This is a genomic window from Kitasatospora phosalacinea (genome assembly GCF_030268885.1).
Classification (GTDB): domain Bacteria; phylum Actinomycetota; class Actinomycetes; order Streptomycetales; family Streptomycetaceae; genus Kitasatospora; species Kitasatospora phosalacinea_C.
In genome coordinates, this window is record NZ_BSSA01000021.1 from 55,982 (window position 1) to 111,498 (window position 55,517).

Consider the following 55,517-nt stretch of genomic DNA (forward strand, 5'->3'; position numbering starts at 1 on the left):
TGTTGACGGTCTTGGCCCGGTCGCCGCCGGTGCCGACGATGTCGACCGCCGGGCCGGGGATGTCCAACGGCAGGGCGTGCGCGTACATCGTCTCGACCAGGCCGGCGATCTCCTCGACCGTCTCGCCCTTGCCGCGCATGGCGACCAGGAACCCGGCCACCTGGACGGGGCTGGCCTCGCCGCTCATGATCCGGTCCATCGCCCAGGCGGTGTCGGCCTGGGCGAGGTCGTTGCCCTGCAGCAGCGAGCTCAGCAGGTCCGGCCAGGTGCGGACCACCTGCGCGGGGTCGCTACCGCCGTTCGCAGAGTGCGCGTTCACCATGGCCGACTCCAGCTCTCGTCTACGTTCCAGAGGAATGGACGTCAGCCTATCGAGCGAGCGGGGACGGTCGCCCGGGGTTGCCGTCCCCTTCTCTCCAGTTGAGACGCGGCGGTGGGACGGTCAGCGCCCGGCGGGTGCGCGCCGGGCGAGCCGGGCCCGCAGCAGCGTGGTCGCGGCGTCGGCGAGGGCGACCGGGTCGACGGGGTGCGAGATGGCGGCGTCGGCCCGGCTCCAGGCGGCGAGCCAGGAGTCCTGCGGGCGGCCGATCACGACCAGGACCGGCGGGCAGCCGTAGATCTCGTCCTTCAGCTGCCGGGTCAGGCCGAGCCCGCCGGCCGGGACGGCCTCGCCGTCCAGGACGCAGAGGTCGATCCCGCCCTTCTCCAGGGCGCGCAGCACCGCGGGTGCGGTGGCGCACTCCAGGTACTCCAGGGCGGGGACGTCCGCGGCGGGCCGCCTGCCGAGGGCGAGGGTCACCTGCTCACGGGTGTTGCGGTCGTCGCTGTAGACGAGAACGGTGAGCGTCTCGTCGGAGTGCTGCGCCATGGCCCCTGCTTCCTGGTGCTCGTCCTCTTATATGTGTGCCCACGCCGGGCGGCCCCGACCGAACGGCCCAGTGTGACCCGGGCCACGTCCTTGGACGGATGCTACTCCCGCGGGCCCGTCCTGCGGAGACCCCGGCGCGATCTCGCTCAAGCCGCCGCGCCCCGGGGTCACCCCGCCGGCCCAGCGCACTCACCCGTCCGAACAACCGTCAGAAAACGGGCGCGGCGCGAGGCGGGCATACCTCACGCACCGGACACTCCGAGGGAGACCCCCCGGCGTGAAGACGGAATAAGGGACCGACATAATGTCCGTCGTGGCGACAGCAACAGCAACAGAAACCGGACACGCGCACGGAGCGGTCAACAGGCCGAACCTGGTCAGCGTCGGAACCATTGTCTGGCTGAGCTCGGAGCTGATGTTCTTCGCGGCCCTGTTCGCGATGTACTTCACCCTCCGCTCGGTCAAGGGCGCCGAGTTCTGGCACGAGAAGGCCCATGCCCTCAACGTGCCGTTCTCCTCGGTCAACACCACGATCCTGGTGCTCTCCTCGCTCACCTGCCAGCTCGGCGTGTTCGCCGCCGAGCGCGGTGACGTGAAGAAGCTGCGCTCGTGGTTCACGATCACCTTCGTGATGGGCGCCATCTTCATCGGCGGCCAGATCTTCGAGTACACCGAGCTGGTCAAGAAGGACGGCCTGTCGCTGTCCTCGGACCCGTACGGCACGGTGTTCTACCTGACCACCGGCTTCCACGGACTCCACGTGACGGGTGGTCTGATCGCCTTCCTGCTGGTCCTCGGTCGGACCTACGCGGCGCGGCGCTTCACGCACGAGCAGGCCACCGCGGCGATCGTGGTGTCGTACTACTGGCACTTCGTCGACGTCGTGTGGATCGGCCTGTTCGCGACCATCTACCTGATCAAGTAACAGCCGCCCCGCCCCTGACCCGGCGTCACCTCGACGCCTGGGCGTCAGGGGCAGGCTGCTGCCGACCAGATCCTGACACCGGGGTTATTCCGTGAAAAAGCTCTCCGCACGACGGCGCCACCCACTGGCGGCGGTCGTCGTCCTACTTCTCGCCCTGGCGGCCACCGGGGGGCTCTACGCCGCTTTCGCGCCCGCCGAGAAGGCACAGGCCGACAGCTCGGCGCAGTCGCTCGCCATCGACGAGGGCAAGAAGCTCTTCGCCGTCGGCTGCTCCTCCTGCCACGGCCTGAACGGCCAGGGCACCTCCGACGGTCCGTCGCTGGTCGGCGTCGGCTCGGCCGCGGTCGACTTCCAGGTCGGCACCGGTCGCATGCCGGCCCAGCAGCCGGGTGCGCAGGTCCCGCGCAAGAAGGTCGTCTACTCCCAGACCGAGATCGACCAGCTGGCCGCCTTCGTGGCCTCGCTCGGCCCCGGCCCGGTCGCTCCGGACAGCAAGCAGTACCAGCCCTCCGACGACCCGGCGACCAACGCCGAGCAGGTCGCCAAGGGCGGCGAGCTGTTCCGCACCAACTGCGCCCAGTGCCACAACTTCGCCGGCAAGGGCGGCGCGCTGACCAACGGCAAGTACGCCCCGTCCCTGGAGGGCGTGGACGCGAAGCACATCTACGAGGCCATGCAGACCGGCCCGCAGAACATGCCCTCCTTCCCCGACACCACCATGCCGGAGGAGCAGAAGCGCGAGATCGTGGCGTTCGTCCGCCACACGAACGACGAGCCCAACCCGGGCGGTCTCGCCCTGGGCAGCCTCGGTCCGGTGACCGAGGGCCTGTTCGGCTGGATCTTCGGTCTCGGCACGCTGATCGTCATCGCGATCTGGGTCGCCGCCCACACCACCAAGGCCAAGAAGTCATGAGCCACGACATGTCAGAGAACCTGCCGGAGGCGCACGGCGCCTCCCACGGCACGGACGTCGTCTCCCACGACGACCCGTTCGCCGACCCGGGCCTGCCGGCCCACGAACCGCGCCGGACCGACATCGACGAGCGGGCCGCCAAGCGGGCCGAGCGCCAGGTGTCCCTGCTGTTCGTGGTCTCGATGCTGGCGACGATCGGCTTCATCGCGTCCTACGCGTCGATCGACGCCGACAAGCTGGTCTACATCTTCCCGCTGGGCCACGTCAGTGCGCTGAACTTCGCCCTGGGCACGACCCTCGGCGTCGCGCTGTTCTGCATCGGCGCGGGCGCGGTCCACTGGGCCCGCACCCTGATGTCGGACCACGAGCTGCCGGCCGAGCGTCACCCGATCGAGGCCGACGACGAGGTCCGCAACGACGTCATCGAGCAGTTCAAGACCGGTGCCGCGGAGTCCGGCTTCGGCCGCCGCAAGATGATCCGCAACACCCTGATCGGCTCGATGGCCCTGGTGCCGCTGTCCGGCGTGGTGCTGCTGCGCGACCTCGGTCCGCTGCCGGAGAAGAAGCTCCTGCACACCGGCTGGAACGAGGCGAAGCCGAGCCAGCCGATCCGCCTGGTCAACATGAACACCAACACGGCCATGAAGCCCGAGGACATCATCCAGGGCTCGCTGACCTTCGCGAAGCCCGAGGGCCTCGAGGAGTCGGCCGAGGACTTCCAGCAGCAGATCGCCAAGGACGCCCTGATGCTCATCCGGATCGCCCCGGAGGACATCAAGGACGACAAGTCCCGGGCGAAGGGCTTCGAGGGCGTCCTCGCCTACTCGAAGATCTGCACCCACGTCGGCTGCCCGATCTCGCTGTACGAGCAGCAGACCCACCACGCGCTCTGCCCCTGCCACCAGTCGACCTTCGACCTGGCGGACGGCGCTCGCGTCATCTTCGGCCCGGCCGGCCACCCGCTGCCGCAGCTGAAGATCACCACCGATGAGGAGGGCTTCCTGGTCGCCACCGGCGACTTCGACGAGCCCGTCGGCCCGAGCTACTGGGAGCGTCCGCGATGAGTTCCGCAAGCGGCACCAGGAACAGTGCCTCCAAGCCGGCCAGCACCCGTGCCAAGCCCGCCAACAAGGCCGAGGCGACCGCCGACTGGGTCGACGGCCGGCTGGGGATCTACTCCCTGGCCAAGGCCAACCTGCGCAAGATCTTCCCGGACCACTGGTCCTTCATGCTGGGCGAGATCTGCCTCTACAGCTTCATCATCATCATCCTCACGGGTGTGTACCTGACGCTGTTCTTCAAGCCGAGCATGGCGGAGACCGTCTACCACGGTTCCTACCTGCCGCTGAACGGCATCAAGATGTCGGAGGCGTACGCCTCCACGGTGAACATCAGCTTCGAGGTCCGCGGCGGTCTGCTGATCCGCCAGATCCACCACTGGGCCGCGCTGGTCTTCGTGGCCGCGATGTTCGTCCACATGATGCGCGTCTTCTTCACCGGCGCGTTCCGCAAGCCGCGCGAGATCAACTGGCTGTTCGGCTTCCTGCTGCTGTGCCTGGGCTTCTTCGACGGCTTCTTCGGCTACTCGCTGCCGGACGACCTGCTGTCGGGCACCGGCATCCGCTTCATGGAGGGCGCGATCCTGGCGGTGCCGATCGTCGGCACCTACATCCAGATGTTCCTGTTCGGCGGCGAGTTCCCGGGCACCGACATCATCCCGCGCTTCTTCACCATCCACGTGCTGCTCATCCCGGGCATCATGCTGGGCCTGCTGGTGGCGCACCTGATCCTGGTCTTCTACCACAAGCACACCCAGTGGGCGGGCCCGGGCAAGACCGAGAAGAACGTCGTCGGCATGCCGCTGATGCCGGTCTACATGGCGAAGGCCGGTGGCTTCTTCTTCCTGGTCTTCGGCATCATCGCGGTGATGTCCGCGGTCGCCACGATCAACCCGGTGTGGGCGTACGGCCCGTACCGTCCGGACCAGGTGTCGACCGACGCCCAGCCCGACTGGTACATGGGCTTCGCCGAGGGCCTGATCCGCTTCATGCCGGGCTGGGAGGTCTCCGTCTGGGGCGGCCACACGCTGAACCTGGGCGTGTTCATCCCGCTGATGATCTTCCCGCTGGTGCTGGTCGCGATCGCGGTGTGGCCGTTCATCGAGTCCTGGGTCACCGGCGACAAGCGCGAGCACCACATCCTGGACCGTCCGCGCAACGCCCCGGTCCGCACCGCGTTCGGCGCGGCCTGGATCGCGCTGTACCTGGTCCTGCTGGTCGGCGGCGGCAACGACCTGTTCGCCACCCACCTGCACATGTCGATCAACACGATCACCTACGCGGTCCGCGTCGGCTTCTTCGTGGTGCCGGTCCTCACCTTCATCGTCACCAAGCGCTGGTGCCTCGGCCTGCAGCGCCGCGACAAGGACAAGGTGCTGCACGGGCGCGAGTCCGGCATCATCAAGCGCCTGCCGCACGGTGAGTTCATCGAGGTCCACACCCCGCTGGCGCAGAAGGACCTGCACACCCTCACCGCCCACGAGCAGCCCAAGCCGCTGGAGCTGCCCGCCGAGACGGACGAGAACGGTGTGGCCCGCAAGGCCGGCGTGATCGCCAAGACCCGGGTGAAGCTCTCCGAGGGCTTCTACGGCGAGGGCAACCAGATCGCCAAGCCCACCACCGAGGAGTACCACGAGATCACCAGCGGCCACGGCCACCACTGATCCCGTGTAGCTGTCACGCCACGTCAGAACCCCCCACCGGTCCCGGCCGGTGGGGGGTTCTGGCATCCCGGGGGCGGCGCCGCGGCGCCCTGTTATGTTGACCGGGTGCACCTGGTGATCGACGCCCAGTCCCCCGTCCCGCCCTACGAGCAGGTCCGCTCGCAGATCGCGGACCTGGCCCGCACCGGCGAGCTCCCGGTCGGCCTGAAGCTCCCCACCGTCCGCGCCCTCGCCGAGCAGCTCGGCCTCGCCGCGAACACGGTGGCCCGCGCCTACCGCGAGCTGGAGGCCGACGGGGTGGTCGAGACCCACGGCCGGGCCGGCACCACCGTCGCCGCCACCGGCGACACCGCGCACCGCCTGGCCGCCGGCGCCGCCGCCGAGTACGCGGCCCGCGCCGCCCGCCTCGGCCTGACCCGCGACGAGGCCCTCGCCGCCGTCGCCACCGCCCTCGGCGTGGCCTACCGCTGACCGGCCCCGGGAACGCGAGGACGGCGCGACGGCTCCCCGCGGGGAGCCGTCGCGCCGTCGTCCGCGGCCGGGCCTCACCGTGCCCGGTGGGTGACCTCCCCGTCGAGCACCGTCATCAGCACCGGCACCCGCGCCAGTTCGGTGTCCGGCACCGTCAGCGGGTCGTCCGCCAGCACCGTCAGGTCGGCCCGGTGGCCGGGGGCGAGGCGTCCGGCGCGGTCCTCCTCGCCCGCCGCCCAGGCCGGGGCGAGGGTGTAGCCGACGAGCGCCTGCAGCGGGGTGAGGGCCTGGCCGGGCAGGTGCGGGGGCTGGCCGAGGTCGCGGCTGGGGCGCCGGTGGCGGGCCCCGGCCATCACGCCGAGCGGTTCGAAGGGGGCGATCGGCCAGTCCGAGCCGAGGACGACCCGGGCCCCGGCGTCGGCCAGGTCGCGGCAGCGGAAGGCCCGGTTGGCGCGCTCCTCGCCGAGCCGCCGGGACCAGTTGTCGGTGTGGTCGGCCCGGGTGTACTCGGTGCAGTGGGTGGGCTGCATGGAGGCGGTCACGCCCAGGGCGGCGAACCGGGCGACGGTGTCGTCGGGCACCGTCTCGACGTGCTCGACCCGGTGCCGGGCGCCCGGGCCGTGCGCGGCGACGGCCCGCTCGACCGCGTCCAGGACGTGCCGGACGGCGGCGTCCCCGATCGCGTGGGTGGCGGTGGGCACCCCGGCGCGGTGGAGTTCGCCGATCACCCGGGTGTACGCGGCGGGGTCCGGCCAGAACGCGCCGGTGGACTCGCCGTGGCAGTCGGGGTGTTCGAGCCAGGCGGTGCCGTTGTCGATGGTGCCGTCCATGAACAGCTTGGCCCCGGCGACCCGCCAGCGGCGGCCGCCCTCGCCCTGGCGGCGGACGAGTTCGGCCAGCTCCGCCGGGCCCGCGCCGGGCTGCACCCAGGGGGCGATCCGCAGCCGAAGCGGGAGCTGCCCGCGCTCCTCCAGGGCGGCGTAGACGGCCAGGCTCTCGCCGTTGGCGTCCATCGCGTGGCCGCCGGTGAGGCCCGCCGCGGCCATCCGCCGCAGCACGTCGGCGCTGGCCCGGCAGAGTTCCTCGAAGCTCGGGCGGGGGGCGACGGCCTCGACGAGTTCGCAGGCGGCGTCCTCCAGCAGCAGGCCGGTGGGACGGCCGGAGGCGTCGCAGACCACCTCGGCCGAGCCCTGGTCGAAGCGGCGCGGCCCGTCGATCCCGGCCAGTTCCAGGGCCCGGCGGCTGACCAGCATCGAGTGCGCGTCGAACAGGTCGATCGCGGCGGGGACGCCGTCCAGCACCGGCCCCACGCTGTCGGCCGAGACCGGCAGGCCGCCGAAGGCGTTCGGGTCGAGGCCCCAGCCGCGCAGCCACTGCCCGTCCTTCAACTCCCGCCGGGCGGCTGCCAGTTCGGCCCGAAGCCCGGCCAGGTCGGTGCAGCCGGAGAGGTCCGTCCCGGCGGTGCGCTCGGCGCCCGAGACGGGGTGCAGGTGGCCGTCCACCAGCCCGGGGACGACCACCGCGCCGTCCAGGTCGATCGTCTCGGCGCCGCTCCCGCGCCCGCCGTCCGGCCCGAACCCGGCGATCCGGCCGCCGCTCAGGGCGAGCGTGTCGTGCGGCAGGAAGGCCCCGCTGCCGGGGTCGAGCAGCCGGGCGTTGGTCAGGACGAGGTCGGGGTGCACGGGAGGGCTCCTCAGCGGTGGTGCGGTCGGTGCGGGGTGCCGAGCGTCCCGGCCGGGAGGCCGAGTTCGCGTTCGGCGAGGGCGTGCGCCATCCCGGTGACCGCCGCGGGTCGTCCGGTGCGTTCGGTGTTGGCGTGCGCCCCCAGGCCGTCCAGGACGACCAGGAGCTGGATCGCGGTGACGTGCGGGTCCGGGGCGCGGAACTCCCCGGCCTCGACGCCGTCGCGCAGCAGTGCCGTCAGCGCGTCCCGCCAGAGCGCCTCCTGCCGGTCGACCCGCTCCCGCAGGGCGGGGCGGAACCGGCTGAGGTGGCGGGCGTTCAGCCACAGTCGGCTCAGCTCGTCGTAGCGCGGCCCCTCGGTGCGTTCGAGGAAGCGGGCCAGCCGCCGCACCGCCGGGAGGGCGGCGTCGGCGTCGGGCAGCAGGTCGGCCAGTTCGCCGCCCGCGGCGGTGCCGAAGGCTTCGGCGACCAGTTCCTCGGCGACCGGGAAGTAGTGGCTGATCAGTCCGGGGCGGACGTCCAGCTCCTCGGCGACCCGCCGCATCGTGATGCACTCCAGGCCCTCGGCGAGGGCGATCCGGGCCGCGGTGGCCACGATCTCCGCCCGCCTGGCCTCGGGGTTCTTGCGCACCCGTTTCGGCTGGACGCTTGACGACATGCCCCGCACGCTATTGGATGTGCGACCAATAGACAAGCCGCCTGCCGCACCGGCCGCTCCCGCACCGCCGACCGCACCGGCACCCGTACTCGAAACCTCGGAGGACTCCATGGAATCCACGATTCCAGACCCCCACACGGAGCTCCCCACTCCCCCGCCCACGGCCGACCGGGCCGGACGGATCGAAGCCCACGGCATCGACCACATCCCCGACTCCGAGCGCCACGGCCGCCCCCGCGACCTGTTCGCCGTCTGGGCCGCCCCCAACGTCAGCTACCTCAACCTGGTGGTCGGCGGCACCCTGGTGCTGATCGGGCTCGACCTGTGGCAGTCGCTGGCCGTCATCGTGGTCGGCAACCTGCTCTGGGCCGGCGTCGGCCTGCTCGCCGTCAGCGGCCCGGCCGCGGGCGCCCCCAGCGAGGTGATCATGCGGGCCATGTTCGGCGTCCGCGGCAACCGGGTGAACATCGCCGTCACCGGCTGGCTGGTCTCGGTCTGCTACCTCGCCCTCAACTGGGCCGCCGCCTCGCTCGCCGCGTTCGGCCTCGCCGAACGGGCCGGCCTCACCCCCGGCACCCCGCTCAAGGTCCTGGTCATCGCCTCGATCGCGGCCGCCACCCTGGCCATCTCGGTCTACGGCCACGCCACCATCGTCCGGCTGTACGGGCCCTTCACCCTCGTCCTGACCGCGGTCTTCCTGCTGCTCACCGGCTACCTGCTGACCGGCGGCCACACCGACTGGCACTACCGGCCCGCCGAACCCCTGCACGGCGGCGCCCTGGTCGCCGCCCTGGCTGGCGGCACCGCGCTGATCGCCTCCGCGCCGCTCTCCTACTCCACCAGCGCCGACTTCTCCCGCTACCTCCCCCGCGCCGCCTCCCCCCGCGCGGTGGCGGGCTGGACGGCGCTCGGCGCCTTCGTCCCCAGCGTCCTGTTCACCGCACTGGGCACCCTCGCCGCCACCACCCTCGACATGACGGACCCCCAGGCCGCCCTCACCGCCGTCCTCCCCGGCTGGCTGCGCCCGCTCTTCCTGCTCGCCGTCGTGCTCAGCGCGGTCGCCAACAACGCCATGACCGCCTACTCCTCCGGCCTCGCCCTGCAGGCCGTCGGCCTGCGCATCCGCCGCTCCCGCAGCGTCGCCCTGGACGGGGCGCTCGGCGTCGCACTGACCCTGTACGCGCTGCTGGTCTCCAACTTCCTCGACACCGTCAACAACGTGCTGGAGCTGATGGTCGCCCTCACCGGCCCGGTGATGGCCGTCTACGCCGCCGACATCCTGCTGCGCCGCAACCGCTACCACGGCCCCGACCTCACCGACGAGAGCCCCGCCTCCCCGCACTGGTACTCCCACGGCGTCAACCCGGCCGGCGCCGCCGCCCTCCTCCTCGGCACCGCCGCCGCGACGCTCTGCCTCGCCACCCCGGTCTTCACCGGCGCCCTGGCCCGCCTCGCCGGGGGCACCGACCTGTCCCTCCCGGCCGGCATGCTCACCGCCGCCGCCACCTACTGGCTGCTCGCGCGCCGCGCCCGCACCGCCTAGCCGAACGGCGAGGTCCCCGCGCCCCGTCGAAGGGGTGCGGGGACCTCGCCGCGCGTCACCGGCTCGTGCTCGCCGACGGGCTCGGGCCGGTGTTCACCGACGGGCTCGGCGTCGCGTTCACCGCCTCCGCGGGCGCCGTGCTGACCGGCTTGCCCAGCGCGCTGTGCTTCACGTACTCGTCGAAGGCGATGTTCCAGTCGCCGAAGCCGTTGCCGAACGGCTCCATCTCGTGGCCCTTGCTGTTGACCACCTGCACGATGTCACCGACCCGGGTGTTGTCGAAGAACCACTTCGCCTCGTCGGTGCTCATCCCGGTGCAGCCGTGGCTGACGTTCTCCTTGCCCTGCGCCCACACCGACCACGGCGCGGCGTGGACGTACTCGCCGCTCCAGGTGACCCGGGTGGCCCACTTCACGTCCAGGTCGTAGGACTCGCTGCTGCCCGCCGCGATGCCGATGGTCTCGCTGCTCATTCGGACGTCGGACTCCTGGCCGAGCACCACCTTGACGCCGTTGCGGGTGTCGAAGCCGGGCTTGCCGGTGGTGACCGGGATGGTCTTCACCACCTCGCCGTTGCGCTTGTACGTCAACTGGTCGGTGCCGGCGTCGACCAGCGCCTCGATCCGGTCGCCGGTGCGCAGGGCCAGGCTCTGCTGCTCGCCGCCGTAGACGCCGTCGGATATCCGGATGCCGGGCAGGTCGTAGGCGAGCTTGACGGTGGTGTTGGCCGGCCAGTACTCCTGCGGCCGGAAGTGCAGGTTCTCGTCGTCGACCCAGTACCAGGCGCCGGTGACCGCGGGCTGCGAGGTGACGGTGAGGCCGCGTTCGATCTGCTGCCGGGCCGCCGGGTCGGTGACCGCCTCGGAGAGCTTGACGGTGAGCGGCTGGCCGACGCCGTAGACGCCGCTGCCCGAGCTGTCGGGGCCCAGCTCGGCGGTGACGACGTGCTGCGCCTCCGCGGTGCTGAAGGTGGAGTCGGTCTGGCCGTGGCCGCCCCTGCCGTCCTCGGCCGCGACCTTGACGGTGTACGCGGCCCCGGCCCGGAGCGGGTCGGTGGTCTGCCAGTGCTGCCGGTCGGCGGCGAGCTCGCCGGCCACCGGTTTTCCGTCGGGGCCGGTGACGGTGACGGCGGCGAGCTTGTTGCTGCCGTCCGTGGTGACGCTGAACGCCTTCGCCGGGTCGGCCTTCTCCCCGGCGGCCGAGGTGTGGATCAGCGGGGCCACGTCGATCTGACGGGCCGTTTCCTTCTCCGACGTACCGCCGGCGGAGCAGGCGGCGACGGGGGTGAGCACCAGCGCGGCGGCCAGTGCGGTCCGGCTGGAGCCGGATATCCGAGAGCCCTTCAACGGAACCTCCCAGGGGTATGAACCTGCCCAGAGCCTAGGAAGGCGTCACCCGGGCGGCACTCCGGGTAACCCGGGCGGGGGACGACTCCCGGTAACCCCCGGGGAACGACGGCGGGCCGGGCACCCCCGAGGGGGAACCCGGCCCGCCGTGCGGCTCGCGCGGCTCGCGCGCTCCGGAACCTACTGGTTCTGGTTCTCGCCGCGGTAGAACTCGAAGACCCAGCCGAACAGGCCGATCAGGATGATCGGGATCGACCAGAACAGCAGCCACCAGCCGAAGATGACGCCGAGGAAGGCCAGCGCGCCACCGATCGCCAGGGAGAGCGGCTGCCAGCTGTGCGGGGCGAAGAAGCCCACCTCGCCGGCGTCGTCCGAGACCTGGGCCTCGGGGTTGTCGCCCGCACCGGTGTCCACCCGCTTGGCGGTGAACGCCAGGTAGAAGCCGATGAAGGCGGCCAGGCCGAAGGCCAGGAAGAGCGCGGTGGTGCCCGCGGCCTCCAGGCCGTGGTCCGACTTACTGGTCCAGACCATGTAGGTGATGGCGATGGCCAGGATGAACACGGCCAGACCGGCGAAGATCTTTCCCTGTTCCTTCATCGGGCGTCACCCTCATTCTTGCCCTTGCCCAGCGACGGACGGTCGTACTGCGCGGGGGTCACACCCTCGAAGTGCTTGGCCGGCTCACCGTGGTTCTCCAGGTAGTCCAGCGCGGCGATCTCCGGGTGGTGCAGGTCGAAGGCCGGGGACTCGGAGCGGATCCGCGGCAGGGTGGTGAAGTTGTGCCGCGGCGGCGGGCAGGAGGTCGCCCACTCCAGCGAGCGGCCGTAGCCCCACGGGTCGTCGACGTTGACCTTCTCGCCGTACTTGGCGGTCTTCCAGACGTTGTAGAGGAACGGCAGGATCGACAGGCCGAGCAGGAACGAGCCGATGGTCGAGATGGTGTTCAGCGTGGTGAAGCCGTCCGAGGCCAGGTAGTCCGCGTAGCGGCGGGGCATGCCCTCGGCGCCCAGCCAGTGCTGGACCAGGAAGGTGGTGTGGAAGCCGATGAACAGCGTCCAGAAGGTGATCTTGCCGAGGCGCTCGTCCAGCATCTTGCCGGTCATCTTCGGCCACCAGAAGTGGAAGCCGGCGAACATCGCGAAGACGACGGTGCCGAAGACCACGTAGTGGAAGTGCGCGACGACGAAGTACGAGTCCGAGACGTGGAAGTCGATCGGCGGGGAGGCCAGCAGCACGCCGGTCAGACCGCCGAACAGGAAGGTGACCAGGAAGCCGATCGTCCAGAGCATCGGGGTCTCGAAGCTCAGCGAGCCCTTCCACATGGTGCCGACCCAGTTGAAGAACTTCACACCGGTCGGGACCGCGATCAGGAAGGTCATGAACGAGAAGAACGGCAGCAGGACCTGTCCGGTCACGTACATGTGGTGCGCCCACACCGTCACCGAGAGGCCGGCGATGGCGATGGTCGCGGCGATCAGGCCGGAGTAGCCGAACATCGGCTTGCGGCTGAAGACCGGGATGATCTCGGAGACGATGCCGAAGAACGGCAGCGCGATGATGTAGACCTCGGGGTGGCCGAAGAACCAGAACAGGTGCTGCCAGAGCAGCGCTCCGCCGTTCGTCGGGTCGAAGACGTGCGCCCCGAACTTGCGGTCCGCCTCCAGGGCGAACAGCGCGGCCGCGAGGACCGGGAAGGCCAGCAGGACCAGCACGGCGGTCAGCAGGACGTTCCAGACGAAGATCGACATCCGGAACATCGTCATGCCGGGGGCGCGCATGCAGATGATCGTGGTGATGAAGTTGACCGCGCCGAGGATGGTGCCGAAGCCGGAGAAGGCCAGACCCATGATCCACATGTCGGCGCCGATGCCCGGCGAGCGGACCGCGTCCGACAGCGGCGAGTAGGCGAACCAGCCGAAGTCGGCCGCGCCCTGCGGGGTGACGAAGCCGGCCACCGCGATGACCGAGCCGAACAGGTACAGCCAGTAGGCGAACATGTTCAGACGCGGGAAGGCGACGTCGGGGGCGCCGATCTGGAGCGGCATGATCCAGTTGGCGAAGCCCGCGAACAGCGGGGTGGCGAACATCAGCAGCATGATCGTGCCGTGCATGGTGAACGCCTGGTTGAACTGCTCGTTCGACAGGATCTGGGTACCCGGGCGGGCCAGCTCGGCGCGCATGACCAGGGCGAGCACGCCACCGATCAGGAAGAAGGCGAACGAGGTCGCCAGGTACATCGTGCCGATCGTCTTGTGGTCAGTGGTGGTCAGCCACTTGATGATCGCGTTGCCCGGCTTGCGCACCCGCGGAGTCCCCGAGGTGACGGCCCCGGCTCCCCCACCGGCCGCGGCGGGCTCGTTGAGGATGGTCACTTCTCTTCACTACTTCCCGTGGTGGGGAGGATGCCTGCGGGAACCGCGCCGGCCTGGCCCTTGTCGCGGAGTTCCTTGAGGTGCTGCTGGTAGTCGGCGGCCGACACGACCTTCACGTTGAACAGCATCCGCGAGTGGTCGACGCCGCAGAGCTCGGCGCACTTGCCGCGGTAGGTCCCGAGCGCGGTCGGGGTGACCTGGAACTCGTTCACCACGCCGGGCACGACGTCCATCTTCATCATGAAGTTGACGGGCCAGAAGTCGTGGATGACGTCGTTCGAGGTCAGCCGGAACTTCACGGTCTCGTTGATCGGCAGGTAGAGCGTCGGAGGCTCCTTGGTGCTGCCGACCTCGTACGCGGCCGTGGTGCTCGCCGGGTCCGGGATCTCGGAGTTCTCGTAGTTGAACGCCCAACTCCACTGGAAGCCCACCACGTTGATGGTGTGCTGCGGCTTGGCGTCGACCTTCGTCAGGGTGGCCTCGTCGCGGGCGACGAAGTAGAACAGCACCGAGACGATGACGAGGGGGACCGCGGTGTACAGCGCCTCGATGGGCACGTTGTACCGGGTCTGAGCGGGGACCTCCACCTTGGTGCGGCTGCGCCGGTGGAAGAACACGCTCCAGAGGATCAGACCCCACATCAATGCACCAACAACCAGAGCCGCGATCCACGAGCCCTGCCACATGTGAAGGACCAGCGGGCCTTCCTTGGTGACGGGACTGGGGAGGCCAAGCCTGGGCAGGTCGTTGGCCGAGCAGCCGGTGGCGGTCGCGATGACGAGGCCCAGTGCCAGCGCCTGAGGCAGCTTCCGCCGCATCGTGCGCCGCGGCGAGCGGTCGGAGCCGTTGGGACTCACGTAGCGCCTTCCCGAAGTCTCGCCCGCGAACGCACCACCGGGAGGAGCCTGTTGTCAGGGTCTCCTCGGCGGTCCGGCCACGGGCACGGTTTGAATGCTTATGCGGGCCAAACGCTACTCCATCCTTATGCGGCACTCACGGGCAGCCCCTGGTAACGCGCCGCCCGGCTACCCGTTCGGCACCCCGTGGGGTGAACCACCCCCGCGGGACGGATGGAGTCGCAGGTCATGGCGGACATCCGAGCCTCTCACGACCGAACGGGCGACCGTACTGCGACACGCGGGTGACGGGCCGTCGGCCACCCCGCGGCGACGGGAGGAATCACCCCGTATGGGGCAGCCCCCGCGTCGTCTACGGTGGCCGGGTGCCCTACTTCGACGCCGCCTCCACCGCCCCTCTGCACCCCGTCGCCCGGCAGGCCCTGCTCGCCGCCCTCGACGAGGGCTGGGCCGACCCGGCCCGGCTGCACCGCTCCGCCCGGCAGGCCCGGATGCTGCTGGACGCCGCCCGGGAGACCGTCGCCGAAGCGCTCGGCGCCCGGGCCGACGAGGTCTCCTTCACCGCATCCGGCACCCAGGCCCTCCAGTTGGGCGTCCTCGGCGCCCTGCGCGGCCACCGCCGCCGCGGCGCCCACCTGGTGCACTCCGCGGTCGAGCACTCCGCCGTCCTGCACACCGCCGAGCGCTGGGAGGCCGACGGCGGGAGCACCACCGCCGTCCCGGTCGACCGCCACGGCCGGGTCGACCCGGCGGAGTTCGCCGCCGCGGTGCGCTCCGACACCGCGCTCGCCGTGCTGCAGTCCGCCAACCACGAGGTCGGCACCCTGCAGCCGGTCACCGAGACCGCCGCGCTGCTCGGCGACGTCCCGCTGCTGGTCGACGCCGCGCAGAGCGCCGGGCGGCTGCCCGTCCCGGCGGGCTGGTCGGTGCTGGCCGCCAGCGCCCACAAGTGGGGCGGCCCGGCGGGCGTCGGGGTGCTCGCCGTCCGCAAGGGCGTCCGCTTCTCCTCCGCGCTGCCCGCCGACGACCGCGAGGGCGGGCGGGTGCCGGGCTTCCCCAACGTGCCCGCGATCGTCGCCGCCGCGGCCTCGCTGCGCGCCGTCCGGGCGGAGGCCGAGGCCGAGGACGCCCGGCTGCGGGAGCTCGTCGACCTGATCCGCCACCGCGTCCCGCAGCTCGTCCCCGCCGTCGAGGTGGTCGGCCACCCCGAGCAGCGGCTGCCGCACCTGGTGACCTTCTCCTGCCTGTACGTGGACGGCGAGGTGCTGCTGACCGAGCTCGACCGGGCGGGCTTCGCGGTCAGCTCCGGCTCCTCCTGCACCTCCAGCACCCTGACGCCCAGCCACGTGCTGGCCGCGATGGGCGTGCTCACCGAGGGCAACCTGCGCGTCTCGCTGCCCGCGGGCACCACCCGCGCCGAGGTGGAGTCCTTCCTCGACGTGCTGCCCCGGGTGGTGGCCGAGGTGCGCGCCCCGCTCGGCCTCGACCTCGACCTTCCGGCGACCGGTTCGGAGCGGGGCGCGGACCAGGCCCCGGACCTGGTCCTCGACACCCTGGGCAGGCGCTGCCCGATCCCGGTCATCGAACTCGCCAAGCACATCGGCGAGATCGCCCCGGGCGGCCTCGCCGTCGTGCTGTCCGACGACGAGGCGGCCCGCCACGACATCCCCGCCTGGTGCGGGATGTGCGGCCACACCTACGCGGGCGAGGCCCCCGCCGAGCGGTACGGGGGCGCCCGCGGGACGGCCTACCTGGTGCGGAGGGCGTGAGCGACCGGGGTCAGAGCGCGATCCGGGCGCTGATCTCCTTCGCCGCCTCGGCGCCGTAGGCCGTCTCGAAGCGCTCCAGGAAGTGGCCGCCGCGCAGCTCGTACTCCTGGGTGCCGACGGTCTCGATCACCAGGGTGGCGAGCATGCAGCCGATCTGGGCGGCGCGCTCCAGGCCGAGCTCCCAGGAGAGGCCCGCCAGGAAGCCGGCCCGGAAGGCGTCGCCGACGCCGGTCGGGTCGGCCTTGCGCTCCTCGGCGGGGCAGCCCACCACGATGTCGGGCTCGCCGCGGCGCTGGATGCGCACGCCCTTGGCGCCGAGGGTGGTGACGCGGGTGCCGACGCGCTCCAGGATCTCGTCCGCGGACCAGCCGGTCTTGGACTCGATCAGCGCGGCCTCGTACTCGTTGGTGAAGAGGTAGGCCGCACCGTCGACGATCTCCCGGATGTCGTCGCCCTCCAGGCGGGCCAGCTGCTGGGAGGGGTCGGCGGCGAAGGCGTAGCCGCGGGTGCGGCACTCCTGGGTGTGGCGGACCATCGCGGCCGGGTCGTCCGCGCCGATCAGGACCAGGTCGAGGCCGCCGACCCGGTCGGCGATCGGCTGGAGCTCGATGTTGCGGGCCTCGGCCATCGCGCCGGTGTAGAACGACGCGATCTGGTTGTGGTCCTGGTCGGTGGTGCACATGAAGCGGGCGGTGTGCCGGGTCTCCGAGATGTGCACCGAGTCGGTGTCCACGCCGTGCCGGTCCAGCCAGCTGCGGTACTCGGCGAAGTCGCCGCCGGCCGCGCCGACCAGGATCGGCTTCAGGCCCAGCACGCCCATGCCGAAGGCGATGTTGGGGCCGACCCCGCCGCGGCGGATGTCCAGGGTGTCGACCAGGAAGGACAGCGAGACCGTGTGCAGCTGTTCGGGCACCAGCTGGTCGGAGAAGCGTCCGGGGAAGGTCGTCAGGTGGTCGGTGGCGATCGAGCCGGCGACGGCGATGCGCACGAGGTCTCCTCTGGCGGCCCGGCCGTGGCCGGAGCTGCGGGCAACAACCCGCCTACGGTACCCGCCCCGGCGGGGTGCTACCGATCGGTAAGGCTGTCTTCCGGCCGCGCATCGGCCTAGGGTCGCCAGTACGGGGGCCGGACGCGGCCCCCGTCCAGTCCGCGGCGCCGTGGCCGCGGCACGGCGATCGGAGCTGGTGCGCGCATGGTGATCGATCACTCCTCCGGGTGGCGGCCGGGTCGCCGCCCCGAGGCCCCCGAGTCCGAGACGCTGGCCGAACTGCTGGACTCCTCGCGCCGGTTGGGCCGGTTCTGGCCGGTCGCCGGTCCGCTCCCGGCGGTCGCCGCCCCGCCCGCGCCGGTCGTCCGGGTACCGGTCGCGGCGCGCCGGGTGGTCGCGGGCATGCCGGAGTACGGCGGCTAGCCCGCCGGCGGAACCGGTTTCCTCCGGGGCACGTCAAACCGGCGCGGCACCGCTCCCCGCGGCGCCGCACGACCCTCGGGAGGAACGCAGATCATGGACGACAGCACCGCAGCCGTCTCCACCAAGGCCCCGTACGCGCGCCGGGCGGCCGCCGCGCTCGCCGGTGCGGCCCTCGCGGCCGGCCTGCTGACCGCGTGCGGCAGCTCCGGCGCGCCCGCCACCGCCACCGCGCCCGCGACCGCCAGCCCCGTCCCCGGCAGCCCCGTGCCCTCGCCGACCGCCGACCCGTCGCCCGCCGCGTCCGCCCCGGCCTCGCCGGACCCGACGGCGGCGGCGAGCCCGCAGCCCTCGGCGGCGCAGCCGACCACGCCCGGGATAGCCGTCGGCGAGCACCCGCCGACCGCGGTGAAGATCCCGGCGACCGGCTACCGGCAGGACGGCCCGACCCGGCTGACGGTGTTCTTCACCGCCGGGGTCTGCGACAAGTACGGGGTCCGGGTCGAGGAGGACAACCCGCCGGTGGTGCGGCTGCGGGTGGTGATCACCCAGACCGCGGAGCCGGGCAAGGCCTGCCCGATGGTGATGAAGGAGCAGCAGGCCACCGTCACGCTGTCGAAGCCGATGACCGGCGGCGCCGTGGTCGACACCGCGACCGACCAGCAGGTGCCCCCGCAGAGCGGCGTCGCGGGCGGCGACCCGCGCTAGCGGCCCGGGCGGAACGCCGCGAGGGCGGTTCCCCGTGCTGGGGAGCCGCCCTCGGCGTGCCGGGCCTCGGTGAGGCTCAGCTGAACGAGTCGCCGCAGGCGCAGGAGCCGGTGGCGTTCGGGTTGTCGATCGTGAAGCCCTGCTTCTCGATGGTGTCCACGAAGTCGACGGTGGCGCCGCCCAGGTAGGGGGCGCTCATCCGGTCGGTGACGACCTTGACACCGTTGAAGTCCTTGACGACGTCGCCGTCCAGCGAACGCTCGTCGAAGAACAGCTGGTAGCGCAGGCCCGAGCAGCCGCCGGGCTGCACGGCGACGCGCAGCGAGAGGTCGTCGCGGCCTTCCTGCTCCAGCAGGCCCTTGACCTTGGCCGCGGCGGCATCGGTGAGGAGGATGCCACTCTCGACGGTGGTCTCGTCCTGGACGGTCATGCTTACTCCCGGTCTGTGACGACGGTGATCCGCCAGTGCCAACCAGCGGCCCCCCGGATTCATTTCCGGGAGGTGGTGCGTTCGGGGGACTTTTTTCGTCGCCCTCTCCCCCACGTACCCCATGCTCGCACACCGGGCGCGGTGGGTCACCGCCCGCTTCGGCAAACCGCTACCGCCCGCGCACCGGACGCAGCAGGATGTGACGGGTGATCATTCGACAGCTCAGGGACACCGCAGAGGACGCCGAGGCCGTGAACCGGATCGCCCGGGCGGCCTTCCGCGACCTGGACCGGCGGCCACCGGACGAGGAGCAGACCGCGGCGGACGTGCGCCGCGGCATCCGCGGGGCGGCCCGCACCCGTCACCTGGCGGTCACCGACCCGCAGGGGTGCTGGATCGCCGAGCAGGATGGCGAGCCGGTCGGGGCGGCGCTGTCGCTGCGCCGCGAAGGGGTGTGGGTGCTGCCGCTGTTCGTGGTGCTGCCCACCGCGCAGGGGCGGGGCGTGGGCCGGCTGCTGCTGGAGCGGGCCACCGCGTACGGGCAGGGCTGCCTGCGCGGCATGCTGTGCGCCTCGCCGTCCCCGGCGGCGGCCCGGCGCTACCGGCGGGCCGGGTTCACGCTGCACCCGACGATGCGGCTGACCGGGCAGGTCGACCGGGAGCGGCTGCTGGACCCGGGCGAGATCCCGGTGCACGCGGGCAACGCGACGCACCTGCACCTGCTCGACTCGGTCGACCGCCGCCTGCGGGGCGCGGCGCACGGGCCCGACCACGCGTTCATGCTGGCGCACTTCGAGGAACTGCTGGTCGCGGACACCCTGGCCGGGACGGGCTACTGCTACCGGGACGGCGGCGAGGTCCAGCTGCTCGCCGCGACCTCCAAGCGGATCGCCGTCCGGCTGCTGCGCGAGGCGCTGGCCCGCGTCCCGGTCGGGACGGAGGCGAACGTCTCCTTCCTGACCGCCGAGCAGGAGTGGGCGGTGGACGTCGGCCTCGACCTGGGGCTGTCGCTGTCCACCCGCGGCTACCTGGGGCTGCGCGGGATGCGACCGCCGATGCCGTACGTCCCCAACGGGGGGTACCTGTAGCGGCGTTCGGGCCCCGGCGGGAGCCCCTACTCCATGGTGGCGAGGATCTCCCGGACCATCTCCATCGTCGTCCCCGGGTGCAGGAAGGCGAAGCGGGCGACGGTCTCGCCGTCCCAGCCGGTGGGGGTGACGAAGCCGGTCTGGTCGGCGAGGAGCTGCCGGGACCAGCGGTAGTAGTCGTCGTGGGTCCAGCCCTTGCGGCGGAAGCAGACGGCGGAGAGCTGCGGGTCGTGGAGGAGTTCGAGGTGCTCGGTGTCGCGGATGAGCTGCGCGGTCTCGCGGGCCAGGCGCAGGCCGGCCTCGATGGCGTCGGTGTAGGCCTGGACGCCGTGGACGGCGAGGGAGAACCAGAGCGGGAGGCCGCGGGCGCGGCGGGTGAGGTGGTAGGCGTAGTCGGTGGGGTTCCACTCGTCGCCCTCGGTGTGCAGGACGTCGAGGTAGGAGGCGTCCTGGGTGTGGACGGCGCGGGCCAGGCGCGGCTCGCGGTAGAGCAGGGCGGCGCAGTCGAACGGGGCGAACAGCCACTTGTGCGGGTCGACGACGAAGCTGTCGGCGTGCTCGATGCCGTCGTAGCGGTGGCGGACGGAGGGGGCGAAGAGGCCCGCGCCGCCGTAGGCGCCGTCGACGTGGAACCAGAGGTCGTGCTCGCGGGCGACCTCGGCGATGCCGGCGAGGTCGTCGACGATGCCCTCGTTGGTGGTGCCCGCGGTGCCGACGACGGCGACGACGGTCTCGGGGTGCGGGTCGGCGGCCAGGGCGGCGCGCAGGGCGGCGCCGGTGAGGCGGCGGTCGACGGCGGGGACGAGGAAGGGCTCCACGCCGATGATGTTGAAGGTGTTCTTGACCGAGGAGTGGACCTGGTCGGCGACGGCGATCCGCAGCCGGGCCTCCGGGCCGACGCCCAGGCGGCGGCGGGCGGTGTCGCGGGCGACCACGAGGGCGGAGAGGTTGCCGGCCGAGCCGCCGGAGACGAAGGTGCCCCCGGCACCGGCGGGCAGGCCGGCCCGGTCCGCTATCAGGCGCAGGACCTGGTTCTCGGCGGCGATCGCGCCGGCCGCCTCCAGCCAGGAGATGCCCTGCAGGGAGGCGCAGGAGACGACCATGTCGAAGAGCAGGGCGGCCTTGGTGGGGGCGCAGGGGATGAAGGAGAGGTAGCGCGGGCTGTCCGCGGAGATGACGGCCCGGGAGAGCTCGTGGTCGTAGAGCTTGAGGACGTCGGCGGGGTGGTTGCCGTGGTCGTTCAGCAGCCCGGCGAGGGCCTCGCGCAGGTGGGCGCCGTCGCCGGGGTGGTCGAGCGGGACGGGGTCGTACTGCAGGCGTTCGCGCATGTAGTCGAAGACGAGGTCGACCAGCTCGTTGTCCGGCTTGTGCATGCGGTCGGGTGCTGCGTACACGGGTGTCCTCTTCGCTGCGGGCTGGTGCTGGGGGCAAGATCAGCGTAGGCAGCGGGGGTGGGCGGGCGCGCGTCGGAACGGGGCCGTCCGGGGCCGGTTTCCTGCGTGTTCGGGCGGGGTCGCGCAGGAAAGCTGCGTCAGATGAGCTGGGAGAGGACGACGGCGGAGCGGCTGCGCTGGACGCCGGGCTCCTTGCGGATGCGCTCGATGACGGCCTCCAGGTGCCGGGTGTCGGCGGCGCGCAGGTGGACGAGGGCGTCGGGGTCACCGGTGACCGTCCAGGCGGCGGCGACCTCGGGGAACTGGCGCAGGGTGGCGAGCAGCTCCTCGGGCGAGGTGCGGGCGCGGCAGTAGACCTCGACGAAGGCTTCGGTGCGCCAGCCGAGCAGGCCGGGGTCGAGGACGACGGTGAAGCCGCGGACCACGCCGCGCGCCCGCAGCCGGTCGATCCGGCGGCGGACGGCGGTGGCGGAGAGGTTGGTGAGCAGCCCGATCTCGGCGTAGGAGGCGCGGCCGTCGCGGCTGAGGTGCTCGATCAGCAGGCGGTCGGTGTCGTCGAGCGCCTGCCGGCCGAACTCGGGCGGCCTGGGGGTGCTCATGCGCCCCGCCTCGCTCCGCCGGTCAGGCGCTTCGCACGTGCGCGCCTCGTGACGGTGTGCTCGCTACGCTCGCTCATGGCGGGGCTCCACGGGTGGTGCGGGTGAGGGTGGTGCGCCGTGGGTGGCACGGCTGCGCGGAGCCCATTGTCGCGGACGGCCGGGGTCGGGTCAGTCCACCAGCAGGACGATCTTGCCGCGGGTGCGGCCCTCGGCGTTGAGGGCCTGGGCGGAGGCGGCCTGGCTGAGCGGGAAGGTGGAGGCGACGGGGACGGTGAGCAGGCCGTCCTCGGCGAGCCGGGCGACGGTGGCGAGGTCCTCGGGGTCGGGTCGGGTGAAGACGTAGCGGCCGCCGCGGGCGGTGACGGTGTAGTCGACCACGGAGGCGATCCGGGTGGGGTCCTTGAGCAGGTCGACCGAGGTCTCGACGGCGTCGCCGCCGATCAGGTCGAGGGCGGCGTCGACGCCCTCGGGGGCCAGGGCGCGGACGCGTCCGGCGAGGCCGGGGCCGTACTCGACGGGTTCGACGCCCAGGCCGCGCAGGAAGGTGTGGTTGTGCTCCCCGGCGGTGCCGATCACCCGGGCGCCGAGGGCGGTGGCGACCTGGCAGGCGATCGAGCCGACGCCGCCCGCCGCCGCGTGGATCAGCACGGTCTCGCCGCGGCGCAGCCCGAGCGCCCCGACCAGGGCCTGCTGGGCGGTGAGCCCGGCGGTGGGCAGCCCGCCCGCCTCGGCCCAGTCGAGGGCGGCGGGTTTGCGGGCCAGGGTGCGGACGGGGGCGGCGACCAGCTCGGCGTAGGTGCCGTGCTCGATGACGTCCTTGCGGACGTAGCCGATGACCTCGTCGCCGGGGGCGTACTCGGTGACGGCACCGCCGACGGCCTGGACGACGCCGGCCAGGTCGAAGCCCATGACCAGGGGGAAGTGCGCGTCGAGGACGCCGTCGAGGTGCCCCTCGCGGATCTTCCAGTCGACGGGGTTGACGCCGACCGCGCGGGTGCGGACGAGTACGGTGTCGGGGCCGACCTTCGGGTCGGGGAGCTCGGTGTACTCGACCACGTCGGGGCCGCCGTAGCGGTTGATCGCGATTGCCTTCATGCCCCCAGCCAACCGGACGGCACGGCGGGTCCTCGCGTCGGAAGCATCCATCCTGGTGAGCGGTTCTCGTCACATCGACGAAGCGGCCATCGTCAGACTGACGACAACCGGTTATCATAGATAGCGTCAGATAGACGAGAAGGCTGGTGTTGATCCGGCCGCACCAGGAGGGCAGCCGCCCGTGACCACCACCACCGAGACCTACGGCACCGACCCCGCCCCCTCGCCGCTCGCCCTGCTGCTGCTCGGCCGGGAGGCCGACCCGAACAGCGAGCGCGGCGTGGAGTGCCCCGGCGACCTGCCCGCCGCCTCCGACCCCGACCTGGTGGCGCGTGCCCGCGCCGCGAAGGAGAAGCTCGGCGACCGGGTCTTCATCCTGGGCCACCACTACCAGCGCGACGAGGTCATCGAGTTCGCCGACGTCACCGGCGACTCCTTCAAGCTGGCCCGGGACGCGGCGGCCCGCCCGGAGGCCGAGTACATCGTCTTCTGCGGCGTGCACTTCATGGCCGAGTCCGCCGACATCCTCACCTCCGAGCGCCAGCAGGTCGTCCTGCCGGACCTCGCGGCGGGCTGCTCGATGGCCGACATGGCCACCGCCGAGCAGGTCGCCGAGTGCTGGGACGTGCTGACCGAGGCGGGCGTCGCGGACGTCACCGTGCCGGTGTCGTACATGAACTCCTCGGCCGACATCAAGGCGTTCACCGGCAAGCACGGCGGCACCATCTGCACCTCCTCCAACGCCAGGCGCGCCCTGGAGTGGGCCTTCGAGCAGGGGCAGAAGGTGCTCTTCCTGCCGGACCAGCACCTGGGGCGCAACACCGCGGTGCTGGAGATGGGCATCCCGCTGGACGAGTGCGTGCTCTACAACCCGCACAAGCCGAACGGCGGCCTGACCGCCGAGCAGCTGCGGGACGCGAAGATGATCCTGTGGCGCGGCCACTGCTCGGTGCACGGCCGCTTCAGCGTGGAGTCGGTGAACGAGGTCCGCGAGCGGATCCCCGGCGTGACCGTGCTGGTGCACCCCGAGTGCAGGCACGAGGTGGTCACCGCCGCCGACATGGTGGGCTCGACCGAGTACATCATCAAGGCGCTGGACGCCGCCGAGCCCGGCTCGAAGTGGGCGATCGGCACCGAGCTGAACCTGGTCCGCCGACTGGCCAAGGCGCACCCGGACAAGGAGGTCGTCTTCCTCGACCGCACCGTGTGCTTCTGCTCGACCATGAACCGGATCGACCTGCCGCACCTGGTGTGGGCGCTGGAGTCGCTGGTCGAGGGCCGGGTGCCGAACGTGATCACGGTGGACGCCGAGACCGAGAAGCACGCCAAGGCGGCGCTGGACCGGATGCTGGCCCTGCCGTAACGGTTCGTCCCCGTCCCTGCGCGCACAAGAGGGCGGGCACCCCACCGGGGGTGCCCGCCCTCTCGTCACGTGTGGCGCCCGAACTACTCCGGGAGTCCGGGGATCAGACCGTCGCCCTCGTCCCGCAGCAGCTCGCGGACCTGCTCCAGGGACGCCTCGGCGTCCGGCAGGATCAGGTCCGACGGCTCCAGCGACTCCGCCGGGAGCGGCGTGCCGACCTCACGAACGGCCGCGAGCAGGCTGCCGAGCGCCGCCTTGAAGGCCGCCTCGTCGCCCGCCTCGACGGCCTGGAGCAGCTCGTCGTCCAGCTGGTTCAGCCGGTTCAGGTCGCCCTCCGCGACCTCGAACTGCCCCTCACCCAAGACCCGCATGATCATGCTGGTGCGTCTCCCCTTGTTGCTCGCGGGCTTACTTCTGGTAGTTGATGGTGGGCGGCGGCGGGGTGTCGTTCTTGCCCTGCTCGATCGCCTGCGGCTGGGAGGCGGGGGTGCCGCCGGTCAGTTCGGCCTTCATCCGGGCCAGCTCCAGCTCGACGTCGCTGCCGCCGGCCACCCGCTCCAGCTCGGCCTCGATGTCGTCCTTGCGGCCGAGGCCGCTGGCGTCGTCGAGCGCACCGGAGGCCAGCAGCTCGTCGATCGCGCCCGCGCGGGCCTGCATCTGCGCGGTCTTGTCCTCCGCGCGCTGGATCGCCAGGCCGACGTCGCCCATCTCCTCGGAGATGCCGGAGAAGGACTCGGCGATCCGGGTCTGCGCCTGGGCCGCGGTGTAGGTGGCCTTGATGGTCTCCTTCTTGGTGCGGAAGGCGTCCACCTTGGCCTGGAGGCGCTGGGAGGCGAGGGTGAGCTTCTCCTCCTCGGCCTGCAGGGCCTGGTACTGCGTCTCCAGGTCGGTGATCTGGGACTGCAGGTTGGCCTTGCGGCTGAGCGCCTCGCGGGCGAGGTCCTCGCGGCCGAGGGACAGCGCCTTGCGGCCCTGGTCCTCGTACTTGGCGGACTGCTGCTGCAGCTGGGTCAGCTGGAGCTCCAGGCGCTTGCGGGAGGTGGCCACGTCGGCGACGCCCCTGCGCACCTTCTGCAGCAGTTCCAGCTGCTTCTGGTAGGAGTAGTCGAGCGTTTCGCGCGGGTCCTCCGCCCGGTCCAAGGCCTTGTTCGCCTTGGAGCGGAAGATCAGCCCCATACGCTTCATGATTCCGTCGCTCATGGGCCTCGATAGCCCCCTTCTTCGGGCCTGGGTTTGCGTCTCGTGACAGGTCGAGTGTATGCGCGGTGAGGCCACCGGCGCAGTGCACCAGCCTGCAACAATGCTGCTACAGCGGGCGGCCGTTCGGCATCGTCCTCACGATCGATATCGGTTCGCGTCCGGGGTCGCGCCGGAAAGGCGCCGGTCAACCCGTACGCTGGGAGTGTGTTCCGACGCCGCTCTGATGAATCCGCCGCCTCCTCCTCCACCGTCACCATGACGAAGGAGGACGAGAAGCCGCCCCGCGACCCGCAGGCTCCCAAGGGCCGGCCCACGCCCAAGCGCAGTGAGGCCGAGGCCAACCGGAAGACCCGGGTCACCGTCCCCAAGGACCGCAAGGAGGCCGCCCGCCAGGCCCGCGAGCGGATGCGCGCGGAGCGCGAGAAGCAGCGCACCGCGCTGCTGGAGGGCGACGAGCGGGCCCTGCCGCCGCGCGACAAGGGCCCGGTGAAGCGCTACGTCCGCGACTTCATCGACTCCCGCTGGGCCGCGGCCGAGTTCTTCCTGCCGTACGCGGTCGTGGTGCTGGTGCTCAGCATCACCAAGGTCAACTACCTGCAGCTGCTCTCCACGCTGCTGTTCATGGTCTTCTTCGTGGTGGTCATCCTGGACTTCGTCCGGATCGGCCTCCAGCTGCGCAAGTCGCTGGCCCAGCGCTTCCCGAACGGGGACACCCGGGGCGCGGTCATGTACGGCCTGATGCGCACCCTGCAGATGCGCCGGCTGCGGCTGCCCAAGCCGATGGTCAAGCGGGGCGAGCGGCCCTGACCGCGGAAGCCGTTCCGCCGTACTGGGCCCCGCCCGCGCAGCAGCCGGTCGGGGCCCTCGGCACACCTGGCATCCCCCCGCAGCAGGGCTACGGGTACGCGCCGCAGGGCCGGCACGGGCGGCTGCCGGCCCGCGGCGGGCCGTACCACAGCGGGGCCGGTGAGTGGCTGGAGCGGCACGGCGGGCTGCACAACCTGGTGCGCCAGGAGCTGGTCACCCGGCAGCTCGCCGAGCAGCTCACCCGCGGCATCGCGCTGCGGGTGCTGGACGTCGGCTGCGCCGAGGGCACCCAGGCGCTGCGGCTGGCCCGGGCCGGCCACTTCGTCACCGGCATCGACCCCGACCCGGGCACCCTGGGCCTGGCCCACCAGGCGCTGTGCGCCGAACCGCCGGAGGTCCGCGAGCGGGTGCAGCTGCTGACCGGCGACGGCCACCAGGTCGGCCGCTGGTTCGGCCCGCGCAGCTTCGACCTGGTGCTCTGCCACGGCACCCTGATGTACCTGCCGGACCCGGAGCCGATGCTGGCCTCGGTGGCGCGGATCCTGGCCCCCGGCGGCCTGCTCTCGCTGCTGGTGCGCAACGGCGACGCGCTGGCCATGCGGGCCGGGCTGACGGGCGACTGGCGGGCCTGCCAGGAAGCCTTCGACTCCACCCGCTACACCAACCGCCTGGGCCTGCCCGCCCGGGCCGACCGCCTGGCCGAACTCTCCGCCACGCTCGCCGGGTTCGCCGTCCCGGTCCGCCGCTGGTACGGCGTGCGGGTCTTCACCGACGCCACGCCGGACGAGGCCGCGCCGGTCGACGGCCGACAGCTCGCCCAGTTGCTCGACGCCGAGGAGCGGGCCGGCAAGCAGGACCCGTACCGGCACGTCGCCGCACTGCTGCACGTCGTCGCCGAGAAGTAACCGGGGAACGGCCGGGCGGCGGCGGCCGGGGCCGACGGGGGGTCAGGCCTCGTGCAGGCTCATCGGGTAGACGTCCCGTCCGTCCTCGACCAGGACGACCCGGTCCACGCCGTCCTCCAGCAGGGACTTCCACTCCTCGCCGATCCAGGACTCCGCGTCGCCCTGGCTGGAGAACTCCTCGACGCCGTTGGCCGGCTCCACCACGGTGCCGTCGTTCTTCTCGTACCGCCAGGTCCACACCATGCCGGGCTCCTCCGCGAATCGTGCCACTGGGATCGTGACGGTAGCGTGCCCACCCGGCGCGGGGGCGAAGCTCCGTCCGGCAGGATGATCGCATGGCACTCCCCCGCACCCTGCTCCTCGGCGGCGCCCGCTCCGGCAAGTCCACCCGGGCCGAGCTGCTGCTCGCCGACCGCCCCGACGTGCTGTACGTGGCCACCTCCGGCCGCCGGGACGGCGACCTCGACTGGGCCCGGCGGGTCGACCTGCACCGGGCCCGGCGCCCCGCGTCCTGGCGGACCGCCGAGACCTGCGCGCTGGAGGAGGTGCTGGCGGACGGCTCGGACCGGGCGCCGGTGCTGATCGACTGCCTGGCGCTGTGGCTGACCGCGGTGATGGACGAGTGCGGGGCCTGGGAGGACGCGGTCTGGTTCGGCGGCGGACAGGAGGCGGTGGAGACGCGCTGCGCGGCGCTGGCCGCGGCCTGGGGCGCCACCGCCCGGGAGGCGGTCGCGGTCTCCAACGAGGTCGGGATGGGCGTGGTGCCCGCCACCGCCGCCGGACGGCGCTTCCGGGACACCCTCGGGCGGCTCAACATGGCGGTCGCCGACGCCTCCGAGCAGGTGCTGCTGGTGGTCGCCGGGCAGGTGCTGACCGTCAAAGCAGCGGCCGTGTAGATTGCCGGGCGATGGACACCACCGTGGATCTCGACACTTTCTCCTCGCTCGTCGAACGCCCCGACGAGGGTGCGCGGCGCGGCGCCGAGGAGCGCTGGCAGCAACTGGCCGTGCCGCGCGGCGGCCTGGGTCGGCTCCAGGAGCTGGGTGCCTGGCTGGCGTCCGCCCAGGGCGAGTCCCCGGTCCGCCCGCTGGCCGCCGCCCGGGTGCTGCTGTTCGCCGCCGACCACGGCGTCGCCTCGCTGGGCGTCTCCACCCTCGACGCCCGCGGCGGCACCGCCGACCGGGTGCGCGCCGTGCTGGACGGCACCGCGCCGGTCGCCGTGCTGGCCCGCCGCTACGGGGCGGACGTCCGGGTGGTCGACGTCGCGGTGGACGCCGACCCGAACGAGTTCCCCGAGGAGGTCGTCCGCCACCGGGTGCGCCGCGGCTCCGGCCGGATCGACGTCGAGGACGCGCTGAGCGCGGAGGAGGCCGCCCGGGCGTTCCGGGCCGGGATGGCCGTCGCCGACGAGGAGGCCGACGCGGGCACCGACCTGGTGCTGCTCGGCGACCTGGGCGTCGGCTCCACCACGGTCGCCGCGGTGCTGATCGGCGCGCTCTGCGGCACCGACGCCGCCGCCGTCACCGGCCGCGGCTCGGGCGTCGACGACCGCACCTGGATGGTCAAGTGCGCCGCCGTCCGGGACGCGCTGCGCCGGGCCCGCCCGGTGCTCGGCGACCAGCTCGCGCTGCTGGCCGCGACCGGCGGCGCCGACTTCGCCGCGGTCACCGGCTTCCTGCTGCAGGCGGCCGTCCGCAAGCTCCCGGTCGTCCTGGACGGCGTGGTCTCGGCGGCCTGCGCGCTGGTCGCCCAGCGGATCGCCTTCCGGGCCCCCGAGTGGTGGCGGGCGTCCGCGCTCACCGGCGAGCCCGCCCAGGCCAAGGCGTACGACCGGCTGACCCTGACGCCGCTGCACGAGGCGGGCGTCACCATGGGCGAGGGCGTCGGCGCGGTGCTGGCGCTGCCGCTGCTGCAGGCCGCCGGGGACACCCTGGCCGAGCCGGCCGCCGTCCCGAGCGCCAAGCCGCTGCCGCCGCGGGCCCCGGCCAAGCTGCCGACGGCCGCGGACCTGCTGGACCGCTACTGACTCCGTCGGGGCGCGGGATGAACGGCGAGCACGCACGGCAGGGGGCCGCGCCCGCGGGGACGCTTCCGGCGGAGGGCGCCGGACCGGCTCCGGCCGGGGCGCGGGCGGGGCGGTGGGTCGGGGACGGACTGCGGTTCGCGTTCGGGACGTTGACGGTGCTGCGGGTGCGGGTGCACCGGTGGGACCGGGCGGCGGGCGGGGCCGCGATGGTGCTGGCGCCGCTGGTCGGGCTGGTGGTGGGCGCGCTCGCCGGGGCGGCGGGCGCGCTGGTGGCCTGGCGCGGCGGCGGGCTGCTCGGCGGGGTGGCGGCGGTGGCGGTCGGCGCGCTGCTGACCCGGGGGCTGCACCTGGACGGGGTGGCGGACGTCGCGGACGGGCTGGGCAGCGGGAAGCCGGCCGAGGACGCCCTGCGGATCATGAAGCAGTCGGACATCGGCCCGTTCGGGGTGCTGACCCTGGTGCTGCTGGTGCTGGCTCAGACCGCGGCGCTGGCCGGGCAGTTCACCGTCTCGCCGGAGCGCGGGGTGCTGGCCGCGGTGGTGGCCGCGACGGCGGGGCGGGCGGCGCTGGCCTGGGGGTGCCTGCGCCCGGTCCCGGCGGCCCGGCCGGGCGGGCTGGGGGCGGTGGTGGCGGCCACCGTGCGGCCCGGGGCGGCGGTGGCGGGGACGCTGCTGGTGGCCGGTGCGGCGGCGGCGGTGCGCTGGCGGTCGGGCGTCGCGGTGCTGCTCGGCGTGCTCGCCGCGGGCGTCCTGCTGCGACGGTGCGTGCGGCGGTTCGGCGGCGTGACCGGGGACGTGCTGGGCGCGCTGGTGGAGACGGCGGCGACGTCCGCGCTGGTGGCCCTCGCGCTGCTGTGATCCGGCGTCAACTCCCTTGTCGTGCACGAACTCACGTACCGTCACGGATCGCGGCGGTTCGTGCCCGGGGCAGGCGGGGCGGCGCGATCCCAGTATGCGGACTACCATGCGGTGAGCACCCTGGCCCTGTGCCCCGTTTCGCCGCGGAGTCTGCCTGGGTTTTGCCGGTCGGCAACGGAGCCGTCACCGGCTGTGGACCGCGAAAGAACAGGACGCATTTGTCGTGACTGCACTGTCTGTGAGCACCTCCTCCGCCGTGAGCCTGCGGGCGGATGCCCTGGTGGTCGGTGTGGCGAAGGGCCCCAAGGGCCTGGTCGTCGCTCCGGGCGCCGAGGCGGTCGTCGAGGCGTTCGAGGGCAAGCTGGCCGAGGTCCTCACCACCCTGGGCGCCACCGGCGCCGAGGGTGAGACGGTCAAGCTTCCCGCTCCGGCCGGGACCAAGGCCCCGCTGGTGCTGGCCGTGGGCCTGGGCCCGGCGCCCGAGGGCGCGTTCGGCGCCGAGGAGCTGCGCCGGGCCGCCGGTGCGGCCGCCCGGGCGCTGGCCGGGGCGAAGAAGGTCGCGCTGGCGCTGCCCGCGGCCTCCGCCGACGAGGTCGAGGCGGTCGCGCTGGGCGGCCTGCTCGGCGCGTACTCCTTCGGCAGCTACAAGGGCGAGGTGGCGAAGGCCCCGGTCGCCGAACTGGTGCTGCTGGTGGAGCGGAAGGCCTCGAAGGACGCCAAGGCCGCCGTGGAGCGGGCCGTGGCGGTCGGCGAGGAGATGAACCGGGCCCGCGACCTGGTCAACACCGCGCCGAACGACCTGAACCCGAAGTCCTTCGCCGCGATCGCGCAGGCGGCGGGCAAGGAGCACGGCCTCAAGGTCGAGGTGCTGGACGAGAAGGCGCTGGCCAAGGGCGGCTACGGCGGCATCCTGGGCGTGGGCGCCGGCTCGGCGAACCCGCCCCGGCTGGTGAAGGTGGCCTACACCCACCCGAAGGCGAAGGCCTCGCTGGCCTTCGTCGGCAAGGGCATCACCTACGACTCGGGCGGCATCTCGCTGAAGCCGGCCGGCCACAACGAGACCATGAAGTGCGACATGGCGGGCGCCGCCGCGGTGTTCGCCGCCGTGGTCGCCGCCAAGCGGCTGGGCCTGCAGGTCAACGTGACGGCGTGGCTGGCGCTGGCGGAGAACATGCCGTCCGGTTCGGCCACCCGCCCGGGCGACGTGCTGCGGATGTACGGCGGCAAGACCGTCGAGGTGCTGAACACCGACGCCGAGGGCCGGCTGGTGCTGGCCGACGCGATCGTCCGGGCCGGCGAGGAGCAGCCGGACGTGATCGTCGACGTGGCGACCCTGACCGGCGCGATGGTGCTGGCGCTGGGCAACCGCACCTTCGGCGTGATGTCCAACGACGAGGCGCTGCGCACCCGGCTGCACGAGACCGCGGACGCGGTGGGCGAGCCGTCCTGGCCGATGCCGCTGCCGGCCCACCTGCGCAAGGGCATGGTCGAGTCGACCGTCGCGGACCTGGCGAACATGGGCGAGCGGATGGGCGGCGGCCTGGTGGCCGGCCTGTTCCTGCAGGAGTTCGTCGCCGAGGGCACCGCCTGGGCGCACCTGGACATCGCCGGTCCGGCCTTCAACGAGGGCGGCCCGCACGGCTACACCCCCAAGGGCGGCACCGCGAGCGCGGTGCGCACCCTGGTCCGCTTCGCGGAGGACACCGCCGCGGGCGCGTGATCCGCTGACCGTCGCGGGGCCCGGCACCGTTGGTGCCGGGCCCCGCGCGCATTACCAGCCGGTAGCGCGGGGTGACAATTCGACGACGTGTTCGCCTCCGGCGAAAATTGATTCCGCAGAGCGGAACCAGGCCGGTGAAGCCCCCCGGACGGAGCACCTCCGCTTGCCGATTTCCCGGCCGTGAGCTGCGACGATACCTCCGAGAACGGGTCATACCGCCGCCGCGCGGACCGCACCGGGGGCGCCTCGGGGCACCCGCCGACGCCACCTGCTGCCAACAAGTGCAAAGATGTATTTCCGGCACGACTGGGCGCTCTTACAAGGGCACTCACCCACCGGACCGCGACCGGCCCGGCGATCCGCACCTTTTGCATGGAGGACGTGACGTGGCGAACGACGCCAGCACCGTTTTCGACGTAGTCATTCTCGGAGGCGGAAGCGGCGGTTACGCCGCGGCGCTCCGTGGCGCCCAGCTCGGCCTGAGCGTCGCGCTGATCGAGAAGGGCGAGCTGGGCGGCACCTGCCTCCACCGCGGCTGCATCCCGACCAAGGCGCTGCTGCACGCCGCCGAGGTCGCCGACGAGACGAAGGAAGCCGCCGAGTTCGGCGTCCTCGCCACCTTCCAGGGCATCGACATCAACGGCGTCCACAAGTACAAGGACGACGTCGTCGCCGGCCTGTACAAGGGCCTGCAGGGCCTGGTCGCCTCGCGCAAGGTCACCTTCATCCAGGGCGAGGGCAAGCTCTCCTCGCAGACCTCGGTGGACGTCAACGGCCAGCGCATCGAGGGCCGCCACATCGTCCTCGCCACCGGCTCCGTGCCGCGCTCGATCCCGGGCCTGGACATCGACGGCAACCGGATCATCTCCTCCGACCACGCGCTGAAGCTGGACTACATCCCGAAGTCGGCGATCATCCTCGGCGGCGGCGTCATCGGCTGCGAGTTCGCCTCGGTCTGGAAGTCCTTCGGCGTCGACGTCACCATCGTCGAGGGCCTGCCCCACCTGGTGCCGCTGGAGGACGAGAACTCCTCCAAGCTGCTGGAGCGCGCCTTCCGCAAGCGCGGCATCAAGTTCGAGCTCAAGTCCCGCTTCTCCGGCGTGGAGTACACCGAGAACGGCGTCCGGGTCTCGACCGAGAACGGCAAGTCCATCGAGGCGGACGTGCTGCTGGTCGCGATCGGCCGCGGCCCGGTCTCGGCCGGCCTGGGCTACGAGGAGCAGGGCGTCGCGATGGACCGCGGCTACGTCCTGGTCGACGAGTACCTGCGCACCAACGTGCCGACCATCTCCGCCGTCGGCGACCTGGTCCCGACCCTGCAGCTCGCCCACGTCGGCTTCGCCGAGGGCATCCTCGTCGCCGAGCGGATCGCCGGCCTCAAGGTCGTCCCGATCGACTACGACGGCATCCCGCGGGTGACCTACTCCAACCCGGAGGTCGCCTCCGTCGGCCTGACCGAGGCCAAGGCCGTCGAGCAGTACGGCAAGGAGAAGGTCGTCACCCTCAAGTACAACCTGGCCGGCAACGGCAAGAGCAAGATCCTCAAGACCGCCGGCGAGATCAAGCTGGTCCAGGTCAAGGACGGCGCCGTCGTGGGTGTCCACATGGTCGGCGCCCGCATGGGCGAGCAGGTCGGCGAGGCCCAGCTCATCTACAACTGGGAGGCCCTGCCCGCCGAGGTCGCGCAGCTCATCCACGCGCACCCGAGCCAGTCCGAGGCGCTCGGCGAGGCCCACCTCGCGCTGGCCGGCAAGCCGCTGCACGCGCACGACTGATCGCGCCCCCGTCCCCGTTCATTCCTGTACGCAAGACTTGATAGGAGTCGCTGGAACCATGGCGGTCTCAGTAACACTGCCCGCGCTGGGCGAGAGCGTGACCGAAGGCACCGTCACCCGCTGGCTGAAGGCCGAGGGTGAGCGCGTGGAGATCGACGAGCCGCTGCTCGAGGTCTCCACCGACAAGGTCGACACCGAGATCCCGGCGCCGGCCTCCGGCATCCTGGCCTCGATCAAGGTCGGCGAGGACGAGACCGTCGAGGTGGGCGCCGAGCTGGCGGTCATCGACGACGGCTCCGGCGCCCCCGCCGCCGCCCCGGCCCCCGCGGCCGAGGCCGCCCCGGCCGCCGCCCCGGCCGCCCCGGCTGCGGAGGAGGCTCCCGCGGCCCCCGCCCCGGCCCCGGCCCCCGCCGCCGAGGCCGCTCCGGCCGGCGACGCCACCCCGGTGCTGCTGCCCGCGCTGGGCGAGTCGGTCACCGAGGGCACCGTCACCCGCTGGCTGAAGGCCGAGGGCGACACCGTCGAGGTCGACGAGCCGCTGCTGGAGGTCTCCACCGACAAGGTCGACACCGAGATCCCCTCCCCCGTGGCGGGCACCCTGGTGAAGATCCTGGTCGGCGAGGACGAGACCGCCGAGGTCGGCGCCCAGCTCGCGCTGATCGGTGCCGCGGGCTCGGCTCCCGCCGCCCCGGCCCCGGCTGCTGCTCCGGCCGCCCCCGCTGCCCCGGCCGCTCCGGCTCCGGCTGCTCCGGCCCCGGTGGCCGCCGCTCCGGCCCCGGCTGCCGCTCCGGCCGCCCCCGCTGCCCCGGCCGCCCCGGCTCCGGCCGCCCCGGCTCCGGCCGCCCCGGCTCCGGCCGCCCCGGCTCCGGCTGCTCCGGCCCCGGCTGCTGCCCCGGCCGCTCCGGTCGCCGCCGCTCCGGCCGCGGACGCCGGTGACGCCTACGTCACCCCGCTGGTGCGCAAGCTCGCCGCCGAGCACGGCGTCGCGCTGTCCGCCGTCGCCGGCACCGGCGTCGGCGGCCGCATCCGCAAGCAGGACGTGATCGCCGCCGCCGAGGCCGCCAAGGCCGCGCCGGCCCCGGCCGCCGCCCCCGCTGCCGCCGCCCCGGCGAAGGCCGCCGCCGCGCCGTCCGCGCTGCGCGGCCAGACCGTCAAGATGACCCGCATGCGCAAGGTCATCGGCGACAACATGCTGAAGGCCCTGCACGAGCAGGCCCAGCTGACCAGCGTGGTCGAGGTGGACGTCACCCGGATCATGTCGCTGCGCGCGAAGGCGAAGGACTCCTTCCTGGCCCGCGAGGGCGTGAAGCTGTCCCCGATGCCGTTCTTCGTGAAGGCCGCCGCCCAGGCGCTGAAGGCCCACGCGGTCATCAACGCCCGGATCAACGAGGCCGAGGGCACCATCACCTACTTCGACTCCGAGAACATCGGCATCGCCGTGGACTCCGAGAAGGGCCTGATGACCCCGGTCATCAAGGGTGCGGGCGACCTCAACATCGCGGGCATCTCGAAGAAGACCGCGGAGCTGGCCGCGAAGGTCCGCGACAGCAAGATCACCCCGGACGAGCTGTCCGGCGCGACCTTCACCATCTCCAACACCGGTTCGCGCGGTGCGCTGTTCGACACCGTCATCGTCCCGCCGAACCAGGTCGCGATCCTGGGCATCGGCGCGACCGTGAAGCGCCCGGTGGTCATCGAGTCCGACGGCGGCACCGCCATCGGCATCCGCGACATGACCTACCTGTCGCTCTCCTACGACCACCGCCTGGTGGACGGCGCGGACGCCGCCCGCTACCTGGTCGCGGTCAAGGAGATCCTGGAGGCCGGCGAGTTCGAGGTCGAGCTCGGCCTGTGATCCGCACCGTGCCGTAGGCGCCCCGTCGGGAGCCCCGCACCGTCCCCGGACGGTGCGGGGCTCCCGCGCGTTGCGGGCCGGAACGGGTGCGGGCGGGGCGGCGATCGTGGAGGCTGGAGCGGTGATGGACGAGACGGGATTCTGGCAACTGGTCGACGAGGCCCGGGAAGCGGCCGCGGGCGACCCGGACGAACAGGCCGAGGCGCTGGTCGACCGGCTGCTGCGGCTCACCCCGGACGAGGTGCTGGACTTCGCCCGGCAGTTCGAGGCGCGCTTCCAGCGGGCGTACACGGTGGAGCTGTGGGGCGCCGCGTACCTGCTGCTCGACGGGGCCTCGGAGGACGGCTTCGACTACTTCCGGTGCTGGCTGATCGGCCAGGGGCGGGACGTGTTCGAGGGCGCGGTGCACGAGCCGGACGCGCTGGCCGAGCTGGTGCCCGACTTCGACGAGGAGGAGGACGGCGACGGGGAGGAGCTCGGCTACGCCGCCGACGAGGCGTACGAGCGGCTGACCGGGCTGCCGCTGCCGGACCTGGGGGTGCGGCAGCCCGCGGCCCCGTACGGGGTGTGGTTCGACTTCTCGGACAAGGCCCAGCTGGCGGCCCGCTACCCGCGGCTGTGGGAGCTGTACGGGGACTGAGCGGGGCCGGGCGGCCGCGGGCCGGACGGCGCGCCCTCCGGGGGGCGGCCGTCCGGGTGCCGCCCGGGCGGGTGCCGGTCGGGCGGGTGGCGGCCCGGCGGGTGGCGGCCCGGCGGGTGGCGGCCCGGCGGGTCAGGAGGCGGTGGTGATGCCCTGGATGATGTCGTCCAGCACGGCCGGGTCCGGGGCCTTGGGGTCGTCGTCCACGCCGCCGCGCAGGATGACGTAGCCGCTGCCGTCCGGGTCCGGCACGGCCGCGACCACGGCGTAGCCGGCCGCGCCCTGCTCGGGTTCGACGTGCCAGCGGATCGCCCAGCCCTCGTGGCCCGCGACGGTGAGGGTGCCGGCCGACTCCTCCCGGTGGGAGCGCAGGGTGCCGAAGGCGGCGGCGGCGAAGTCGGTCATCGCCTGTTCGGCGGCGGCCTGGGCGTCGGCGGCGTCGACGCTGTCCGCGGCGATCGCGAACTGGCCGCGCAGGCAGAGGGACTCGGACTGCTCGCAGGCGTACTGGCCGGAGATCTCCACCACCGTCGCCCGTTCGTTGGCCGGTTCGGCGGTCCAGCCGTCGGGCAGCGGGACGCCCCAGCCGTGGGCCTTGTCGGCGAGCTGCAGGGCCGGGGCGGGGCTGGTGCGGGTGTCGTCGGCGCTGGTGTCGTCGGTCTCGGTGGCGTCCGGGGTCGGGGACGGGGAGCGCGGCGGGCGGGAGGCGGCCGGGGTGGAGACGCCGACGGTGATGGTCGGCGCGGGCCCGGCCTTCTTCGGGCCGTCCGGCTGCAGGGCCCACAGCACGGTGCCGACCGCGCCGGCCAGCAGCACCACGACCACCGAGACGACGGCGATCAGCGGGCCCCGGCCGGGGCGGCCCGGGGGCGGGCCCGGCGGCCCGAAGGACGGGGGTGCCGGGGGCGGGGGGCCGGGGGCGACCTGCCAGGTCTGGGTGACCGCGTCGTTGACCAGGCCGGCCTGCCGGTGGGAGTCCGTCCAGGCGGTGCCGTCCCACCAGCGTTCCTGCCCGGTGCCGGGGACGGGGTACCAGCCGGGCGGCGTCGGGTTGCTCACGGCCGCTACCGTACCGCTCGGGGGCCGCCCTCCCCAGACGGTCGGCGGTCACGAATCGGGCACCCGGGGCGGTGGGTTGACGAACCGTCGGCCCTCGGCGGGTCAGTCCAGGGCGCGGCCCATCCAGACGTCGTCCACGTAGCCGCCGTCCAGCAGGAAGTGCTCGGGCAGCACGCCGAGGACCGCGAAGCCGGCCCGTTCGTAGAGGCGGCGGGCCGGGGCGTTGTGGGCGAGCACCCGGAGCGTCATCCGGCGGGCGCCCTCGGCACGGGCGGCGGCGCAGGCGGCGGTGAGCAGGGCCTCGCCGATCCGGCGGCCGCGGGCCTCGGGGAGCACGCCCAGGCCCTGGATCTGGCGGACGTGCGCGTTGGAGGGCAGCGGGATCTCGCGGACCTGGCGGACGTAACCGACCACCCGGCCGTCGAGTTCGGCCAGCAGGTACTGCTCGGGGCGGTGCGCCTCGTCGAAGACCGGGGCGTCCTCGGGGCCGCGCGGGGCGACCTCGCTGAGCGGGGACCAGGTGGCGTGGTCGACGGCGCGGATCGCGCGCTCGTCCTCGACCCGGGCCGGGCGGATGATCACATCGTCGGAAGGCATGGCGGTCATGCTAGACGCCGCTCCACGGACTCCTCGGCGGGGTTGCCGGGTTGCTGAGCGGGTAGGCGGCGCCGGACTGGGAGGATGGCCGGCATGCGAATCGCGGTGACAGGCTCCACGGGGTTGATCGGGTCCGCGCTGGTGGACTCCCTGCTGGCGGACGGGCACGAGGTGCTGCGGCTGGTGCGGCGGCGCTCGCGCACCGGGCCGCAGCCGGACGGGACGGTCGGGGTCGGCTGGAACCCCCAGCTGATGCAGATCGACGCGGCCGCGCTGGAGGGCGTGGACGCCGCGGTGCACCTGGCCGGGGCGGGCGTCGGCGACCGGCGCTGGACGGACGCCTACCGGCGGGAGATCCGGGACAGCCGGGTGTTCGGCACCGAGACGCTGGCCGCCGCGCTGGCCCGGCTGAAGGAGCCGCCGCGGGTGCTGGTCAGCGCCTCCGCGGTCGGCTACTACGGGCAGACCGGCGACCAGGTGGTCGACGAGGACTCCCCGGCCGGGAGCGACTTCCTGGCCGAGGTCTGCCGGGAGTGGGAGCGCGCCGCGCGGCCCGCGGCGGACGCCGGGATCCGGGTGGTGCACCCGCGCACCGGGCTGGTGCTGGACCCGGCGGGCGGCGCCGGGGCCCGGCTGCTGCCGCTGTTCAAGCTGGCGCTGGGCGGGCGGCTCGGGAACGGCGGGCAGTACTGGTCGCTGATCTCGCTGGCCGACGAGGTCGCGGCGCTGCGCTTCCTGGTCGAGCACGAGGAGCTGTCCGGGCCGGTCAACCTGACCGGGCCCGCGCCCGTCACCAACCGCGAGCTGACCGAGGAGCTCTCCCGGCAGCTCGGGCGTCCGGCGGCGTTCGCGGTGCCGGAGTGGGCGCTGCGCACCGTGCTCGGGGAGATGGCCGTGGAGGTGGTGGGCAGCCACCGGGTGGTGCCGAAGGCGCTGCTGGACGCGGGGTTCGTGTTCCGCGACCCGGACGTGGGGGCGATCGTCGCGGCGGCGCTCGGGGAGCGCTGACGGCGGCGCCCGGGCTGCGCTGACGGCGGCGCTCGGGGTGCGGCGGGGGCGGTGCCCCGAGCGCACCGTGGGAGGTGACGGGGCGTCGGCAGGGGGCGCACGGGTGCAACCGGGCGGCGCGCGGGGCGTGGGCGGTGACGGACCGCGCCCGTTCCCGCCTCGCGCACCCCGTTTGACGCACGGTGGGTAATCGCCCGCTGCCCCTGTGTCGCCGTTCCGGTGTGATGAGCCGATTGGGCGTCACCCGGCGGTCTGGAGCGGCGGATGACGGGGCATCACCAGTGCGGACCACGTCAGGGAGGGAGCACCCAATCGTGCCCGCACAGGACTTCATCGGCCGCGCCCAGCGCGGTCGGTCCGACGACCCCGACGCGATCGTCGTCGGCGCCGGCGTCGCCGGACTGACCGCCGCGACCGCGCTCGCCGCCCAGGGCCTGGACGTCCAGGTCCTGGAGGCCACCGACCGCGTCGGCGGCCGGATGGCCACCCGCGAACTCGACGGCTTCCGCCTCGACCACGGCGGCCACCTGCTCAACACCGCCTACCCCGAGCTCGCCCGCCGCCTCGACCTCGACCGGCTGGAGCTGCGTCCGCTCGCCCCCGGGGTCCTGGTGCACGGCGGCGGCCGCAGCTACCGGGTCGGCGACCCGCGGCTCGCCCCCGCCCGGCAGGCCGCCGCCCGCGGGCCGCTCGGCACGCCCCTGGACAAGGCGCGGCTGGCCGCCACCCTCGCCCGGCTCGCCGCGACGCCCGCCGAACGTCTGCTCGCCCGCCCCGAGACCACCGCCGCCCGGGCCCTGGCCGACCGCGGCCTGCCCGCCCGCACCGTCGACGGGTTCCTGCGCCCGCTGCTCGGCGCCCTGCTCTCCGACCCCGCGCTCGGCACCTCCAGCCGGGTCGCCGACCTGGTGCTGCGCGCGTACGCCCGCGGCCGCCTGTGCGTCCCGGCGGCGGGCACCGGGGCGGTGCCCGCCCAGCTGGCCGCCCGGCTCCCGCAGCACAGCCTGCGGCTGGGCGTCGAGGTCACCTCGGTCGGCACCGACGGCGTGGAGACCGCCGCGCACGGCCGGGTCCGGGCCCGCGCGGTGGTCGTCGCCACCGACGCGGCGACGGCCGCGGGCCTGCTGCCGGGCCTGCGGCAGCCCGCGTTCCACCCCGTCACCACCTACTACCACGCGGCGGAGCGCTCCCCGCTGGGCGAGGCCGTCCTGCTGCTCGACGCCGAACGCTCCGGGATCTCGCACTCGCTGGTGCTCAGCGACGCCGACCCCTCGTACGCCGCCGACGGGCGTGCGCTGATCGCCACCACGGTGCTCGGCCGCCGCGCCTTCGACTCCGGCGGGCCGGCCGGCGACGAGGGCGCCGTCCGGCGGCGGCTGGCCGAGCTGTACGGGACCGCCACCGGGGGGTGGGAGTTCCTGACCGTCCGGCACGTCGCCGACGCGGTGGTCTCGATGCCGCCGCCGCACCACTTCCGCCGCTCGGTCCGGCTGCTCGCCGGGCTGTACGTGTGCGGCGACCACCGGGACACCGGGACGGTGCAGGGCGCGCTGGTCTCCGGCCGACGGGCCGCGGACGCCGTCCTGCGGGACCTCGGCGTGCGGGTCGAACCGGAGGCGGACCGGGCGGCGGCGTAGAGCCGGAGGCGTGTGTTCAGGGGCCCGGGGAACGGCGGGCTCGGGGCTGCTGCGGGTGCACTGCCGGTGCGTGCCGTTGCTCCGGGTTCTGTCACGACGGCCCGAAGCAGCACGGACACTCCGGTGGGCTCCGGCCGCCAGCAGCTCGGACCCGCCGTTCCCCGGGCCCCTGACGGAGCCACTGCGCGGCTCGGACCTGCCGTTCCCCGAGACCCTGACGGGGCCTTCCGGTGGGGCTCTCAGATCACCCCCGCCTGGCGGGAGGCCTCTTCGAAGGCGCGGGCGGCGGGGGTGGTGCGGTAGGGGGTGAGGCGGCGGTGGAAGTCGCGGAGGTACTCGACGGTGCGGGCCGACCGCATCTCGCCCGCGGCGCGCAGCGAGTCGGTGGCCATGGAGCAGGCCTCGTCGACGTCCCCCATGCCGAGTCTCGCGGAGGCGAGGACGAGGCGGCACAGGATGCGGCTGCGGGAGTAGGCGGGGGCCCGCAGGCGGAGGGACTTCTCGGCGTGCTGGGCGGCGGGGCGCCACTGCTGGAGGTCGCGGTAGCAGTGGGCGAACTCGTCGGCGAGCTGGGCGTCGTCGAAGTAGCGGGCCCAGGACGGGACTTCGTCGGCGGTGCGGGCGGTGGCGAGGGCGCGTTCGCAGCGGACCAGGGCGGTGGTGCAGGAGCGGACGTCCCCGGCGAGGGCGTGGCCGCGGGCCTCGGCGGCGTGCATGAGGGCCTGCACGACGGGGGCGGCGGCGGTGCCGACGCCCTGCTGGGCGACCCGGGCGAGCTGGATGGCCTCGCGGGCGTGGCCGAGGTGGACGGCCTGCTGGCTCATGGTGGTGAGGACGAAGCCGCCCAGGACGCGGTCCCCCGCGGCCTGGGAGAGCCGCAGGGCCTGGACGAAGTACCGCTGGGCGAGGCCGTGCGCGGCGATGTCGAAGGAGGTCCAGCCCGCGAGCCGGGTGAGGTCGGAGACGGCGCCGAACAGGGCGCGTCCGATCTGTTCGCCGTAGCGGCCGCGGAGCATGGGTTCGGCCTCGCTCTCCAGGTAGCGGACCAGGGCCTGCCGGGCGTGGCCGCCGCCGTAGGCGTGGTCGAGGGCGCGGAAGAGGTCGCCGACGGCGCGGATGGCGGCGATGTCGCCTCGGCCGACCCGGACGGGGGGCCTGGTCTCCCGGGGCTCGGTGGCGGGTTCGGCGCCGGAGGGGCGGCGTGCGCCCTGCGGGGGGACCCGGGCGCCCTGCGGGGAGGCGCGCAGTTCCTCGGGGGTGAGGGTGGTGCCGTCGCGGGCGACGCGTTCGTCGGTGCGGCCGATCAGCCAGTCGCGGCTGGGGACGACCAGCCCGGCGGGGGTGAAGGCGATCTTGCGGAGTTCGGCGTAGGGGCCGTTGTCCTTGCGCCACATGGAGGCGACGATGTCGACGGCCTCCTGCGGGGTCTCGGCGAACTCCAGCCCGGCGTAGACCGGGGCGCAGGCGTCGAGGCCGACGTCCTGGGCGGTGAGGCGGCGGCCGAGGCGGCGGGTGAAGACCTCGGCGATCAGCGCGGGGGTCGCGCCGCGGGGTTGCTGGCCGCGCAGCCAGCGGGTCACCGAGGTCTTGTCGTAGCGCAGGTCGAGGCCGTGCTCCAGGCCGAGTTGGTCGACCCGGCGGGCGAGGCCGGCGTGCGAGAAGCCGGACTCCTCGATGAGCGCGGCGAGTTGGGGGTTCTGGGCGCGCCCGGCCGCGGGGGCCGGTGGTTCGGCCGGCTCGGGGGCGCGCGGAGGGGTCTCGGCCGCTCCGGTCGGGCGCGGGTCGAGCGGGTCGAGCGGTCGGTACGCGGGGCTGTCGATCACTGGCCGTTGGGGCATAGCAGTCCACACCTCTCAGGCGCCGTTCCGGCCCCTCCTGCCCGGACGGCGCCCCCTGATCGGGAATCGGCGCGAATGTAGCGAGCATTGGGACGCTATGGGTGGATTCGGACCACCCGTCCTCCGAACGGGTGAACCATCCCCGCCCGTTGTGAGGAAGCGCGGGCGTCGCGTGTTTGAGTTCGAGAGCCGCTGCCCGCCTGCCGGGCGCATGGCGCCGGACACCACCCCGGCCGGGCGTGCTGTGGTGTCCCCCCACATCGTTGCGGGGCGCGCGGATTCCTACCGTTCTCGGCCATGGACACCACTTCTGCCCCGCCCGCCGGGCGCCCGCTGCTGGGCCGCACCGCGCTGGTCACCGGGGCCGCCGCCGGCATCGGCCGGGCCTGTGCGGAGGCGTTCGCCGCGGCGGGCGCGCACGTGTACGTCGTCGACCTGGCCGCCGCGCCCGCCGAGGAGCTGGCGGCCCGGATCGGCGGGACCGCGCTCGTCGCGGACCTGTCGGACCCGGACGCGGTGGAGTCGCTCCCGGCGGACGCGGACATCGTGGTCAACAACGCGGGCCTGCAGCACGTCGCCCCGGTGCACGAGTTCCCGGTGGAGCGGTTCGCGCTGATCCAGCGGGTCATGGTGGAGGCCCCGTTCCGGATCCTGCGCCGCACCCTGCCGCACATGTACGAGCGCGAGTGGGGCCGGGTGGTCAACATCTCCTCGGTGCACGGCCTGCGCGCCAGCGCCTTCAAGTCGGCGTACGTGACGGCCAAGCACGCCCTGGAGGGCCTGAGCAAGACGGTCGCCCTGGAGGGCGCCCCGTACGGGGTGACCAGCAACTGCGTGAACCCGGCGTACGTGCGCACCGCGCTGGTGGAGAAGCAGATCGCCGCGCAGGCGCTGGCGCACGGGCTGCACGAGGACGAGGTGGTGGAGCAGATCATGCTCGACCGCACCGCCGTGAAGCGGCTGATCGAACCGGACGAGGTCGCGCAGCTGGCGCTCTGGCTGTGCTCGCCGGGCGCCTCGTACGTCACCGGCGCGAGCCTGCCGGTGGACGGCGGCTGGACCGCGCACTGAGCCGCGGCGCCCCGCTCGGGTGGACTCCGTGAAGGAGGCTGTCGGTGCGCGGGCGCTTCCGGCAGGATCGGGGCCGCGCAGCAGGGCGGCGACCGCCGCCCGGGGAGGGCGCGGCCCCGGTCCGTCCCGGCGGGCGGGGCACCGGGGGCACGGGGGCACGATGAACGAGGGAAGACCGCGATGGACCGCCACACCACCGCCGCACCGGCGCTGCGCAGACTCCTCGACCTGCTGGCGACCGGCGCCGCCACCGAGGACTTCGGCGAGGTCCTCGCCGACGCCCGCCGCCGGGGCGCGCCCGCCGAGGTCCTGAGCGAGATCGACGACGCCACCTGGCAGGCCCTGCGGGTGCACCGCACGATGCGCCAGCACCGCAGGCGCGAGGCCGAGCTGACCGCCCTGTTCGACACCGCGGGCGACCTGGCCGCCTCCCGCGACCTGGACGCCGTGCTGCAGGCCATCGTCCGGCGGGCCCGGATGCTGCTCGGCACCGACACCGCCTACCTGACGCTGCCCGACGAACGGGCCGGGGACACGTACATGCGGGTCACCGACGGCTCGGTCTCGCCGATCTTCCAGACCCTGCGGCTCAGCCTCGGCGACGGCCTCGGCGGCCTGGTCGCGCAGACCGCCCGCCCCTACGCCACCCACGACTACCGGGTCGACGAGCGGTTCCGGCACACCGGGCAGATCGACGCGGGCGTGCTGGACGAGGGCCTGGTCGCGATCATCGGGGTGCCGCTGCTGCTGGGCGGCAGCGTGATCGGCGTGCTGTTCGCCGCCGACCGCTCGCCGCGGGCCTTCTCCCCCGACGAGGTCGCGCTGCTGTGCACGCTGGCCGCGCACGCCGCGATCGCCCTGGACACCGCCAAGTCGCTGGCCGACACCCGGGCCGCGCTCGCCGAGCTCGCCACCGCCAACGCCGTCATCGGCGCCCACGCCGCCGCCGTGCAGCGCGCCGAGCAGGCCCACGACCGGCTCACCGACCTGGTGCTGCGCGGCGCCGAGGTCGCCGACGTGGCCGCCGAGGTGGCGGCGCTGCTCGACGGCGGCGCCTCCGTCCACGACGCCGAGGGCGCCCCGCTGACCGGCCCCGGCGGTGCCCCCGCGGGCCTGGCCGACGCGGTCGCCGCCTCCCGCGCCGAGGGCCACGCGGTGCGGCACGGCGAGGAGTGGGTGTGCGCGGTGCTGGCCGGGCAGGAGCTGCTGGGCGCGCTGGTGCTGCACGGGCGGCCCGAGCTGGACGACGCCGACCGGCGGGTGTTCGAGCGGGCCGGCGTCGTCACCGCGCTGTTGCTCCTGCTGCGCCGCTCGGTCGCCGAGACCGAGAACCGGGTCCGCGGCGAGCTGCTGGCCGACCTGCTCACCGCCCCCGACCGCGACCCGTCCGGCCTGACCGCGCGCGGCCGCCGCCTGGGCGTCGACCTGAACCGGCCGCACCTGGCGCTGGTCGCCGTCGCCGAGGACCCCGCCTCCCGGGAGCGGCTGGCCGGGGCCGCGGCCCGCTACCTGTTCGGCTCGCGCGGCATCAGCGCCGAGTTCGGCGAGGGCGTGGTGCTGCTCGTCCCGCACGAGGGAGCGGGTGCGGGCGGGGGTTCGGGCGACGGCGCGGGTTCGGGCGACGGCGCGGTCGCCGCGCTGGCCGCCGAGCGGCTGGCCCGGCTGGTGGGCGGGCCGGTCACGGTCGGCACCGGGCGCGCCGCCCGCGGCCCGGTCGCGCTCGCCGCGGCGTACGCGGAGGGGGTGCGCTGCGTCCGGGCCCTGCGGGTGCTCGGCCGGGACGGGGACGGGGCGTGCGCCGCCGACCTCGGCTTCCTGGGCGTGCTGCTCGGCGACGGCCACGACGTGGACGGCTTCGTCCGGGCCACCCTGGGCCCGCTGCTCGACTACGACGCCAAGCGCGGCACCGAGCTGGTGCGCACCCTGCGCGCCTACTTCGACTGCGGCGGCGGCCTGACCCGGGCCAAGGACCTGCTGCACGTCCACGTGAACACGGTGGTGCAGCGGCTGGACCGGGTGGAGGTGCTGCTGGGCCGGGACTGGAACCAGCCGGAGCGGGCCCTGGAGCTGCAACTCGCCCTGCGGCTCCAGCTGTTGGCGGGCGGCTGAGGCGGCCCTGCGGCTCGCGCCCGCGGCGGGCGTACAGTGGCGAGGTTGGGCTGGTCGGCCGGCAGGGAGTGGTGTGGTGAGCGAGAACGTGCGGTTCGTGCGGATGGGGATCGGCGAGCGGACCGTCCCCTACCAGGAGGCCTGGGCGGAGCAGCAGCGGCTGCACGCGCTGCGGGTCGCGGACGAGATCCCGGACACCGTGCTGCTGCTGGAGCACGACCCGGTGTACACGATGGGCAAGCGCACCAACCCCGAGGACCTGCCGCTGGACGGCACCCCGGTGGTGGAGGTCAACCGCGGCGGCGAGATCACCTGGCACGGCCCCGGCCAGCTGGTCGGCTACCCGATCGTGAAGCTGCCGGACCCGATCGACGTGGTCGCGTACGTGCGGCGGCTGGAGGAGGCGCTGATCCGGGCCTGCACCGAGTTCGGGGTGGAGACCACCCGGATCGAGGGCCGCAGCGGGGTGTGGAAGCTGGGCGCGGAGATACCCGGCGCGGTGGTCGACCCCTCGCAGGTGGTGGAGATCGGCAAGCTGACCCTGCGGATGGGCCTGCCGCTGGGCATCGACCCGCGGCTGGCCGGGCCCGAGTACGCCCCGTCCAACGCGGGCCAGCGCGGCGACGACCGCAAGCTCGCGGCGATCGGCGTGCGGGTGGCCCGCGGCGTGACCATGCACGGCTTCGCGCTGAACTGCGACCCCGACATGACGTACTTCGACAAGATCGTCCCGTGCGGCATCCGGGACGCCGGGGTGGCCTCGCTGAGCGGCGAGCTGGCCCGGCCGTTCCCGGTCGGGGCGGCGGTGGACGTGGTCGAGCGGAAGCTCGCCGAGGTGTTCGCCGAGCTGCCCGAGCCGGCGGTCGTGGGCGGCTGACGGAATTCCCCGCGCCGCCCCGGCCCTTTACACCTGTGGAAGACCAGCGCCTTTCGAAGGCAAGCCCGGGGCCGGGCGCAGGCCGTTGAAGTGCAGGCGTACCCTGAGTGGTACCCCGTCTAGTTCTAGGAGTCGCACGTGTCCGCTGTCGCACCCGACGGCAGGAAGCTCCTTCGGCTGGAGGTCCGCAACAGCGAGACCCCCATCGAGCGGAAGCCCGAGTGGATCAAGACCAGGGCGAAGATGGGGCCGGAGTACAACGCCCTGCAGTCCCTGGTGAAGAAGGAGGGGCTGCACACGGTCTGCCAGGAGGCCGGCTGTCCCAACATCTTCGAGTGCTGGGAGGACCGCGAGGCGACCTTCCTGATCGGCGGCGACCAGTGCACCCGCCGCTGCGACTTCTGCCAGATCGACACCGGCAAGCCCGCCGAGTTCGACCGGGACGAGCCGCGCCGGGTCGCCGAGTCCATCGTCACGATGGACCTGAACTACGCCACCATCACCGGCGTCGCCCGTGACGACCTGGAGGACGGCGGTGCCTGGCTGTACGCCGAGACCGTCCGCCAGGTGCACGCGATGACGGCCGGCCGGGAGGCCGGGCGGACGGGCGTCGAACTGCTCATCCCGGACTTCAACGCCGTGCCCGAGCAGCTCGCCGAGGTCTTCTCCTCCCGCCCCGAGGTGCTCGCGCACAACGTCGAGACGGTGCCGCGGATCTTCAAGCGGATCCGCCCCGCGTTCCGCTACGAGCGCTCGCTGGACGTGATCACCCAGGCCCGGGCGGCCGGGCTGGTCACCAAGTCCAACCTGATCCTGGGCATGGGCGAGACCCGCGAGGAGGTCAGCGAGGCGCTGGCCGACCTGGTGGACGCCGGGTGCGAGCTGATCACCATCACCCAGTACCTGCGGCCCTCGCTGCGCCACCACCCGGTGGAGCGCTGGGTGAAGCCGCAGGAGTTCGTCGAGCTCCAGCAGGAGGCCGAGGAGCTGGGCTTCGCCGGAGTGATGTCCGGCCCGCTGGTGCGCTCCTCGTACCGGGCCGGGCGGCTGTACCGGCAGGCGCTGGAGCACCGGGAGCGGGCGGCCGCGGTCTGAGGCGCACGCCGATCGGGTGGGGCGGGTCCCGTGCGGGCCCGCCCCACCGGCGCGTCCGGGGCCGTACGGGCGGCGGGCCCGGGGCCGTACGGGCTAGGGGGCCACGTTTCACGTGGCATTGACGGCCGGGTCACCGTACGGTAACGGGCGTCCGGGACGCTCGAACGGTACCCGGGTCGAGGAGTGGGTGTTGATGCGTACCGGAATCCGTGGCGCGCTGCGGCGGGCCGAGCAGGTGCTGTTGATCCGCGGCGCACGCCGCAACGCGTGGGCGGCGGTGTGCGAGAACCGGCGGCTGGCGGGCGAGCGCGAGCAGGCCGGACGGGCGTTCGGGCGCAGCGCCTGAAGCCCCGGGGGCGGCCGGGGCGCGGCGGGGTCGGACCGGGGTCCGGACCCGGGCCCGGACCGGGGCTCTCCTCGGGGAAAGACCAGGGTCACGAACCGGCACCGCCTTGGAAGATCGCGTGTGCCGCCACGTACCATGAGCGGTATGGCGAGGCAAAAATCCGATACCCCTGGGCGGCTCGCACAGATCCGCCAGGCATACGTTATGACCAAGCAGGTCGACACCAAGATCGGCCTGATCATCGCCGGCGTCGGCCTGCTGACCTTCGGCGTGTTCCTCGCCATCGGCTTCGCACTGGACCACCCGATCTACCTGGGCATCCTCGGTTTCGTGGTGGCGGTGCTGGCGGTCGCGATCGTGTTCGGCCGCCGGGCCGAGCGGGCCGCGTTCGGGCAGATGGAGGGCCAGCCGGGCGCGGTCGCGGCGGTGCTGGGCAACATCCGGCGCGGCTGGAGCGCGAACCAGACCCCGGTCGCGGTCACCCGCAGCCAGGACGCGGTCTACCGGGCGGTCGGCCGGGCCGGCATCGCGCTGATCGGCGAGGGCAACCCGAACCGGGTGCGGCCGCTGCTGGCGTCCGAGAAGAAGAAGATGTCCCGGGTCGTCGGCGACATCCCGGTGCACGACATCATGGTCGGCAACGGCGAGGGCGAGATCCCGCTCAAGAAGCTGCAGATCCACCTGATGCGCCTGCCGCGGTCGATCAGCGCCGCCCAGGTCACCGAGACCAACGACCGGTTGCGCGCCCTCGGCGACCTGCTCTCCAAGGCGCCGATCCCCAAGGGCCCGATGCCGAAGGGCGCCCGGATGCCCAAGGGCGGCATGCGCTGACCGGCGCCACTCCCCCGTTCGACACCACCCCGTCCAACACCACGGCCCCGCCCGCGAGGTTCCTCCTCGGCGAGCGGGGCCGTTCGACGCTCCGGGCCGTTCGACGCTCCGGGCCGTTCGACGCTCCGGGCCTCGGCCGGGGCTAGATCCGGACCTCGACGGTGCCGACGGCCTTGTCGTGCAGGCCGCGGGTGTCGCGGTCCCAGACGGCGGCCGGGATGACCAGGCAGAGCAGCAGGGTGCGCAGCAGCACCTGCGGGATGGTGGCGCGGGTGCCGTCCAGCCGGACCACCCGCAGGCCGAACAGGCGCTTGCCGATGGTGGTGCCGGTGGTGGCCAGGAACAGCACCGTCATCGCGTAGAACAGCGGGGTGGTCCACAGGTTGGCGGAGCTCTGCTCGCCCTTGGCGAGCAGGCCGTAGGCGACCAGGCTGACCAGCCAGCCGTCGACGAAGAGCGCGCCGATCCGGCGGCCGGGGCCGGCCATCGAGCCGGGACCGGTCCGCGGGAGGCCGAGGCGCTCGCCGCGGTAGCCGAATTCGGCGCCCATCTTCTCGGCGGCCGCCTTCGGGCCGTCGATCCACGATCCGAGTGCTTCTCTGGTGTCCACGAATCCACCCTAACCGGGCTTACGGCCGGGGCCGGTGGCGGCCCCGGGGCGCGGCGCGCCGGGGCGCGTTCCCGCCCGGGTGAACCCGGTGCGACCGACTGCCACCAGTGGTCTATACCTGTGAGTGATCACCGGCAGGTCGGGGCAGGGATTTTGCCCGGAACCGTCCTGCTTTGCCAGCCGTCCAAGTGGCCTGGTTAACATGTGGGAAACAAGCGAGTCACGAACCCGAAACGGGCCGTTCCTATCGTGAGCCCCCTGCACCGGGGCTCCTGTCGCCCCTGACGGAGACTCAGACCGTGCACGCCGAGGAGGAGTACGGATGTTCACCAACGCCGACGAGGTGAAGCAGTACATCGCGGACAACGACGTCAAGTTCGTCGACGTCCGGTTCTGCGACCTGCCGGGCGTGCTGCAGCACTTCTCGGTCCCGGCCGCCACCTTCGACCCGGCCGAGACCCTGATGTTCGACGGCTCCTCGATCCGCGGCTTCCAGGCCATCCACGAGTCCGACATGGCCCTGGTGCCCGACCTCGCCACCGCCCGGCTGGACCCGTTCCGCGCCGAGAAGCACCTCAACATCAACTTCTTCATCCAGGACCCGATCACCGGCGAGGCGTACAGCCGCGACCCCCGCAACGTCGCCCGCAAGGCCGAGGCGTACCTGGCCTCCTCCGGCATCGCCGACACCGCCTACTTCGGGCCCGAGGCCGAGTTCTACGTCTTCGACTCGGTGCGCTTCGAGACCTCCGCCAACGCCTCCTACTACCACATCGACTCGGTGGCCGGCGCCTGGAACACCGGCTCCGCCGAGGGCGACGTGCGCGGCTACAAGGTCAAGTACAAGGGCGGCTACTTCCCCGTCCCGCCGGTCGACCACTTCGCCGACCTGCGCGCCGAGATGTCCCTCGAACTCGCCAAGGCCGGGCTGGAGGTCGAGCGCCAGCACCACGAGGTCGGCACCGCCGGACAGGCCGAGATCAACTACAGGTTCAACACCCTGCTGCACGCCGCCGACGACCTGATGCTGTTCAAGTACATCATCAAGAACGTCGCCTGGCGGGCCGGGAAGACGGCCACCTTCATGCCCAAGCCGATCTTCGGCGACAACGGCTCCGGCATGCACGTCCACCAGTCGCTGTGGACCGGCGGCAACCCGCTCTTCTACGACGAGCAGGGCTACGCGGGCCTGTCCGACACCGCCCGCTACTACATCGGCGGCATCCTCAAGCACGCCCCGTCGCTGCTCGCCTTCACCAACCCCTCGGTGAACTCCTACCACCGCCTCGTCCCCGGCTTCGAGGCCCCGGTCAACCTGGTCTACTCCCAGCGCAACCGCTCCGCCGCGATCCGCATCCCGATCACCGGCTCCAACGCCAAGGCCAAGCGCATCGAGTTCCGCGCCCCCGACCCGGCCTCCAACCCGTACCTGGCCTTCTCCGCCATGCTGATGGCCGGCCTCGACGGCATCAAGAACAAGATCGAGCCGCTCGAGCCCGTCGACAAGGACCTCTACGAGCTCGCCCCCGACGAGCACGCCGCCGTCCCCCAGGTCCCCGCCTCCCTCGGCGCCGTCCTCGACGCCCTGGAGGCCGACCACGAGTACCTCCTCGCGGGCGGCGTCTTCACCAGCGACCTGATCGAGACGTGGATCGACTACAAGCGCACCCACGAGATCGCCCCGATCGCGCTGCGGCCGCACCCGCACGAGTTCGAGCTGTACTACGACCTGTAGGACCCCCGCCGACCTGCGGAAACGCGGTCGTCTCCTCGTCGTTCCGCAGGTCGGGCAGGTCCTGACCTGCGGAAACGCAGGGAGAGGGGTCGGCGACCCCGGGCGGCACGCCGTTTCGCCACGTCCGGCGGTCATCGCCCGCGGTTGCCGCCCCTGCGGTCGAACAGCGTGACCACGCTCTGCGGTGCCTCCCGGCCGAAGAAGACCTCCAGGTTCCGCGCGGAGCGGGCGGCGGCGTCGCTGCTGCGCGGGAACATCCGCTCCTCGTAGGCGGCGAGCGCGGTCTCGGTGTCGGGTCGGGCGGCCAACTCGCCCGCCAGGTCGGCGCCGTCGTACATGGCGAGGTTCGCGCCCTCGCCGGCGAAGGGCGACATCAGGTGCGCGGCGTCACCGACGAGCGTCACTCCGGGCACCCTGTTCCATTCGAGCCCGACGGGAAGGGCGTGGATCGGCCGCAGGAAGGGCTCCGACTCGCTCCGTGTCACGAAGGCGGTGAGCAGCGGTGACCAGCCGTCGAATTCGCGGGCGATCCGGTCGAGGGCGGCGGCCCGGTCGCCGGGGCCGATCGACCTCAGCCACTCCTCGGACCTGTTCAGCGCCGCGTATCCGCGCACGGGGCCGTCCGCGTAGCGGTGGACGATGATGCCCCTGCCCGGGGCGAGCGCCATCAGCGTGCCGCTGCCGATCGCGGCCACGCTCGCCCGGTGGTTCCGGCCGTCCGGCGTGAGGGCGATCTCGACGAAGCAGGTTCCGCTGTAGCGGGGCGTGGCGGGGGTGAGCAGGGGTCGCACCTTCGACCAGGCGCCGTCCGCGCCGATGACGACGTCGGCGCGCGTGGTGGAGCCTTCCGCGAAGGTGAGCTCGTGGCCGCCCTCCGAGCGGGGCCGGACCGAGGTGAGCTTGTGGCCCCACCGGATCGTCCCGGGTGCCAGCGAGTCGACGAGCAGGCGCCGCAGTTCGCCGCGGTCGACCTCCGGGCGGGCCGTTCCCGGGTCCGCGGGCCGGTCGAACAGGACCGTGCCGTGGCGGTCGGCCACGCGCTTGGCGTCCTCGCCCGGGCGGACCAGGGCGAGGAACTCGTCGTACAGGCCCGCTGCGCGCAGCGCGACCTGCCCGGTCTCCTCGTGGATGTCGAGCAGGCCGCCCTGGGCGCGGGTCGTCGCCGAGGCTTCGCTCTCGTAGACCGTCGCGGTGAGGCCGTGGGCCTGGAGCACCCGGGCGAGCGTGAGCCCGCCGAGTCCCGCTCCGACGACGGCGATGGTCTTCTGCATGATGCGCTCCTGTGTGGCACCGACAGGCGTCGGTGGCGGTCGGCGCCGGGAGCGGACGGGGTGTCCGTTCTCGGCCGGAGACGCTCACCGATCAGAGGCATCTGCATCGATGTACGAGCGGTGCCCGGCGGACGGACCTGCGGGACACCGTTTTTCGCGACCCTGCGACTATAGCCCGGTCTCCGCGACCCGCAGGATCCGCTCGACTCCCTCCCGGTAGCTCGTGACCCGGAACTCGGGGAAGCGGGCCGCGAACTTCGAGCTGGCGAAGACGTTGTCGGCGCGGTAGCGGACGAGCAGCTCGTACATCTCGTCGAGCGGCTCGACGAAGCGGCGCCCGAGGCGGAAGGCGAGCATCGGCAGCACCGTGTAGCCGATGCTGCGGCCGGTGACCTCGCCGGCGATCCCGATGAGCTGGGCTTAGGACTGCCGGTCCGGGTCGACGGGCAGGTGCCACGTCTGGCCGTAGGCGTCCGGCGTGTTGCCGAGCAGGGCGAGGGCGCGGCTCGCGTCGGGGGTCCAGATCAGGGAGCGCTCGGCACGGGCGTCGATCGGGACGAACGGCCGCTTGCCCGCCTTGATCCGGTCGAACACCAGCGAGTTCGTGTAGCTCTTCGTCCGGCCGGGCCCGTAGAACTCGGGCGCGCGGCCGATCAGGGCTTCGACCCGCCCGGCCTGCACGAAGGAAGAAGAAGAAGTGGAGGTCCGAGCCGCAGATACCGGCGAAGGCGTTGCGCAGCTTCACCTGCCCCGGGCCGGGAACGGCCTCCGGCGCCTCCTCGACCCGGAGGTCCTCCTTGCCGTAGAACCGCGCTGCCTTCATCCCCTGCTCCTTCTCCGGGGCCCCGGTCCCACCGGGCACCCATGACACGAACCGCCTGGCGCGAAAGCCGCTCCGAGAACGACGGCGGGCGGTTCCGCCCTGTCGCCGTGTTCCTCCGTCGGCTCGCGGCCCTGGCGTCCGCCCCACCCTCGGCCCGCCCCCGGCACCGCGGGCCACCGCCGGACACGGCGGAATCCAAGGAGCCGACCTGCCGTTCGCGCGCCCGCCGGGCAGGGGCGGCTGCCGAAGCGCGGTCGCCCGACGGAGACGGGGTTGCGCTCGGCCGAGCGGGGGGTGGTCGCGCTTCAAGGGACCCGACGACCCGCTGACGCCCGATCAGCTGCTTCCGTCGGTCCGTCTCCGCCGTGGACACAGGCCGAGCGGGTTCGGTGCGGTACGCCTTCTCAGCGCGGGGGCTGGTCCTCGCGGAGGGCGAGGCCGTTGCGGATGCCTCGGATGACGGCTCCGGTGATGACGACGGGGATGCCGATCCAGACGGCCGCGGTGGAGGGGACGCCGAGGACGACGAGGACGACGACGAGCGTCAGGGCACCGAAGGTGAGCAGGGTGGCGAAGAGCAGGTTGCGTGTCATGGGGAGAACCGTACGAGCGCGGAAGTGGCACCGGCCAACGGCTTTTCCGGAGGGCAGCGCCCGCGGCCCGTGACCTTCGAGGTCACGGGCCGCGGGGCGCTGGTCAGCCGACCGCGATGACCTCGCGGTGGTGGTCGTCCCGGGTGGCGACGTCCACCAGGGCGACGGCCAGGTCGGCGTAGGAGAAGGCGGGGGCGCCCTCCTCGGTCGGCAGTACGCCGGGGCCGCCGACGCGGTAGCTGCCGGTGCGTTCGGCGTCGGCGTCCAGGACGGTGGGCGGCGGGGTCACGACGACCCAGTCCAGTGCGCTGGCGCGGTAGACGTCGTTCTCCACCGAGTGGCCGATCGAGAACTGCCGGTACTCCTCCGGGAATCCGGGCGAGTCGTGCACGGCCACCCCCGGGGCCGCCTCCAGGGCGGTGCCCACGCCGACCGCGACCAGGCGGCTGACGCCGGCCTCGGTCAGGCCCGCGACCAGGGCCCGGGAGACCTCGCCGTAGAAGTCGGCCGGGGCCACGTCGGCCCGGAACACCGTGGAGATCACGGCGTCGTGGCCGGCGGCGACGGCCGCGACGCTCCCCGCCTCGGTGACGTCGCCCTCGACGAGGGTCACGCCCTCGGCCGCGAGCTGCCGGTGCTTCGCCGCGTCCCGCACCACGGCGGTCACCCGGTGCCCGCGGGTGACGGCCTCGGCGACGGCACGGCGTCCGGCGTTGCCGCCCGCGCCGAACACAACGATCCTGCTCATGGAACTGCTTCCCTCCGTAGCGCTCCGCCGGTTCCCCGGCCCGCTCCGCGAAGCTATCCGCCGACCCCTCGGTTACCGCAACGATAGGAAGGGGGCCTGCGGAGGACCCGGGCCGCGGAGGCGTACGGGGGCGGGGCCCCGGCGCTGCCCGGCGGGTCAGGAGGCGTTGTCGTAGGCCTCGCGGGCGTCGATCAGTTCGGGCAGGTGCCGGTCGGCCCAGGCGCACCAGGCCGCCATGGGGTCCAGCAACGAGCGCCCCAGCTCGGTCAGTTCGTACTCGACGCGCGGCGGCACCCCCGGGTAGGAGGTGCGGGTGACGAGCCCGTCCCGCTCCATGGCGCGCAGGGACTCGGAGAGGACCTTGGGCGTGATGCCCCGGAGCGGGACCTGGAGTTCCGAGAAGCGGCGCTTGCCGGTCTTCAGGCAGGTGATGATCTTCGGGGCCCACTTGTTGTTCATGCGCATGGGCAGCACCTGCACCTGGCAGGAGGAGAACATGTCGGCGTCAAGCGGATCGCTCATGCTTCCGGATTGTAGTGGCGACGCCTCCGCCCCAACTCCCTTGCGGGGCAGGGAGGTCGGGTTCACCGCTCCCCCGGGCCGCCCGCCGTGACCAGGCCGGACTCGTAGGCGGCGATCACGGCCTGGGCCCGGTCGCGGACGTCGAGCTTGGCGAAGAGCGAGGTGATGTGGTTCTTGACGGTGGAACGGCTGAGGTCGAGGGCCGCCGCGATGGCGTCGTTGTCGAGGCCGGTGGCGATCAGGCGCCAGACCTCGGTCTCCCGGGGGGTCAGCTCGGCCGCGGCGGGTCGCGGCGGGGCCGGGGCGGCCGGGCCCGGGGTGCGGACGTAGGTGGAGATCAGGCGGGTCAGCAGGCGCGGGGCGACCACCGCCTCGCCGGTGCGGACGGTGCGGATCGCCGCGGCGAGCTCCTCCGGCGAGACGTCCTTGGGGAGGAAGCCGCAGGCGCCGGCCCGGAGCGCGGCGACCACGTACTCGTCGAGGTCGAAGGTGCTGAGCGCGAGGACCCGGCAGTCGGGGAGGGTGCGGGCGAGTTCGCGGGTGGCTTCGACGCCGTCGAGGACGGGCATCCGGATGTCCATCACCACCACGTCGGGGCGCAGCCGGTGGGCGAGCTCGACGGCGGCGGCGCCGTTCTCGGCCTCGCCGACGACGGTGAAGGCGGGGTCGGGCGAGAGGATCAGGCAGAGCCCGCGGCGCACCAGGGGCTGGTCGTCGGCGACCAGGATGCGGACGGGGGCCGTCGGGGTCG

General features: G+C 73.3%; 53 protein-coding genes and 2 pseudogenes (2 of these 55 running past the window's edge). 29 read left to right on the forward strand and 26 right to left on the reverse strand.

Features of this window, described 5'->3' with window-relative positions:
• Together trpD and QSK52_RS26315 are read right to left on the reverse strand one after the other, a co-directional pair.
• A protein-coding gene (gene trpD / locus QSK52_RS26310) for an anthranilate phosphoribosyltransferase (protein WP_285738639.1) crosses the window boundary here: on the reverse strand, positions 1 to 322 show its 5' portion. 752 nt of this gene lie to the left of the window's left edge; the window shows 322 of its 1,074 coding nt (coding positions 1-322); it begins with the start codon at positions 320 to 322; its stop codon lies beyond the left edge, outside the window.
• 120 nt (positions 323 to 442) lie between these two features.
• Positions 443 to 868, reverse strand: a complete 426-nt coding sequence (locus tag QSK52_RS26315; protein WP_285738640.1) for a hypothetical protein — start codon at positions 866 to 868, stop codon at positions 443 to 445.
• 304 nt (positions 869 to 1,172) lie between these two features.
• Between QSK52_RS26315 and ctaE the strand changes: the two genes are divergently transcribed.
• The 5 genes from ctaE to QSK52_RS26340 all read left to right on the forward strand — a co-directional run bounded on the left by ctaE (position 1,173) and on the right by QSK52_RS26340 (position 5,899).
• Positions 1,173 to 1,793, forward strand: coding sequence for an aa3-type cytochrome oxidase subunit III (gene ctaE, locus QSK52_RS26320; RefSeq protein WP_030460978.1), 621 nt, complete (start codon positions 1,173 to 1,175; stop codon positions 1,791 to 1,793).
• A 91-nt stretch (positions 1,794 to 1,884) separates the two neighbouring features.
• Complete coding sequence (qcrC, locus tag QSK52_RS26325; protein WP_285738641.1) at positions 1,885 to 2,706, forward strand: cytochrome bc1 complex diheme cytochrome c subunit; 822 nt, start codon at positions 1,885 to 1,887, stop codon at positions 2,704 to 2,706.
• Between the two features lie 8 nt (positions 2,707 to 2,714).
• On the forward strand, positions 2,715 to 3,770 hold the full coding sequence (qcrA, locus tag QSK52_RS26330; protein ID WP_285738642.1) for a cytochrome bc1 complex Rieske iron-sulfur subunit: 1,056 nt from the start codon (positions 2,715 to 2,717) through the stop codon (positions 3,768 to 3,770).
• Positions 3,767 to 5,428, forward strand: a complete 1,662-nt coding sequence (gene qcrB, locus QSK52_RS26335; RefSeq protein ID WP_285738643.1) for a cytochrome bc1 complex cytochrome b subunit — start codon at positions 3,767 to 3,769, stop codon at positions 5,426 to 5,428. The genes qcrA and qcrB overlap by 4 nt, the downstream gene beginning before the upstream one ends.
• A gap of 105 nt (positions 5,429 to 5,533) precedes the next feature.
• Positions 5,534 to 5,899: a GntR family transcriptional regulator gene (locus QSK52_RS26340; RefSeq protein ID WP_285738644.1), complete on the forward strand. Its 366-nt coding sequence runs from the start codon at positions 5,534 to 5,536 to the stop codon at positions 5,897 to 5,899.
• A gap of 74 nt (positions 5,900 to 5,973) precedes the next feature.
• On the opposite strand, the gene QSK52_RS26345 is transcribed toward QSK52_RS26340, so the two are convergent.
• Entirely contained in the window at positions 5,974 to 7,581 is a 1,608-nt protein-coding gene (locus tag QSK52_RS26345) for an amidohydrolase (protein ID WP_285738645.1), read from the reverse strand.
• An 11-nt stretch (positions 7,582 to 7,592) separates the two neighbouring features.
• On the reverse strand, positions 7,593 to 8,240 hold the full coding sequence (locus QSK52_RS26350) for a TetR/AcrR family transcriptional regulator (protein WP_285738646.1): 648 nt from the start codon (positions 8,238 to 8,240) through the stop codon (positions 7,593 to 7,595).
• A gap of 109 nt (positions 8,241 to 8,349) precedes the next feature.
• Here QSK52_RS26350 and QSK52_RS26355 point away from each other — a divergent pair, with 109 nt between their 5' ends.
• A complete protein-coding gene (locus QSK52_RS26355; protein WP_285738647.1) occupies positions 8,350 to 9,783 on the forward strand; it encodes a purine-cytosine permease family protein in 1,434 nt (477 codons plus the stop codon).
• A gap of 55 nt (positions 9,784 to 9,838) precedes the next feature.
• Here QSK52_RS26355 and QSK52_RS26360 read toward each other — a convergent pair whose 3' ends face one another.
• From QSK52_RS26360 to ctaC, 4 genes are all read right to left on the reverse strand, one after another.
• A complete protein-coding gene (locus tag QSK52_RS26360; RefSeq protein WP_285738648.1) occupies positions 9,839 to 11,128 on the reverse strand; it encodes a L,D-transpeptidase in 1,290 nt (429 codons plus the stop codon).
• Between the two features lie 180 nt (positions 11,129 to 11,308).
• Positions 11,309 to 11,725 (reverse strand): cytochrome c oxidase subunit 4, encoded by a 417-nt coding sequence (locus QSK52_RS26365; protein ID WP_030908996.1) that lies wholly within the window; start codon positions 11,723 to 11,725, stop codon positions 11,309 to 11,311.
• Positions 11,722 to 13,500 carry an aa3-type cytochrome oxidase subunit I gene (ctaD, locus tag QSK52_RS26370; RefSeq protein ID WP_435053369.1) on the reverse strand — a complete coding sequence of 593 codons (1,779 nt, stop codon included), beginning with the start codon at positions 13,498 to 13,500 and terminating at the stop codon, positions 11,722 to 11,724. The genes QSK52_RS26365 and ctaD overlap by 4 nt, the downstream gene beginning before the upstream one ends.
• Complete coding sequence (gene ctaC, locus QSK52_RS26375; protein ID WP_285738649.1) at positions 13,497 to 14,357, reverse strand: aa3-type cytochrome oxidase subunit II; 861 nt, start codon at positions 14,355 to 14,357, stop codon at positions 13,497 to 13,499. The genes ctaD and ctaC overlap by 4 nt, the downstream gene beginning before the upstream one ends.
• Before the next feature lie 365 nt (positions 14,358 to 14,722).
• Between ctaC and QSK52_RS26380 the strand changes: the two genes are divergently transcribed.
• A complete protein-coding gene (locus QSK52_RS26380) occupies positions 14,723 to 16,126 on the forward strand; it encodes a cysteine desulfurase/sulfurtransferase TusA family protein (RefSeq protein ID WP_285738650.1) in 1,404 nt (467 codons plus the stop codon).
• Between the two features lie 10 nt (positions 16,127 to 16,136).
• Here the strand turns inward: QSK52_RS26380 and QSK52_RS26385 are convergent, their stop codons facing one another.
• Positions 16,137 to 17,114 (reverse strand): carbohydrate kinase family protein, encoded by a 978-nt coding sequence (locus QSK52_RS26385; protein ID WP_285738651.1) that lies wholly within the window; start codon positions 17,112 to 17,114, stop codon positions 16,137 to 16,139.
• Between the two features lie 204 nt (positions 17,115 to 17,318).
• Here QSK52_RS26385 and QSK52_RS26390 point away from each other — a divergent pair, with 204 nt between their 5' ends.
• Positions 17,319 to 17,537, forward strand: a complete 219-nt coding sequence (locus QSK52_RS26390; protein ID WP_285738652.1) for a hypothetical protein — start codon at positions 17,319 to 17,321, stop codon at positions 17,535 to 17,537.
• Between the two features lie 93 nt (positions 17,538 to 17,630).
• Positions 17,631 to 18,242: a hypothetical protein gene (locus tag QSK52_RS26395; RefSeq protein ID WP_285738653.1), complete on the forward strand. Its 612-nt coding sequence runs from the start codon at positions 17,631 to 17,633 to the stop codon at positions 18,240 to 18,242.
• Between the two features lie 76 nt (positions 18,243 to 18,318).
• Here the strand turns inward: QSK52_RS26395 and erpA are convergent, their stop codons facing one another.
• Positions 18,319 to 18,672, reverse strand: coding sequence for an iron-sulfur cluster insertion protein ErpA (gene erpA, locus QSK52_RS26400; RefSeq protein ID WP_033219641.1), 354 nt, complete (start codon positions 18,670 to 18,672; stop codon positions 18,319 to 18,321).
• 206 nt (positions 18,673 to 18,878) lie between these two features.
• On the opposite strand from erpA, the gene QSK52_RS26405 reads away from it, so the two are divergent.
• Complete coding sequence (locus QSK52_RS26405; RefSeq protein WP_285738654.1) at positions 18,879 to 19,760, forward strand: GNAT family N-acetyltransferase; 882 nt, start codon at positions 18,879 to 18,881, stop codon at positions 19,758 to 19,760.
• Positions 19,761 to 19,786: 26 nt separating this feature from the next.
• Here QSK52_RS26405 and QSK52_RS26410 read toward each other — a convergent pair whose 3' ends face one another.
• From QSK52_RS26410 to QSK52_RS26420, 3 genes are all read right to left on the reverse strand, one after another.
• Positions 19,787 to 21,154 carry a pyridoxal phosphate-dependent decarboxylase family protein gene (locus QSK52_RS26410; RefSeq protein WP_285738655.1) on the reverse strand — a complete coding sequence of 456 codons (1,368 nt, stop codon included), beginning with the start codon at positions 21,152 to 21,154 and terminating at the stop codon, positions 19,787 to 19,789.
• A 137-nt stretch (positions 21,155 to 21,291) separates the two neighbouring features.
• Positions 21,292 to 21,753 (reverse strand): Lrp/AsnC family transcriptional regulator, encoded by a 462-nt coding sequence (locus tag QSK52_RS26415; RefSeq protein WP_285738656.1) that lies wholly within the window; start codon positions 21,751 to 21,753, stop codon positions 21,292 to 21,294.
• 168 nt (positions 21,754 to 21,921) lie between these two features.
• On the reverse strand, positions 21,922 to 22,848 hold the full coding sequence (locus QSK52_RS26420; protein ID WP_285738657.1) for an NADP-dependent oxidoreductase: 927 nt from the start codon (positions 22,846 to 22,848) through the stop codon (positions 21,922 to 21,924).
• Between the two features lie 181 nt (positions 22,849 to 23,029).
• Here QSK52_RS26420 and nadA point away from each other — a divergent pair, with 181 nt between their 5' ends.
• The gene (gene nadA, locus QSK52_RS26425) at positions 23,030 to 24,211 is read left to right on the forward strand and encodes a quinolinate synthase NadA (RefSeq protein WP_285738658.1); all 1,182 of its coding nucleotides are present in this window, start codon (positions 23,030 to 23,032) and stop codon (positions 24,209 to 24,211) included.
• Positions 24,212 to 24,294: 83 nt separating this feature from the next.
• Here the strand turns inward: nadA and pspAA are convergent, their stop codons facing one another.
• A complete protein-coding gene (gene pspAA / locus QSK52_RS26430) occupies positions 24,295 to 24,588 on the reverse strand; it encodes a PspA-associated protein PspAA (protein ID WP_285738659.1) in 294 nt (97 codons plus the stop codon).
• Positions 24,589 to 24,619: 31 nt separating this feature from the next.
• Positions 24,620 to 25,396, reverse strand: a complete 777-nt coding sequence (locus QSK52_RS26435) for a PspA/IM30 family protein (RefSeq protein ID WP_285738660.1) — start codon at positions 25,394 to 25,396, stop codon at positions 24,620 to 24,622.
• 219 nt (positions 25,397 to 25,615) lie between these two features.
• Here QSK52_RS26435 and QSK52_RS26440 point away from each other — a divergent pair, with 219 nt between their 5' ends.
• Together QSK52_RS26440 and QSK52_RS26445 are read left to right on the forward strand one after the other, a co-directional pair.
• The gene (locus QSK52_RS26440; protein ID WP_435053370.1) at positions 25,616 to 26,218 is read left to right on the forward strand and encodes a DUF3043 domain-containing protein; all 603 of its coding nucleotides are present in this window, start codon (positions 25,616 to 25,618) and stop codon (positions 26,216 to 26,218) included.
• A gap of 194 nt (positions 26,219 to 26,412) precedes the next feature.
• The gene (locus QSK52_RS26445) at positions 26,413 to 27,123 is read left to right on the forward strand and encodes a class I SAM-dependent methyltransferase (protein WP_285738718.1); all 711 of its coding nucleotides are present in this window, start codon (positions 26,413 to 26,415) and stop codon (positions 27,121 to 27,123) included.
• Positions 27,124 to 27,165: 42 nt separating this feature from the next.
• On the opposite strand, the gene QSK52_RS26450 is transcribed toward QSK52_RS26445, so the two are convergent.
• Complete coding sequence (locus tag QSK52_RS26450; protein ID WP_285738719.1) at positions 27,166 to 27,366, reverse strand: hypothetical protein; 201 nt, start codon at positions 27,364 to 27,366, stop codon at positions 27,166 to 27,168.
• Between the two features lie 104 nt (positions 27,367 to 27,470).
• On the opposite strand from QSK52_RS26450, the pseudogene QSK52_RS26455 reads away from it, so the two are divergent.
• The 7 genes and pseudogenes from QSK52_RS26455 to QSK52_RS26485 form a co-directional block, all read left to right on the forward strand.
• Positions 27,471 to 28,019: pseudogene (locus QSK52_RS26455) on the forward strand (bifunctional adenosylcobinamide kinase/adenosylcobinamide-phosphate guanylyltransferase); the annotation flags it as partial.
• A gap of 11 nt (positions 28,020 to 28,030) precedes the next feature.
• Positions 28,031 to 29,149 carry a nicotinate-nucleotide--dimethylbenzimidazole phosphoribosyltransferase gene (locus QSK52_RS26460; protein ID WP_285738661.1) on the forward strand — a complete coding sequence of 373 codons (1,119 nt, stop codon included), beginning with the start codon at positions 28,031 to 28,033 and terminating at the stop codon, positions 29,147 to 29,149.
• Positions 29,150 to 29,166: 17 nt separating this feature from the next.
• Positions 29,167 to 30,006, forward strand: coding sequence for an adenosylcobinamide-GDP ribazoletransferase (locus QSK52_RS26465; protein ID WP_285738662.1), 840 nt, complete (start codon positions 29,167 to 29,169; stop codon positions 30,004 to 30,006).
• A gap of 223 nt (positions 30,007 to 30,229) precedes the next feature.
• Positions 30,230 to 31,726 carry a leucyl aminopeptidase gene (locus QSK52_RS26470; RefSeq protein ID WP_285738663.1) on the forward strand — a complete coding sequence of 499 codons (1,497 nt, stop codon included), beginning with the start codon at positions 30,230 to 30,232 and terminating at the stop codon, positions 31,724 to 31,726.
• A gap of 368 nt (positions 31,727 to 32,094) precedes the next feature.
• On the forward strand, positions 32,095 to 33,501 hold the full coding sequence (gene lpdA / locus QSK52_RS26475; protein WP_106973967.1) for a dihydrolipoyl dehydrogenase: 1,407 nt from the start codon (positions 32,095 to 32,097) through the stop codon (positions 33,499 to 33,501).
• 58 nt (positions 33,502 to 33,559) lie between these two features.
• Complete coding sequence (gene sucB, locus QSK52_RS26480) at positions 33,560 to 35,356, forward strand: 2-oxoglutarate dehydrogenase, E2 component, dihydrolipoamide succinyltransferase (RefSeq protein WP_285738664.1); 1,797 nt, start codon at positions 33,560 to 33,562, stop codon at positions 35,354 to 35,356.
• Between the two features lie 124 nt (positions 35,357 to 35,480).
• Positions 35,481 to 35,996, forward strand: a complete 516-nt coding sequence (locus QSK52_RS26485) for a DUF4240 domain-containing protein (protein ID WP_285738665.1) — start codon at positions 35,481 to 35,483, stop codon at positions 35,994 to 35,996.
• A 132-nt stretch (positions 35,997 to 36,128) separates the two neighbouring features.
• Here the strand turns inward: QSK52_RS26485 and QSK52_RS26490 are convergent, their stop codons facing one another.
• On the reverse strand, positions 36,129 to 37,055 hold the full coding sequence (locus QSK52_RS26490) for a DUF2510 domain-containing protein (RefSeq protein ID WP_285738666.1): 927 nt from the start codon (positions 37,053 to 37,055) through the stop codon (positions 36,129 to 36,131).
• Between the two features lie 102 nt (positions 37,056 to 37,157).
• Positions 37,158 to 37,661: a GNAT family N-acetyltransferase gene (locus QSK52_RS26495; protein WP_285738667.1), complete on the reverse strand. Its 504-nt coding sequence runs from the start codon at positions 37,659 to 37,661 to the stop codon at positions 37,158 to 37,160.
• Between the two features lie 75 nt (positions 37,662 to 37,736).
• Here QSK52_RS26495 and QSK52_RS26500 point away from each other — a divergent pair, with 75 nt between their 5' ends.
• Both QSK52_RS26500 and QSK52_RS26505 read left to right on the forward strand, forming a co-directional pair.
• Positions 37,737 to 38,660, forward strand: coding sequence for a TIGR01777 family oxidoreductase (locus QSK52_RS26500; protein ID WP_285738668.1), 924 nt, complete (start codon positions 37,737 to 37,739; stop codon positions 38,658 to 38,660).
• Between the two features lie 314 nt (positions 38,661 to 38,974).
• Positions 38,975 to 40,297 (forward strand): FAD-dependent oxidoreductase, encoded by a 1,323-nt coding sequence (locus tag QSK52_RS26505; protein ID WP_285738669.1) that lies wholly within the window; start codon positions 38,975 to 38,977, stop codon positions 40,295 to 40,297.
• Positions 40,298 to 40,536: 239 nt separating this feature from the next.
• Here the strand turns inward: QSK52_RS26505 and QSK52_RS26510 are convergent, their stop codons facing one another.
• Entirely contained in the window at positions 40,537 to 42,135 is a 1,599-nt protein-coding gene (locus QSK52_RS26510; RefSeq protein ID WP_285738670.1) for a regulator, read from the reverse strand.
• Positions 42,136 to 42,432: 297 nt separating this feature from the next.
• Between QSK52_RS26510 and QSK52_RS26515 the strand changes: the two genes are divergently transcribed.
• From QSK52_RS26515 to QSK52_RS26540, 6 genes are all read left to right on the forward strand, one after another.
• Entirely contained in the window at positions 42,433 to 43,206 is a 774-nt protein-coding gene (locus tag QSK52_RS26515) for a 3-hydroxybutyrate dehydrogenase (RefSeq protein WP_285738671.1), read from the forward strand.
• Positions 43,207 to 43,386: 180 nt separating this feature from the next.
• Positions 43,387 to 45,315 (forward strand): helix-turn-helix domain-containing protein, encoded by a 1,929-nt coding sequence (locus tag QSK52_RS26520; protein WP_285738672.1) that lies wholly within the window; start codon positions 43,387 to 43,389, stop codon positions 45,313 to 45,315.
• Positions 45,316 to 45,418: 103 nt separating this feature from the next.
• A complete protein-coding gene (gene lipB / locus QSK52_RS26525) occupies positions 45,419 to 46,192 on the forward strand; it encodes a lipoyl(octanoyl) transferase LipB (RefSeq protein ID WP_435053376.1) in 774 nt (257 codons plus the stop codon).
• A gap of 138 nt (positions 46,193 to 46,330) precedes the next feature.
• Entirely contained in the window at positions 46,331 to 47,287 is a 957-nt protein-coding gene (gene lipA, locus QSK52_RS26530; RefSeq protein WP_285738674.1) for a lipoyl synthase, read from the forward strand.
• A gap of 193 nt (positions 47,288 to 47,480) precedes the next feature.
• Positions 47,481 to 47,633, forward strand: coding sequence for a hypothetical protein (locus QSK52_RS26535; RefSeq protein WP_285738675.1), 153 nt, complete (start codon positions 47,481 to 47,483; stop codon positions 47,631 to 47,633).
• Positions 47,634 to 47,777: 144 nt separating this feature from the next.
• Complete coding sequence (locus QSK52_RS26540) at positions 47,778 to 48,464, forward strand: DUF4191 domain-containing protein (RefSeq protein WP_285738676.1); 687 nt, start codon at positions 47,778 to 47,780, stop codon at positions 48,462 to 48,464.
• Between the two features lie 142 nt (positions 48,465 to 48,606).
• Here QSK52_RS26540 and QSK52_RS26545 read toward each other — a convergent pair whose 3' ends face one another.
• Positions 48,607 to 49,074 (reverse strand): RDD family protein, encoded by a 468-nt coding sequence (locus QSK52_RS26545; RefSeq protein WP_285738677.1) that lies wholly within the window; start codon positions 49,072 to 49,074, stop codon positions 48,607 to 48,609.
• 322 nt (positions 49,075 to 49,396) lie between these two features.
• Between QSK52_RS26545 and glnA the strand changes: the two genes are divergently transcribed.
• Positions 49,397 to 50,809, forward strand: coding sequence for a type I glutamate--ammonia ligase (glnA, locus tag QSK52_RS26550; protein ID WP_285738678.1), 1,413 nt, complete (start codon positions 49,397 to 49,399; stop codon positions 50,807 to 50,809).
• Positions 50,810 to 50,940: 131 nt separating this feature from the next.
• On the opposite strand, the gene QSK52_RS26555 is transcribed toward glnA, so the two are convergent.
• The 6 genes and pseudogenes from QSK52_RS26555 to QSK52_RS26580 all read right to left on the reverse strand — a co-directional run.
• The gene (locus QSK52_RS26555; protein WP_285738679.1) at positions 50,941 to 52,080 is read right to left on the reverse strand and encodes an FAD-dependent oxidoreductase; all 1,140 of its coding nucleotides are present in this window, start codon (positions 52,078 to 52,080) and stop codon (positions 50,941 to 50,943) included.
• 168 nt (positions 52,081 to 52,248) lie between these two features.
• Positions 52,249 to 52,755 (reverse strand): annotated as a pseudogene (locus QSK52_RS26560) (NAD-dependent epimerase); the annotation flags it as partial.
• A gap of 552 nt (positions 52,756 to 53,307) precedes the next feature.
• Positions 53,308 to 53,496, reverse strand: a complete 189-nt coding sequence (locus QSK52_RS26565; protein WP_285738680.1) for a hypothetical protein — start codon at positions 53,494 to 53,496, stop codon at positions 53,308 to 53,310.
• A 103-nt stretch (positions 53,497 to 53,599) separates the two neighbouring features.
• Complete coding sequence (locus tag QSK52_RS26570) at positions 53,600 to 54,244, reverse strand: NAD(P)-dependent oxidoreductase (protein WP_285738681.1); 645 nt, start codon at positions 54,242 to 54,244, stop codon at positions 53,600 to 53,602.
• Positions 54,245 to 54,400: 156 nt separating this feature from the next.
• Complete coding sequence (locus tag QSK52_RS26575) at positions 54,401 to 54,766, reverse strand: winged helix-turn-helix transcriptional regulator (protein WP_285738682.1); 366 nt, start codon at positions 54,764 to 54,766, stop codon at positions 54,401 to 54,403.
• A 62-nt stretch (positions 54,767 to 54,828) separates the two neighbouring features.
• Positions 54,829 to 55,517, reverse strand: partial view of a response regulator gene (locus QSK52_RS26580; RefSeq protein WP_285738683.1) — the 3' portion only. The gene runs 19 nt beyond the window's last position; the window shows 689 of its 708 coding nt (coding positions 20-708); the start codon falls outside the window, past its right edge — the gene reads right to left on this strand; the stop codon is at positions 54,829 to 54,831.

What these genes read in the sequence shown, in the direction of transcription:
- erpA (WP_033219641.1), bottom strand. Translation starts at nt 18,672, where the DNA reads ATGACCGTCCAGGACGAGACCACCGTCGAGAGTGGCATCCTCCTCACC.
- QSK52_RS26415 (WP_285738656.1), bottom strand. Translation starts at nt 21,753, where the DNA reads ATGAGCACCCCCAGGCCGCCCGAGTTCGGCCGGCAGGCGCTCGACGAC.
- qcrB (WP_285738643.1), top strand. Translation starts at nt 3,767, where the DNA reads ATGAGTTCCGCAAGCGGCACCAGGAACAGTGCCTCCAAGCCGGCCAGC.
- QSK52_RS26315 (WP_285738640.1), bottom strand. Translation starts at nt 868, where the DNA reads ATGGCGCAGCACTCCGACGAGACGCTCACCGTTCTCGTCTACAGCGAC.
- QSK52_RS26555 (WP_285738679.1), bottom strand. Translation starts at nt 52,080, where the DNA reads ATGCAGAAGACCATCGCCGTCGTCGGAGCGGGACTCGGCGGGCTCACG.
- glnA (WP_285738678.1), top strand. Translation starts at nt 49,397, where the DNA reads ATGTTCACCAACGCCGACGAGGTGAAGCAGTACATCGCGGACAACGAC.
- sucB (WP_285738664.1), top strand. Translation starts at nt 33,560, where the DNA reads ATGGCGGTCTCAGTAACACTGCCCGCGCTGGGCGAGAGCGTGACCGAA.
- QSK52_RS26355 (WP_285738647.1), top strand. Translation starts at nt 8,350, where the DNA reads ATGGAATCCACGATTCCAGACCCCCACACGGAGCTCCCCACTCCCCCG.
- QSK52_RS26495 (WP_285738667.1), bottom strand. Translation starts at nt 37,661, where the DNA reads ATGACCGCCATGCCTTCCGACGATGTGATCATCCGCCCGGCCCGGGTC.
- QSK52_RS26460 (WP_285738661.1), top strand. Translation starts at nt 28,031, where the DNA reads ATGGACACCACCGTGGATCTCGACACTTTCTCCTCGCTCGTCGAACGC.
- QSK52_RS26565 (WP_285738680.1), bottom strand. Translation starts at nt 53,496, where the DNA reads ATGACACGCAACCTGCTCTTCGCCACCCTGCTCACCTTCGGTGCCCTG.
- pspAA (WP_285738659.1), bottom strand. Translation starts at nt 24,588, where the DNA reads ATGATCATGCGGGTCTTGGGTGAGGGGCAGTTCGAGGTCGCGGAGGGC.
- QSK52_RS26450 (WP_285738719.1), bottom strand. Translation starts at nt 27,366, where the DNA reads ATGGTGTGGACCTGGCGGTACGAGAAGAACGACGGCACCGTGGTGGAG.
- QSK52_RS26420 (WP_285738657.1), bottom strand. Translation starts at nt 22,848, where the DNA reads ATGAAGGCAATCGCGATCAACCGCTACGGCGGCCCCGACGTGGTCGAG.
- QSK52_RS26395 (WP_285738653.1), top strand. Translation starts at nt 17,631, where the DNA reads ATGGACGACAGCACCGCAGCCGTCTCCACCAAGGCCCCGTACGCGCGC.
- QSK52_RS26435 (WP_285738660.1), bottom strand. Translation starts at nt 25,396, where the DNA reads ATGAAGCGTATGGGGCTGATCTTCCGCTCCAAGGCGAACAAGGCCTTG.
- QSK52_RS26365 (WP_030908996.1), bottom strand. Translation starts at nt 11,725, where the DNA reads ATGAAGGAACAGGGAAAGATCTTCGCCGGTCTGGCCGTGTTCATCCTG.
- QSK52_RS26350 (WP_285738646.1), bottom strand. Translation starts at nt 8,240, where the DNA reads ATGTCGTCAAGCGTCCAGCCGAAACGGGTGCGCAAGAACCCCGAGGCC.
- QSK52_RS26390 (WP_285738652.1), top strand. Translation starts at nt 17,319, where the DNA reads ATGGTGATCGATCACTCCTCCGGGTGGCGGCCGGGTCGCCGCCCCGAG.
- QSK52_RS26520 (WP_285738672.1), top strand. Translation starts at nt 43,387, where the DNA reads ATGGACCGCCACACCACCGCCGCACCGGCGCTGCGCAGACTCCTCGAC.
- QSK52_RS26465 (WP_285738662.1), top strand. Translation starts at nt 29,167, where the DNA reads ATGAACGGCGAGCACGCACGGCAGGGGGCCGCGCCCGCGGGGACGCTT.
- QSK52_RS26485 (WP_285738665.1), top strand. Translation starts at nt 35,481, where the DNA reads ATGGACGAGACGGGATTCTGGCAACTGGTCGACGAGGCCCGGGAAGCG.
- ctaE (WP_030460978.1), top strand. Translation starts at nt 1,173, where the DNA reads ATGTCCGTCGTGGCGACAGCAACAGCAACAGAAACCGGACACGCGCAC.
- QSK52_RS26500 (WP_285738668.1), top strand. Translation starts at nt 37,737, where the DNA reads ATGGCCGGCATGCGAATCGCGGTGACAGGCTCCACGGGGTTGATCGGG.
- QSK52_RS26510 (WP_285738670.1), bottom strand. Translation starts at nt 42,135, where the DNA reads ATGCCCCAACGGCCAGTGATCGACAGCCCCGCGTACCGACCGCTCGAC.
- QSK52_RS26570 (WP_285738681.1), bottom strand. Translation starts at nt 54,244, where the DNA reads ATGAGCAGGATCGTTGTGTTCGGCGCGGGCGGCAACGCCGGACGCCGT.
- QSK52_RS26540 (WP_285738676.1), top strand. Translation starts at nt 47,778, where the DNA reads ATGGCGAGGCAAAAATCCGATACCCCTGGGCGGCTCGCACAGATCCGC.
- qcrA (WP_285738642.1), top strand. Translation starts at nt 2,715, where the DNA reads ATGTCAGAGAACCTGCCGGAGGCGCACGGCGCCTCCCACGGCACGGAC.
- QSK52_RS26575 (WP_285738682.1), bottom strand. Translation starts at nt 54,766, where the DNA reads ATGAGCGATCCGCTTGACGCCGACATGTTCTCCTCCTGCCAGGTGCAG.
- QSK52_RS26515 (WP_285738671.1), top strand. Translation starts at nt 42,433, where the DNA reads ATGGACACCACTTCTGCCCCGCCCGCCGGGCGCCCGCTGCTGGGCCGC.
- lipB (WP_435053376.1), top strand. Translation starts at nt 45,419, where the DNA reads ATGGGGATCGGCGAGCGGACCGTCCCCTACCAGGAGGCCTGGGCGGAG.
- QSK52_RS26535 (WP_285738675.1), top strand. Translation starts at nt 47,481, where the DNA reads ATGCGTACCGGAATCCGTGGCGCGCTGCGGCGGGCCGAGCAGGTGCTG.